Genomic DNA, 57,535 nt, shown 5'->3' with positions numbered 1-57,535 from the left:
CATCAAACCCGAAGCCCGAGGAAAGCATTTGGGAGACATTTTGGTTTCTGAAATAATCAAAAGAGCACAGAACAATGGATTTAAAGAAATGGTACTAGATACCATCGCCCCCTTGAAACCTGCCATTTCACTTTACAAAAAACATGGATTTATAGAATGCAAACCATATTACAATAATCCAATGGACGATGTCATTTATATGAAAAAAGAATTATAATTATTTAATATAATTATTTTATTAACTTAAACATTAAAAATGAAGTTTTTACAACATCATCATCTTTCACATCACCAATCAGCAACGGTGAATCCGGATTATGCAACTTCTGGTTCCTTTTGACCAGCTTCATGTTGCTGTTGGCATAGCAATATCTGCATCCATGCATGCAAGTGTTATATAATCCAATATCCCTTCCCATTAAACAGTTGCATTCACGATTATGGTATTTTCCTTTAGGGACTTTTAGATTATTTCCAATAGCTTTTTCCAGCACCTGCTGGGTCATGCATCCTGTTGAGTCAAAACCGAATTGGTCAAGCAATGTACCCTCAACACAGGTTTTCATCTGAATGCCATACTCATCGGCAATACTTGCAAAATTCTCCCCAATGATTAACCGTTCCTCAGTTGTAACCTCACGGGCTTCGGGAAAATTCCTCAAAACCTTCTGATACAAATCAATGAAGCTGATTGTACAGTCGGAAGTGTATTCGTGCAGTTCTGATGCCATTTCATCAAACTTTTCAATGTGAAAATCAAGATTGTACTTTTCAGTTATGAAAATTGGATCATATCTCCAGGACACGGCATTGATTCCTACAATCTCAGACAATTCTTTAAATGTTTTTATAACCTTTCTGTAATCGGGAACATTAACTTCTATATCTTTATCATAAGGATTTATCGTTGTAAACCAGAATTGCCTGTAATCTGAAAGCTTATCCAAATTCTTTACCAACGGCTTTGGATTTTTAGAGCAGAAGCACATGACATCTATAGTCTTAGGATTGAAATTATACTTATAAATCTGATTGTTGTATGGGTTCTTGCTTAGAACAAAACCCTCCTCGATCCTGTTCAGGAACCATTTAGAAAAAAAAGCTGGAATGTCAGTCCTTGTGCCTGTATTGAGTATCATAAAAAAAGAAAAAGTAAAAGAGATTTATAAATCTCTTCCGAAAATGTGTACAGCTGCAGTACCACCGGTACCACCGATGTTATGGGTCATACCGATTTCTGCACCGTCCACTTGACGTCCACCGGCTTCTCCTCTGAGTTGCCAAACGACTTCCGCAGCCTGAGCAATACCTGTAGCACCTAATGGGTGTCCACGTGCCTTAAGACCACCGGAAGTGTTGATTGGGAAATCACCATCAATTTCGGTTTGTCCTTCTTCGATAGCTATTCCTCCTTTTCCTTTTTCGGCAAATCCTAAGTCTTCAACTGCTAAAAGTCCGTTGATGGAGAAACAGTCGTGAACTTCAGTCAAGTCAATGTCTTTTACAGTAACTCCTGCCATTTCATAAGCTTTTCTGGATGCAACTTTTGTGGATTCAATGGTAGTGATATCTTTTCTGTCGTGTAATGTCATAGTTCCAGAAGCTTGTGCAGAAGCCTTTACATAAATTGGAGTGTCAGTGTACTTTTTAGCGTCTTCAGCAGGAACCATTACAACTGCTGCTGCTCCGTCAGTTACAGGGGAACAGTCAAGAAGTGTTAATGGGTCTGCAACCATTGTTGAATTGATTACTTTATCAACGGTAACTTCAAATGGGAATTGTGCATTTGGGTTTTTGGATGCGTTCTTGTGGTTTACAACTGAAAACTGTGCCAATTGTTCACGGGTGGTTCCATATTCGTACATGTGCCTTTTTGCAATCATTGCATATAATGATGGGAAAGTTGCCCCTTGTTGAGCTTCCCATTCCTGATCTGATGCTGTAGCAATAGCTGGAGTAGCGTCCACTACATCAGTCATCTTTTCAACACCTGCAGAAATTACAACATCATGGAAACCTGATGCAACTGCCATGATTCCCTGCCTTAATGCCAAACCTCCTGATGCACAAGCAGCTTCTACTCTTGTGGTTGGAATTGGATTAAGACCTACGTGGTCGGAAATAAGTGCTGCAATGTGTTCCTGTTCAACAAATAGTCCAGAAGACATGTTTCCAACAAACATTGCTTCAATGTCGTCACCACCAATATCTGCATCTATTATAGCTTTTAAACCAGCTTCAGCAATTAAATCCCTAAATGAGGAATCCCATAATTCACCAAATTTTGTCTGTGAAACTCCGATAATCGCAACATCTCTCATATTCAAGCCCCCTTACATTTTAATTTTACCTTTGAATTTAGCATACACAGCATAATCAACATAGGTTTTTTGATCAATGATACTTTGTGTTTTTGGAGCTAATTCTCTTCTTTCTTCAATTTCATCTTTAACAGTTATTGTAAAACCGTCACTTCCGGCACCGGATCCATATGAAATAACAAATATGTTATCTCCTGGTTTTGCAACATCCAAAATATTGGATAATGCCAATGGCACGGCACCTGAGTAAGTGTTTCCAATAGTAGGAGTCAATAATCCTTGCTTGATTTGTTCGGATGTGAATCCTAATTTCTTACCAGCCCTCAAGTAGAATTTACCGTTTGGCTGGTGGAAACATGCGTAATCGTAATCTTCAGGTTTTGAATCTGTTTCTTCAAACAGCATTTTTGCTGCACTTAAGACATGCTTGAAGTAAGCAGGTTCACCTGTGAAACGTCCACCGTGAGATGGGTAAGGTTGACCTTCCCTTCTGTAAAAGTCAGGAGTGTCTGTTGTAAAACTGCATGTATGGTTGATGTCTGCTATTGTATTTTCCTTACCTATGATGTAAGCTGCCCCTCCGGCAGATGCAGTGTATTCCAAAGCATCTCCAGGTGCACCCTGTGAGGTATCTGCCCCAATAGCCAATCCATATTCAATCATGCCTGATTCAACTAATCCCATAGTCATTTGAATACCTGCTGTTCCTGCCTTACATGCGAATTCCAAATCAGCAGCAGTTAATTTTGGAGTTGCACAAACCGCTTCAGCTACAATGGAAGCAGTCGGTTTAACTGCATACGGATGTGATTCGGAACCAACATAAACAGCACCGATTTTTGACGGATCAATTTGAGCTCTTGCTAGAGCGTATCTAGCAGCAGTAACTGCAATTGTTGCAGTGTCTTCATCAGGAGAAGGTACGGACTTTTCGTTAACGACTAATCCATTTGATAAAGCAACAGGGTCATCTCCCCATACTTTAGCGATTTCTTCTACCTTTATTCTATATGATGGCACATGTGCCCCATATCCTACTATTCCTACCATTAAATCACCTTAAATTATAATCTTGAACTAAATTAAAAATCAATTTAATTATTAATATTTTATTCTTATTATTATATAAAATTAACTAAAAAAGGAGTATTATTTAAACAAAAAAAGAATTTTAAAAAACAATAAGTAATTCGAATGCAGTTGCCGGGATTCGAACCCGGGTTGTAGGCTTGGAAGGCCCAAGTAATAACCAGACTATACCACAACTGCATATGTAAAAAGTGCGCCGTCCGGGACTTGAACCCGGGTCACTAACGTGGCAGGCTAGTATCTTAACCAGACTGGACTAACGGCGCATAAAAACTAACAACAAATAAACTTATGTTTTAATTATATATAAATGTTTCGCTGAAACATGAAAAAATAGAAAAAAATTAGATTTTCCTTGCAGTAATGCAAATCCAATCATTTTCTTCATTGACAAATGCCTTAAAATCTTTGAAACCTGTTTTCTCAAGGGATTCCCTTAAAACATCCTCTGAATAGATTTTCATATCCAGCAATTCAATTAAATCATCATATTTTTCCATTTCACCTTCTCTATAGACCGCTTCATTACAGAAAAATACCAAACCGCCTTTCTTTAAAACCCTATTGACTTCTTTCAGGTCATTGATAAAGTCCGGCCAGAAATAAATTGTTTCAAATCCGGTTACTATGTCAAATGTTTCATCATAAAAAGGCATGTCGGAAACGGATCCCTGCAACACATTGACGATGCCTTTGTCAATGGCATCCGTGTTAAGTTCAATGGATTTTTCAACGCTGACCTCAGAGTAGTCTATTCCAACAACCCTTCCTTCATCGGATATCTGTGCAGCAAACCTTTCTATGTTTCTTCCACCGCCGCATCCGATATCAAGGATTTTTGAGTCCTTTTGAATATCAAAGTGAGTCACACCCCATTGGGCCATGCTTTCATGAGATTTGTTCATCCTGTCAAGTATCTGATGGCCAAGCTCACCAACGGGTTTTCTTGCATTTTTAATTAGTTCCTTGTCTTCAATATGATGACCTGTGTTTACCTTATCTTTATCACTCATAATATCACTTTCCCATACCTTTACGGGTTTTGATTGCCTGCCCTGTTTTGAACTGTTCAATTTCACAAGCGCCAAGGATTGCCTTTCCATAGGCAAGGAGCTGGTCCTGTTCATTGACAATCAAGACCTCATCATTTGCGCGTATGTCTTCATCACATTCAACTACAAATTTACAGAATACACTTTTTCCATCAAGTGCAAAAGGTTCTGAATCCTTGTTGACAACAACCCTGTTTTTTGGATAAGGCATTGCATTGTGAAGCCTTTTTGCACCTTCTTTTGATAGAATCAAGTAGGAATCAGATGCCCTCATATTTACAATCAGCACCTTTCCGTCATAAATGTGTCTGATCTTGCCTGTTTTTTTACTTTTTTCTATGTTGATGTTTCCTTTAAACAGAGCTTCACCGGCTCCGGCACCAAATTGGTAATCTGCAATGGCCTTGACCTTTTTAACATCATCTTTTTTATACCTGATTTCATCTGAGGAGATTGATTTGTTATATAATCCGATTTCAAGGTTCCTTATAATCCTTGAATGTATCAGGACCTGTTCATAGTATTCTACAAATTCATTGAGGAAATCCTCTAAAAATTCGATGCTGTCCACATCACGGGTTTTTGGAGCATCATTCTGACTCAATGGATACACTTCATCAATTTCAAGAGGTATCAATCCGAACGGTATGTCCAATACCATGAAATCAGTGTTGTCCAAATCCAGTTCCTGTTCTGATCCGTAAATATAAAATTCGCCAAGCTTTCCAGACACGAATTTTGAGTATGGCTTTCTTGTTGGAGGCAATATCACCAAATCTCTTTTTTTAGGCATTTCACGCAGTTTCTGCATGTGCCTTAGGACTTCCGGCCTGCATAGGGATTCGGGACCTGTGTAGAAGAATGCTGACTTTTTGCTTCTCGGTTCATATTTTTCCAAATCCTTTGTGTAGTTTCCAAGCTGCCTTTGGGCTTCAAGAAGTGCTGGATGAGCTCTGCATCTCTCTTCAACAAGTTCCATCAGGTTTCCATCATAAATTGCCTGTCTGATTAATCTCAATTCTGCAAATGAAACGTGCAAATTATGTTGGGCAATCAGATCTCTTCTTTGCTCTTTTGGCATTGCCCTTAAATCATCAGGAGTGTATTTGGTACAGACTTCACATGAGCATGGCATTTCCTGCAGGTTTTCCAGCTTGAATGTGCCTCTTGTTGACAAAAGCCTGTCATCTTCCGCATACAATATGTAAGCGGCTGAATCGAATAAATCACAGCCCATTGCAACGCACAATGCAAATATCATAGGGTGGCCAGCCCCCATCAGATGGCGGGGAACTGTATCTGAAAGCTCTTTCATTGAATTCATCACAACATCGACAAGGTCCTTGTAATGGTATGATTCCATAAGCGGCACAACCGCACCGATAGGATACAAATCGGCATCCAATTTGGACAATTCCCTTGCACATTCCTGCCTTAAATCCAGGAAGGTTGAGCCCTGGACAACGGAATTCAGCAACATTTCCATATTCTGCTCTTTCTTGTATTCTATTGCTTCACGGGCCCTTTCGAGAGTGATTTCCATATCACTTTCTGCCTTTTCCCTGTCAACAAATGGAGCGGTCGGGATATCCAGGCTAGTTCCGATGTCTGTTTTGATCATTTCCTGAAATTCAATTACTTCCTTGTTTGTTATCTCAACATCCCCATAAACGGACAGCTGAAATGAACCTGAATCTGTCATTATCGGCCCGTCAAAGTTAATTAGCTTATGCAGACCTTCATCAACAGCCTTTTTCTTCAGTTCATTGTCCTTATAAATCAGATAAGCATTAGTGATTACTATATCTGCACCATATTTGCCTACATCCAATGCTTGCTTTCGGGGATGAATAACAGGCATCAGCGCCGGAGTTTTTACATCACCATGTTTTGTTTTTAAAACACCTACACGGCCTTTTCCATCTTTTGCTTTAATCTCAAACATTTACTTAACCTATATAAAATTCTTTAAAATAAGATTTAAATTAGAAATTATATAAATTTTGCTCATCAAAGACCTTAAAAATGATTTAAGTTTGTAAAAAAATCGTAATCTGAAAAATTGATTTGAAAATTGAAAAAGAAAAATGGGAGGTTAAGTTAAACTTAACCCAATTAATGTGCTTTGCTTTCCATTTTCTTTTTAGTTTTTAAAGGGCGTTTCTTTCGGGTTGTAATAGATTTTCTTATTATTTTAGGTGTTTGAAATATTCCATCGAGGAGATTTACTTAATAGTCAGACTTAAGCATGGGATATTCCATAATGTCCAGGTATAAATCAATTCCCGTTTAAACCGATTTTGAAATTAGGCGTGTTTTATATCCAATTAGGTGTGACAGATTTATGTAACTTCCCAAAAATGTGCGAAGTCGCTGAATCTTAATTCTTGAGGAAATGTTGTTTAAATCAGGAATTCAACTTATTTATTTTCATTGGAGAAATTGAAATCATAAGGCATATCCTGAAAAGGAGATTTTTTATAAATTAAATGAAATCTATTAACTTTTCCATCAAAACATTTACCATCATCATGAAAACATGCTTGTCGATAAATGGTCAGGATCTTCCCCACCCTTTGTTCGTACAAAGTCCAATTTTCAATATTTTGTGACAACCCCAATTTATTGTAAAAATTTTTCAATCAATTTTTATTGAATAAGTACAATACTTGAGATTGACAGTTATTATTATGAAATAACTACTATATAAATGTTTTTATTAAAAAATAAGCAATAATTTAGAATAAATAAGAAAAATAAGCATTTTTAGGCGAAAAATTAAATGGCTTAAAACGGTCCAAATGACCAGATTCAAATCCAGAACAAATACATTTCAGTCCAATGTCTCGAGACCAAAGCATAACAAATAAGATTATAGTAGGCCCAATTAGATTAAATATGATTTAATGAACTTATTTTAAATAAAATATTATAAAATAATACTATTTTAATGAAAATATTAAAAATTTAGCGTTTATTAAACGAAAAAAGAACGGAAAATAGAAAAGATTGTAAAAATTCCTAAACTCTAAACAAAGGAAAATCCATAAGTTTTTTTTAAAATAAGCCAAAATCAATATAATTTTGATTTAGAAAATTAGGCCAAAAATGATAGGCACCCAAACTTAAGAAAACAAATAAGTCCGATTTAAGCCTTGTTAATCAAAAATAACCCAAATAGAACTTTTTATCAGGAAATTCAAGCGCAAAATAGAATTTAATTTTAAAGGTAAAATAAGCTAAATAAGCCAAATATACAGCTTGATTTTTTAAAATAAGTATTTTAATGTAATCAAATATTTAAAAATAAAGTGAAATCGATAGAAAATAATGATTTTAAGCAACATGATTTAGAATCCAAATATTGTTAAATCAACATTATACAAAATTATTTTACACAGCATTCATCAAAATTGTTGAAAAATGACAGAAGATAATTCCAAAATTTAAAAAAATAAAAGAAACAACATCAATTTAAGATAATTAGACCTAAAAGTAACACCTAAAAAGAAAAATAAGCTAATTTGCACCATTTTTGAAAAATGTTTCAAGAAAAACCATATGCCCACACAACAGTTGAAATAACATCACAACATTATGGAAATGACTTCTGAGATAATCAAATATTTAAAGTTTCAGTAACTAAAAATATATTTGATAAAATGAGTTATGAAAACAGCGCTAGAATAATCAACGACGATATTTTTGATTTGGTAAATGAAACTTTTAGTCAGGAAAAAAGTAGTCGAAATAATGAATGGAGACTTAATTTTTTTGATACTTATAACGATTACTTTGTTTTAACCGATGATGGATCCTATTCTATCAACTCTAAAGAAATAAACCATAAAGTTGAAACGCTACATACATCTACAGGGGCAATAAGTGAGTCATTTGAGAAATTTATCAAACCGATGAAATTCAATTATGACAAAGACATCGCCATTTTGGACATATGTGCAGGATTGGGTTACAATTCATCAGCTGCAATAGCAGACTTCATTAAAAATTCAACTGCAAACCTGACAATAGACATGGTTGAAATATCAAAGGCAACACTAGCTTGCGGCCTTTTAGTGCCTTCACCAATTCCGGAACATGACATCACTAAAAGAGCAATTGAAGATGAACTGATAGCGCAGGATTACGCGACATTAAGTCTGGAAACAACAGAAATTCCCGAAAACATCAACATCAATGTCTTTATTGAAGATGCAAGGCAAACCGTCCAAAAGCTTGACGACAATGCCTACGATGCAATATTCTTAGATCCATTCAGCCAAAACATGGCTCCCGAACTATTCTCATTGGAATTCTTTAAGGAATTCAGGCGCGTAATCAAGGATGACGGAATAATTGCAACCTACACCTCATCAGCACCAGTGAGAGCAGGATTTATCGAAGCCGATTTCTATATTGGACTGGGTCCGATATTCGGAAGAATGCAAGGTGGAACCCTGGCCAGCCCAAATCCAGAAATGCTTGACTGGTCACTACCAAAAAATGATGAGATAAGAATAGCTCTGTCTGATGTTGGAATCCCCTTTAGAGATCCTGGTTTGAATAACTCAAGCGAGGACATTCTAGATGCAAGAACCGAAGAAAGGCACGAAGCACGTCACAACACCAAAATTTCATCAGCTGTCAAGACACCGATATTCCTCGGCCATGAAATGGATGACGAAAAGCTGAAAAGACGCGTTGAACGCAACCTCAAAAAAATGAATATACCATCAACAACTTCCAACGAGGCAAACTACATTGTTGAAGTTGAAAATTCATACAAAGAAAAACAAGACTTCAAAAACAATTCCACAAACAGAATACTGGAAATGAAAAAAAGATTAAAAAAAGTAAAAAAATGAGATTACGCTCTTACGAAATCTCCACTTTTAAGTTGGTATGCTAACTCCTTAGATGCCTTAACCGGACCGTATACTACAGTCAGTTTCTTCGGATTTGAATAAATGTGTTCCAAACCGAATATTGAGAAATCCGCATCACAATGATTACAGAAAATCATTCCTTCAGTACTGCCCGGTTCTCTTCGGCCAGTAGCAGGGAAAATTCCCACTTCATCGTGTTCGTTTCCAGCCCAAAAGACATCCCAATACAATTCATGACTGCCACAATATGGACATGTTCTTTCAAATTCAGTCATATACCAGGTATAACCGTATTTTGATTCTTCACCCGGTGCAGATGGCCTACCGATAGCCAATATGGTTTTTCCATCCTCGGAAACACCATACTTATTGAATGATATTGCCATCCTATCTTTTACAACAGAAATTTGAGAAGTTATCTTATATCCAGTGCTTAAATCTTCACATACAACCTTATATTTTCCGACAGGTAAATTGAATTTTATCTTCGCAAAACCTTTGGAATTTGTTTTTACAATATGGCTGTCGCCGTCGAGTGTGATTTTCACTTCAGTATTTTTAGCGACTTTACCATTTTGTTTGAAAACCTGTATCTGAAATGATGAAGTTTCATTTTCTATTGCAGCAATGTTATGTGCATGGATAGAAGCCAATTTAACAGTGACCTTTTTGCTTACTGTATATTTTGTATAAGGATCAACAGGTTTAAAGACATAAGTTCCCTTTTCCAATTTAAATTTAACTGTAGCAACACCTTTTGCATTTGTCTTAACTGTTTTTTTACTGCCATCAACATAAACGGTCATCTTCTTATTCTTAGCAAGGTTTCCGCTTGGCTTGTGAAGGGTCACTTTAAATTTGGAAGTGGTCCCTGTAAATGCAGTCATTGACTTTGCAGACAATGGACTTAAAACAGTAACTGTCTTGGTTACTTTCTCACCTGTAGCTGAGTTAATGGAAACCATCTTATACTTTCCAGGTGATGAACCAATCTTAATGCTTGCTACACCCTTTGAATTGGTTTTTATATTGTAAGAAACACCTTTAAATCGAAACTTAATATATTTCTTTTTCAGGACCTTACCATTCTTACCATAAAATTTGGCGCTAAACTTTTTAGAGCCCTTATAATATTTTTTCAAATCGGATGCAGAAACGGATGTCTTGACAGTTATCCTATTAGAGATCTTATATCCGTTTGGATGAACCGCATAAACCACATACTTTCCAACTTTTAAATCTATATCCAGACTAGCTACACCTTTTGAATCGGTTTTTTTAGTATAGGTTTTTCCATTTAAAATAAATTTTACATTAGTATTTTTCAATGGCTTACCCTTTGAATCTAAAAAAGTCGCAGTGTATTTAGTTGAACTCTTATAAGTTTTAGTTATATCCTTTCCAGTTATCACAGGCAATACCTTAATCTTATTCTTTAAGGAAACATTACCATAACTAGCGAATATATCATAAGTATTAGGATATAAATCAATAGGAAGTGAAACCTTACCTGTTTCATCAGTGGTCAATACATGGGTAACTCCGTTTAATGTCAAAGTAATATTTGCGCCATTAACAGGAGCATTTCCATCAGATAAAGTTACCTGATAACTTGAATCACCCTTATAATACATACTTACATCACTACCAGTCAATGAATAATTCTTATCATCGACAGGATTAGTGGTATCTTCATCAGCGGATAATACGCCCACATCACCCGATGGAGGTTCCTCATCCACTTCACCAGCAATTACATCATCTGTTGAGTTTGAGTCAGCTGCAGCAACTGCAGATACAGACAACATAAAAACCAGTGTCATTAAAACTAAACTAATTTTTTTATTAAACATAACGTTAACTCCATTTAACATTTGTTCGTATTTAACTATTACAAGTTTAAGGTATAAAAAGCTTTTGATTTTTAAAAAAAGCATAAAGAGTTTTAATTTTAAAAAAATAAGTCAAAATATTTTTATAATAGCTATAAAAAGGTTAAAATGATTGAAATTACTATCAAAAGACTAATTCTATTTAAAATAAGAATATTTATAAAAAAGATTTATGAAAATAATCATAAACCCCTTGATTATCTTGAAAATAAATAAAACAAAATTTTTGAAGCCATATCATAAAATTAAAAAATAAAGATAGGAAAATTTAAAAAAAAATAGAAGTGAATAGCTTAAATAAGATTTAAGCCATTAATATCAATTATTCAACAGTCACGCATTTTGCCAAGTTTTTAGGCTTGTCAGGGTCATGACCTTTCTCTAAAGTAATATAATAAGCTATCAGCTGCAATGGAACAATATAGACTAATGGTGCAATAATCTCTTTAACTTCACTGTTTATCGCAATAACCGCATCAGCTTTAGCTTTTAATGCTTCATCATCATTTGAACCAATAGCCAATACATTAGCCCCACGAGATTTGACCTCTTCCAAATTACTCATTGTTTTTCTATAATTGTCTCCCGGAGGAATTATGACAACAACAGGAATCCCTTCATCAATCAAGGCCAAAGGACCATGCTTGAGCTCACCGGCAGCATAACCTTCACCATGGATATAAGTAATTTCCTTAAGCTTTAATGCACCTTCAAGAGCTGTAGGGTAAGAATAACCCCTTCCCAAATAGAAGAAGTCACGAGCATAATTATATCTTCTGGATAACTCTTCAACCAATTCAACACTTTCCAAAGCCTCATCAATGAAATCCGGAACATTATCAAGTTCCTTTAGAAGCTCAGTATTTTTAGATATCAGAGCGGCCAATAAATAAATCGCAGTCAATTGGGCAACATAAGTTTTGGTTGCCGCAACACCTATTTCAGGACCTGCCTGAGTTTGGATAACATATTGAGCGCGCCTTGTGATGGATGAACCTGCAACATTGACTATACCCAAAGTTATGGATGTTTCGTTGGCCACATCCAAAGCCTTAAGGGAATCGGCAGTTTCACCGGATTGAGATATGAAAATAACCAATGTATTTTCATTTAAGGTATTGGCGGAATATTTGAATTCTGATGCAAGAATCACGTCTGTAGGAATACCTGCAAGAGATTCTATTAAATATTTTCCAGTCAGTGATGCATGATAAGATGTACCGCATGCCACAAAACAGATTCTTTGAATGTCCCCGACCTCATCAATGATTTCTTTAATATTGTCCCTTTGGGTCAGGGTATTTCTAACGGCAATTGCCTGTTCGTTGATTTCCTTGATCATAAAGTGTTCATAGCCTTCTTTTTCGGCCATTTCAGGTGTCCAATTGATAGTGTCTATCTCCTTGTTGACAACATTGTCGAATTCGTCATGGACAACGACTCCATCCTTATCCAATATGACTATTTCGCCCCTTTCGGGATATATGATGTCTCTAGCATATTTTAAGATTGCCGGAGAATCTGAAGCAAGGTAATAGCCTTCCTCACCGATTCCAACAATCAAAGGAGAATCCTTACGTGTCGCAACAATCTTATCAGGTTCATTAATTGATATTGCTGCAATTGCATAGGCTCCCTCGATGATATCAATTGTTTTTCTGACGGCATGTTCAAGGTCAAACTTTTCGGCCATAAATTTTTGAATCAAATGTGGAATGACTTCAGTGTCTGTGTCTGATTTGAAGACATGGCCTTCAAGAATCAGCTTTTCCTTTATTTCCAGATAATTTTCAATGATACCATTGTGGACCACTGCCACAGTATTGTCTTCATCAATATGAGGGTGTGAATTAAGCTTTGACGGGTCTCCATGTGTTGCCCATCTTACATGTGCTATACCGAAGTTTCCAGGCATGTCTGTAAGGTCCAGTTTCTTATCCACTTCAGCGATTTTTCCTTTATCCTTCTTTATATGAATTTTATTTTCAAAGAAAGTGGCCAAACCTATAGAATCATATCCCCTATACTCCAGCTTTGATATACAGTCAAAAAGAATGGGTGCAACATCCCCCTCATCTTTTAATATACAACCTACAATTCCACACATCTAATCACCTTTGATAATCGTAAATTTCCTTGTACATGTTTACAACATCCCCAATAATCAAAATTGCAGGAGTGTTGATTTTTTTATCGGCAATGTCTCCAAGAGTTCCAAATACCAAGTTTTGATTTGGCAATGTTCCGCTTTCAACGGCACAAACAGGAGTGTCTGCTGAACGATACTTCATGATTTCAGCAGTATTTTCCTTAATATTACCAATACCCATCAATATTATTAAAGTGTCTGCAGTATAATCCCAGTGAACCTGACTTTCCGGTTTTGTTGGGTCTTCATGACCTGTTACTATAGTCACTGAAGTTGCTACTGCCCTGTGAGTTACTGGTAGTCCTAGTGAAGTTGGCGCTCCAATGGCTGAAGTTACACCTGGAATAACTACAAATTTGATATCATGTTCCATCAAAGCCAATATCTCTTCTCCACCACGGCCAAAGACAAAAGGGTCTCCTCCTTTGAGTCTTACGACATTTTCATGATTTTGAGCCTGCTCGATTATCAGCTCATTGATTTCATCCTGAGTCTTGTAATGTTCGCCTGCTTTTTTACCAACATAAATTCTTTCAGCAGTATCAGGAGCATGAGCCAATATTTCTTCATTGGCCAAATAATCATATAATACAACATCAGCCTTATTTAAAGCTTTTACAGCCTTAAGAGTTATTAAATCAGCATCTCCAGGCCCTGCACCAATTAAATAAACTACCATTTTATCACTTATAAGAAACCTTTAAAGAAGTTTAAACCGTCATCTGAACCGAACAACTCTTCACATGCCCTTTCAGGGTGAGGCATCATTGCACAAACAAGCCCTGATTCATCACAGACACTTGTAATTGCTTCCATTGAACCATTAGGATTTTTGCCTTCAAACTGCAATACGATTTGGTCTTGATCTTTTAACAAATCGATGTCCTCTGTGTAGAACCTTCCTTCGGCATGAGCGATAGGAAGAGCAATGGTCTGGTCCTTTTTGAATGCCTTTGTAAATGGGGTTCTTGATGTGGCCACTTTCAGATCAACCCATTCACAGTTGAATTTAGGAGTTTCGTTTGTAATGAAAACCCCTGGAACGAGTCCAATTTCACCTAAAATTTGCGCACCATTACAGATTCCCAAAACAGGTTTTTCTTCTTTTACCAATTCTTTAATTCCATCAATTACCGGTGTAATGGATGCCATTGCACCAGCTCTCAAGTAATCACCATATGAAAATCCACCAGGAATGACAATACCGTCATAGTCTGTGAGTTTGTCTTCACTCCACCAGACGTATTCAGGTGTGAGACCTGCAAGCTCAACGGCTTTTGCTACATCACGGTCACAATTAGTTCCTGGAAATCTAATTACTCCAATTTTCATCTTATACACCTACTTACCGCAAGCCATGTTCTGTGGAATAACATTAATCTTATAATCATGAATGACAGGATTGCAGAGCAACCTTTCACACATGTCAACAACATTTTCTCTGATTGCTTCCCTGTCGTCTCCTTCCATTTGGAATTTGATTGTTTCAACAGTTTTAACATTTTTAACTTCGTAGCCTAACAAATCAAGTGATCTTTCAACTTGAGTAGCTTCAGGGTTTAACATACCGCTTTTTAAAGATATTTTAATTTCAATATCGAATAACATCTAAATCACCTTTTCATCATCTGGAATAACTCTATTATAAACTTCAATATAAGCTGCCATTACTTCATTGTCTTTTCCTTCACGGAACAGTTCCTTGTCCAACATTTCCATGGTTTCACTGTCCCATAGCCTGCATCCGTCAGGGGATATCTCATCACCCAAAAGAATGTTTCCATCCTTATCCTTACCGAACTCAATTTTATAATCAACCAGGATGATTCCGGCATCAGCAAAGAATTTGGTTAAAATTTCATTGATTTTCAATGCCTTTTCAATCAGGATATCGACTTCCTCGTCTGTAGCTATGTCAAGTGCCCTAATAAGTGACCTGTTGAGCATAGGGTCATGATATTCATCATCCTTGTAATCCATTTGAACTAAAGGAGGGTCCAGTTTAGTACCTTCTTCAATCGGGTATTTTCGAACCAAACTGCCTGTAGCAATATTTCTTACAATAACCTCTATAGGAATCATTTCAAGCTTTTTTGCGACCATGACATTAGGTTCAGGAAGGTCAACAAATTGGGTCGCAATACCATTTTCCTCTAAAACCTTGAATATTTTAGAGGATATCACCGCATTGTAAGCCCCTTTATTGTCCATCACTTCTTTTCTTGCACCATCGCCTGCAGTCATGTCATCCCTAAACTCGATTATGACCTCATCAGGATTATCAGTAGTGAAAACGCTTTTCACTTTTCCAGAATTAATTAACTCTTTTTTGTCCATGATATCAACAAAATTATTAAATTATTATATTATAATTTAAGTTTTTAATATTATATAAAAATAGTTAAAATTAAAAGAAAAAATAGCGGCTATAATTTGTTGATTGGAATTCCGATACTTTCATTTTGAGGGAACTTCATGCCATTCAAAAGGCCGCTTGGAAGTTCGGACAAAACAATAACCGGAAATTCCTCACCAGGTTTTATAAACAAGTGATGTGTAACATCCTGACGTGTTGTAACTGCTATTTCATAAGTGTTTTCTTCTTTTGTAAGTTTTCCATCAAGAAAAACCTTATTGAATGTTTGATTTAAAAGATACTCTGGCAAATCCTCATTGATATTGAAATGAACTAACACATCTTTTAAAATCATTTTAATCATTCCATGCTTGGAAGCTTGTCCTGATCTGAATCATATGATGAACCTATCAATTCACCAGTTTCTGTATCATATTGCCTGAATCCACCATCTTTATAGGTGACTTCCTTATATGAACCTTCACCATTTTGGAAATTCTGTTTAACCTCCTCTTTTACAACATCTATGACATTGCCTGAATCTGAGGAAGAATCAGAACTTGATGATGAACCTGAACTTTCGGAAGAATGAATATTCAATACTTTATCCATTATGGTTTTTACTGTATCCACATTGACATCTTCAATGCCCATTTCATGCATCACATGCACTGCAGCCACACCACCGATGACTAATAATGCGACAATGATGCCCAATATTAATAAAATAAAGCCTTTCATATTTTCACCTCACTAAGCTTTCAATAGTTATTTGAGTGAATATATTAAAATACTTTTCTATTAATTTATATATTACTAAAATAAAATTATATGTATGAACATGAAAAATACTGTAATACTTCTTATATTTCTACTATCAATATTAGGTCTGATAATGGGAGTCTACTTCACAGAAGATGTCAATAGTGCGATTACCCAAGATAATAATTCTGATAGTATTAATAATGATTCAAACAGTATTTTAACCTTTAACCTTACCGATAATGAAAATAATGTTTTAACCGGCTTTTTTGGATGACTTATTTTTAATTAAAAAAAAGATGAAGGTTAAATTAGAAATTTAACCCGAATTTAAACTCTTTCTTCAGCATTATCCCAATCAGGATTTTTTGCAGGCAGTATGGTGAATATCAAAGTTGCAACCAATAGCAGTATTGCTGAGGCGATTGTGAAGTTCAGCTGGTCAAATGATCCGCTGTGAGCCACGTCAAACATTCCGCCAATCCAAATAATTGAAATGAATATTGGGAGAATATATTTGACAATCAGCAACCACCATTTTCCAAGAGTAATGGTTTTAGTTTTTGAATTGAGGAAATCAATTAATTTTTCTGCCTTGAATATCCAAGCAAAGATAATACATTCAACAATTACACCAAAGAGCAACGCAATCTGGTTAATGAAAGTATCAACAAATCCCAATAGGGTTCCTCCGAATGCTGTTGCATAAATCATTGATATGCAGGCGCCGACAATAATCAGTATTGTCATTGTCTTTGACCTTGAAAGTCCAAACTTGTTTTGAATAGAAAATGACAACGGTTCGATTGTGGACAAAATGCTTGTAAGTCCTGCAAGATAAACTGTCAAAAAGAACAGCGGTCCTAAAACATATGCCCATTGACCCAATACATTAAATACTGTCGGATAAACTACAAATACAAGTCCGGTTCCTTGAGTTACAAGTTCTGAAACTGCAGTTCCAGATTGCAATGACATATAACCTAAAATTGAAAATACACCCAGTGCGGCGAAGTTTTCAAACAATGAATTTGCAAGAGCGATTGATATTGTATTTGTGATTAAATCAGCATCATCCCTCGTATAGCTGGCATAAGTAAAGGCAATTGACATTCCCAAACTCAAAGAGAATACGATTTGTCCAAATGCAGCCATCCATATTTCAAAATGTCCTAAAAGTGACCAGTCCGGATTGAAAAGTTCTGCAAGTCCTATTGAAGCACCAGGCAAAGTCAATGAAAATATCACTATGATGACCATAATGATAAATAATGCAGGTACCAATATTTTTGAAACCTTTCCAAGTCCCGCTTCAAGATCTCTGTGTGAAATAAACCAAATAATTACCCAACCGGCAAGCATGGCCACTGCAATAACCGGGATGAAATCAAGTAAGCCCATGTAAGATTCTGAAGAGTGAAGGAGAGTGGTTGCAAAGAAAGCATCCGGATTTACTCCCCAACCCTTAAAGAAGCTTAAAATTATATATATTCCATCCCAACCGAGAATGGCTGAGTAATAAATCATAATCATAAAAACAGCAACCGGTAAAAACCAGCCTAAATACTCACATTTGGAGTTTATCTTTCTTGCAGCCTTTGCAAAAGAAGATTTAAAATTATATCCTACGCCATACTCCAAAATCAGGAATGGAATTCCCATTAAAAGAATAGCTACAATATAGGGGATGTAAAATGCTCCCCCACCATTAGAATAGAGTACATAAGGATATCTCCAAATGTTTCCAAGTCCAACGGCAGAACCTATCATTGCCAGTATGAATGATAGATTGCTGCCCCATTCATTTTTATCTGCCATAATTTTCATTTCCATTAATAATTCTAATGTAATATATATTTGAAATCAAAATATAAAAAGGTATAATACACCCCACCTATCAACATAACTATTAAAATTTTTTAAGAATTTTTAGAAAATAATTTGTTCATTAAACCCTAAAAAGCAATAGGAACAATTGATATCACTATATGACCAAATCAATTATTAAACATATTATAACTCTCTGAAATAAAAACAATTATTCAAAATACTTAAATAATACTTGCGAGTTATTACTTTCATGAACAAAAAATATCTAATTGCAATTATTGCAATAATAATAATTTGTGCAGCTGCATTTGCACTGACAAATTCCAATAATACAGGCAACGGTTCAGTAAGCATTAATGCGAATGCACTGGAAGATAGAGGCAACCTTGTAGTTGACTCTAAAAGCTTGGATGAACATAACGAATACTATCACAGTGATGGTGCAGACACCAATGCCATTTTAATCAAAAACGGCGGAAATCTTAAATTAGCAAACTCAGCTGTTAATAAAACCGGCGATACCGCAACCAGCGGTGACGATGCTGATTTTTATGGAGTTAACTCTGCCATTTTAGTCAATACCAATGGTACATTGGACATTTCAAATGTTGAAATCAACACCGATGCAAAAGGATCAAACGGTATTTTTGTAACCAATGCCAATGCATCTTCTTCAAGTAGAGATAACTCACAACAAGGCTCAGGAGAAGGAGGCCAACCTCCTGAAGCAGCAGGCAATGGCGGCGGAGACGGAGGTCAACCTCCCGAAATGACAGCCGGAAACGGCAGTGAAGGCGGACAACCTTCACAAGCGCCTGGCGGACAAGGAGGCGGAGAACAACCTGGACAAAGCACCGTTGAAGGAAGTACCGAAGCAAACATCAACAATGTTAAGATAACCACACACTCAGATAAATCAAGAGGCCTTGATGCAACCTACAACGGAGTAATAAATGCAGAAAATGTCATCATCAACACTGACGGTCAAAGCTGTGCGGCTCTTGCAACAGACCGTGGAGAAGGCCAGGTACATGTCAAAAACTCTGAAATCAACACAGGAGTCAGCAAAACCAGCGGCAGAGGATCACCTTTAATATATTCAACAGGAAACATCACTGCTAAAAATACTCACGGCACATCCTATGTATCCCAAATCGCTTGCATTGAAGGTAAAAATTCAATTGAACTGGAAAATTGTGATTTGACCGGATTTGCAGAAGGCAACAGGCAGGATGGAAATACATATGTGGATTTGGGAGGAATATTCATCTACCAAAGCATGAGTGGAGACGCTGATGTCGGAACATCCACATTCACCGCTAAAAATTCAAAATTGTCAATAGCTGAAGACTCACCAGTGTCCAAAGAGGCTCCAATGTTCCACATTACCAATACAGCTTGCGTAATTAACCTGGAAAACACAGAACTCAGTTTCAACAGCGGATTATTTTTAGAGTCATCAGGCCAAAACCAATGGGGAAACGAAGGATCCAATGGAGGAACCTGTGAATTAAACACTGAAAATGAGGATATTACCGGCAATGTCATCGTTGATTCAATCAGTTCCCTAAACTGGAATATGAAAAATACCCAATTCAAAGGAGCAATAAATTCAACCGGAAATACAACTGTTAAAGTTGGTGAAGGTTCTACCTGGACTTTGACTGGTGACAGTACCGTTTCATCATTGGAATTGAGCGGAAACATTGAATATGGTGAATACACATTGACTGTTGATGGCAAAGCATACAACAGTTCAAATCAATTTAAATAGGAAAGATGATTCTTTCCTATATTTTTTAATTTTCAGCAGTTGAAACCTGCATCATATGCATTTTTCAATTTGTCTTTTTGGGATTTTACATCGCCCAATACTTCAAATACTTCTTTTTCTGTCGGATTTTTAGAAAAACCGATGAAGTTTCTAATTCCAGCCAATGTATCTCCGCAGCTGCTGCCTGCAGCAAGTATTATATAATAATCCTTGTTTTCAAGATGCCTGAATACCGGATAGCACCTGTCAAAAAACATCTTCAATGTTCCGCACATCCCGTAATAGTATACTGGTGTTGCATACAGTATTACATCGGCGTCCATCATCTTGTCAAGGATTTCAGAGATTTGATCTTCCTGGAAACACTTCATTTCAGGTGTCTTGCATTTGTAGCAAGCCTTGCAGGAGGAAAATTCAATATCCTCCAGACAATATTTAACCACATCATTTCCAGCGTCCATTGCTCCCCTTACAAACTCGTCACACATAGTATCTGAATTTCCCCCTTTTCTCGGGGAGGAGCTTATGACCACAACTTTCTTACTCATCTTCAATCCATCCTTTAGCTTTTGAAACATCACCCATGAACCTCATTCCTTTTGCGAAATTGAGTTCTGGATAAGTGTTTGCCAAATCCCTTACACATTTATCAATTCCTGAACCGCCTGATGTGCAGAACGCCTTGATTGTCTTTCCGCTTAAATCTACGCTTTCAATGAAAGTGTTGATTATTGTAGGTGCTGTATACCACCATACCGGAAAACCGATTGCAACGATATCATACCCGCTTACATCACAGGATTCAACAATCGGCGGTCTGAATGATTTGTCGTTCATCTCGATTGTTGATCTGGAGTTCTTGTCTGTCCAGTCCAAGTCTTCAGGAGTATAGATTTCTTCAGGAACTATTTCAAATATATCATAATCGTTTTCATTTGCTATCTTTTCGGCTATGCTTTTGGTTACTCCGCTAGCTGAAAAATAAGCGACAAGTACATTGCTCATTATATCACCTATTCAAAAGTATGTTTTCATATTATATAATTGTTAACATTCGCAACAATCAATATGATGCCCACAAATAATTCAAACAGAAAGCAATTTTTAGATGAATATTAACAATGAAAAATCATATTAAAAAGTTGAAACATAATATATTACATTATTAAATTAATGAAGGTAATGAAATGTCAAAACCTGTTGTTGCAATAACAAGACCAAAAGACAGAGCCAAGAAAGCCTGTGAAATTGTCAAAGAATTAGGTGGTGAGCCGATACTCGCACCGACACTTGATTTGAAGCCGGTCGACACCCAATCCCTTAAGGATTTGGTTGCAAAAAAGGATGAGCTTGATTGGATCATATTTACATCCCCGACTACAATAGTTTCACTGAAACAGTTTCATCCGGACTTTCTGAAAAACCTGTACTGCAAGCTGGCAGTCATTGGAAACAAGACAGGAAAATTGGCTGAAAAGGAAGGATTGACAGTTGCCCTTATGCCCGAGGAATTCACTGCCGAAGGCCTTATTGAAGAGTTTAAAAAACAGGGCATCACAGGCAAAACAATTGGAATTCCAAGAACAGCTTCTGCAAGGCCTGTTTTGCCGGAAGAATTGGAAAAACTTGGAAATACAGTTATTTTAGCTGAAGCATACAAGTCACTCTTTCCAATGGATGAAAAAGCGGTTAAAGAACTCATTGAAAAAATTGAAAACAAAGAGATTGATGCAATCACATTTACAAGTCCGCTGACTGTTGAAAATTTCTTTGAAATAGTTGAAGACAAACAGAAGATTGCAAAACTACTGTCTGAGAACCTGTTGACCGTCTGCATTGGTCCTATTACCGCAAAGGTTTTAGACAGATATGACATTACCCACATTTACCCAGACACTTACACAGTTCCGGACATGATGGAACTATTATTTAAAGAATTAGACAGGTGAGAAAATGATAACTATTTGGCCACAATACTTAGATAAGAATCTGACCATAAAGGAAGGGCGCAAAATCGCTAAGGAATATGCCGTAGCAGACCCTAGCCTTTCAGATATTGAAAGAGCAGTGAAAAGACTCGGATTAAAACACAGTGTTCAAAAGGAAGTTTCATATCCTGGAAGATGGTATGAAAAATCCGGAAGAATCCTTGTTGAATGGGAAGGAACAAAATTGGAACTTATACGTGAAGTTAGCTTAGAGATTAAAAATATGAGAAATTGATTATTATGCAAATACCACAACTAATGTCTGAACAGTACCGTGAAGCAAAAAATATTATTGAATCATCATCCAACATCAAGATTTATTCACACATCGACTGTGATGGAATCTGTTCAGGCGCAATACTATCAACCATACTAGACAGACAGAATAAAGAACATGAAATTGAATTCGTCAATCTTGACGTCCTGGACAATCTGGATTTGGACCATGAACTTACAATCTTTTCAGATTTGGGTTCCGGCCAGCTGATTGATACAAAAGCAAAGGAAGGTCAAAAGATCATAATTCTGGACCACCACCCTCCATTAAGGGACCTTGACTATAAAAACGACAAGGACTACACTTATCTGGAAATCAATCCACACCATCATGGAATTGATGGGTCATATTACGTTTGTGGAGGAGGACTGTGCTATTTTCTTTCAAAGGAATTCGGATATAATGATTTGAGCTGGATTGGAGTGCTGTCCGCAATCGGAGATATGCAAAATACAAAAAGTGGACATTTTGAAGGATTAAATGAGATTATCCAACAGGACGCAATCGACGAAGGATATCTTGAAGTCATCAAAAGCGACATCAACATCTATGGAAGAAACACACGTCCACTGTTTGTGGCACTTTCCTATTTCAATGACGTCAAGCTTCCGATTACAAACAATACTGCCGAAACAATGGCCATATTGGAGGAACTGGAAATCGATGAAAAGCATCACAGAAAAACCTTAAACGAACTTACAATGGAAGAAAAAGGCAAGCTTTACCAGCGCCTTTCAGGAATGATTTCACAGGTAGTTCCTGGTAAGTATGTTCAGTATATTCCCCAATTGATTATTGGAGATTCATACACTTTCATCAAGGAAGATGAAAATAGCTTTTTAAGGGACGGTTCCGAATTTTCAACCGCAATGAACGCCTGTGGAAGAAATCATGAAGAGAAAGTCGCCATGGAAGTCTTAAAGGGCGATAGATTTACGGCATTGGATGAACTTGAAAGCATAAGCAGAGACCACAGACGCAATTTGGCACAATCAATAGAAAAAGTCAGTGACGGTGAACAATCAAATATAATTGAACTTGAAAACTTGCAATATTTCGATGGAACCGGCATTAAGCCTGAAATTGTTGGTACCATCACCGGAATGATACTTGGATACTGTAATTGGAAAAAACCAGTTATAGGATTTACCCAAACTGATGATGAAGGCTTAAAAATCTCATTGAGATGTTCCAGACTATTGTCCTATGATGGAATTCATTTTGGAAACATAATCCGTAAGGTTTCAGCTGAAGTTGGCGGAACTGGTGGCGGACACTCCATGGCATGCGGTGCTTATATACCTATTGATAAAAAAGACGAATTCCTTGAACGATTCAACAATGAACTTGAAGGCCAAATAACAAATTAGTATATATACTAGTAAAGATAAAAATATCAATTAATCAATTACAATTGAGGAATGAAAATAATGAAAGCATTTAAAAAAAGAGGTGCGTTAACCCATTTCCAAATACTAAGTGAAATATCAAAACAAGACCCTCACCTCAAACAAAAAGATTTGGCTGAAAAATTAGATATCACAATACAGGCTGTTTCCGAAAATATCAAAACATTAATCGAATTAGGATATATCACTTCCAAAGATGGAAGATCACCATACAAAATTACTCAAAGCGGTATTGACAAAGTTAAAAAGGATGCAATAAGCTTAAGGAAATATAGTGACTCCGTTTTAGAAACCATGAACCATTATAAAACCATATGGCCAGCTATTGCAAAAGAAAACTTAGAAAAAGACGACATAGTTGGTTTATTTATGGAAGATGGAGTTTTATATGCTCATAAAAAAGAAGAAAACGCTACCGGCGTTGTTCTTGATGATGCTGAAGAAGACATGGACGTAGCATTGACCAACCTCACAGGAATAATAGACATGAATGTGGGTGAAGTTACAGTAATAAATGTTCCAACTATCAAGGATGGCGGATCCAAAGCAAGTGATTTGGAATTAATCAAAAACGTGTATGATAAAGGAACAAACAGCGGTGAAGAAATAGATAAAATAGCTGTTGCAGGTACTGTTTCAAGAGCTATCGTTAAAAAGCTTGGTTTAAGCATTGACATAGAATATGCAGCTCCTCAAGCAACTGCAAATGCAGCGCGCAAAGGATTGAATGTTCTTGCTATTTGTGTAGGGGACATGAGCAAAGCATTCACCCGTGAGCTTGAAAACGAAAAAATAAAATACAATATTATCGATGGTGGAAAATAACTAATTTTCCATTAACATCTTTAATAATGCAGCCGCCAATTCTGAATTATCAAATTCCCCTTTATTAATTATCTTTACATATTTTTCTAAATTTCCATCATTAACTAATGATTTGGCATCATTCAACACTTTTCTGATTTTAGCATCCCCTATCTGCTGAAGCGTGGGAAACTCCTTTTCAATGATTTTGACATTGTTGGATTTTTTGATATTGTTGAATCTTGCAATTTCATCTTTTGAAACCAACGTGAAGGCAAATCCCTTTTTTCCTGCCCTTGCAGTCCTTCCTATTCTGTGAATGTAATCGTCCAGGTTTTGTGGAACATCGTAATTAATGATTACATCCACATTATCAATATCCAGACCACGGGCGGCCACATCTGTAGCAACCAATATGTTAATGTTGCCGTTTCTAAACTTGTTCATTACCTTGTCCCTTGTCTGCTGGGTCATGTCTCCATGAATGCTGTCAACCTTAAAATCATCCTTCAGATGCTTTCTTACAAAATTGACGCTTTTTTTGGTATTGCAGAATATCAATGCCAATTTGACATCATAAGCTTCCAACAATCGGACCAATCCATCGAATTTATCTTTTATATCACATTTGAAAGCATATTGGGTTATTTTTGGAATGTTCTGCTTTTTATCTGATATTCTAATAAATTTTGGATTCTTCTGATATTTTTCAGCAATCTGGCGAATCCCTTTAGGGATTGTAGCTGAAAAAAGCAGGGTTTGTCTTTGATGAGGAGTGTTGGCTAGAATTGTTTCGATATCTTCCCTAAAGCCCATTTCCAACATTTCATCAGCCTCATCCAAAACAACTCTTTCAATTCCAATCAAATCCAGGTTTCCGCGTTCGATATGATCAATCACCCTACCGGGAGTTCCGACAACAACATGAACCCCCTTTTTAAGCACCCTTGTTTGCTTTCCAATAGGCTGGCCGCCATAAACCGCAAGGACCTTTAACTTTTTAATTTTTGACCCGACTTTTTCGATTTCGGAAGCAACCTGCATGCACAGTTCCCTGGTCGGACATAATATGATTGCCTGAGGAGACTTATCAGGAATGAAAATCCTTTCAAGAACGGGAATTGCAAATGCTATTGTCTTTCCGGAACCCGTTTGAGCCTGCCCAATTAGGTCATGGCCTCCTAAAGCTTCAGGTATTGCAGATTCCTGAATTGGGGTCATCTTTTCAAAGCCCATTTCACCAATGGCATTTTTGATATCGTCAGATATGTTTAATTCATCGAAATTCATTATTTTAATATTTAAAAAACAAGTTATATAATCATTTAGATTAACTTGGATTGCACAGATTTGGAAGGGAATTCGTGCAGAAACTCAAATATTTCTCCAAATTCATTTAAGATTCCATGTTCATAAGTTCTCTTTTTAAAAATCCTCATTAATTGAGCATTATTGGGAGAGGGTATTTCATAGTCATTTCCAAATTCGGTGATGTATCTCTCCTTTAAGCCAGGGAAATGCTTATCCAAATTTTCGTAAAAATATTCCCTGTTGCCCTTTCTTAAGGTAAGCCCCATTTGAAAGCAAAATATCCCATGAACGTTTGTATCAATGCAATAATCCAAAATTGAATTGATATTGTCTTCAGTATCATTGATATAAGGCAAAATCGGACACAGCCACACAACAGTCGGAATATCTGCCTCATTCAATGTTTCAAGGACTTCCACACGCCGTGATGTGGGACACACATTGGGCTCGATTATTCTGCACAGTTCATCATCTGCTGTTGTCAATGTCATCTGGACTATGGCTCTTGACTTTTCATTGATTTTTTTAAGCAAATCCAAATCTCTTAAAATCAAATCAGACTTTGTGATGCAGGTAAACCCGAATCCATACCGGTAAATTAATTTCAATGATTTTCTGACATATTCCAATCTTTTTTCAAGCGGGATGTAGGGATCTGTCATGGCACCGGTTCCAATCATGGCAGGCTGCCTTTTAATGAGTTCCTTTTTGAGCAATTCAAGGGAATTCTCCTTGACTGCTATATCCTCAAACTTATGGTCCATGCCATAGATTTCGCTTCGTGAATCGCAGTATATGCAGCCATGACTGCATCCGCGATACAGATTCATTCCATTGTTTTTGGACAGGATACTTTTTGAAGATACATAATGCATGAGATTACTTTAGCGTTTAAAGTTAATTAATTATACTATCATTTACAAAAAGAGAAACATGGAACAAAAAAACATCAACGAATATGAGAAAAAATATGAATTTAAAGACCATCCTTCCATAAAAGGTCTTAAAATAATCGAAGGAAAAAACAATTATCCTATAAGCTGGTTGAATCAGCAAGGATATTGCGAGTACCAGATATATCTCGAGTATGTGAAAGGCATCGAAACACAACCTACCAGGGCAATGACCCACGGAAGCCAGATTCACCAGGAGCTGGAGAACATTTTCAAAAAGGACTCAACACCTGCAAAGTTCGAAGATGCAGTTGAAGAGTCAAAAACACAGGCTTCACTTTCAAGGGAAGTCTTTGTAGTGGCACCAAATTACGGAATAAGAGGATACATTGATGAGATATGGATGAAACCTGATGAAATTGTCATAATCGATGACAAGCCCGGTAGAACACCATACGAATCAACAATGAATCAGGTAAGAGCCTACTGTCTTGCTTTCAAGGACATGACAGGTGATGAGAGAAAAATCAAAGCTGCACTCAGGGAAAGGGGAACTGAAAATCTGTTCTGGATTGAAGTGTTCACCCCAGACATTGAAAAGCAGATAAAGTTCACAATCGACAGAATGCATGGACTCCTTGACGGAACAAAACCATATAAGGCAACCAAAAATCCGAAAAAATGCAGATCATGCAGATTTAAAAATGAATGTGAGAATGCTAAATGAACAAGAAAACTATTTCAATAATTTTGCTGGTCCTATTTTTGATAACTATACTATTTACAGTAGCAAACGTGTTTTTAGATGATGCAAATACTGAAACCAATCAGACAGGGACACTGACAATCGCCAACAGAACAGTGAAGTACGAAAAAGCAGGAAAATGCCTTGAAGTAATTGACGGAAACACAATTCAGGTTTATGGTGTTGGCCGGGTTCAGTTAACTCAAGTTGATGTTGCCAAACAGGAGCCTGGTTTCAGTCAGGCAAAAGACTTCGTTACCGAAAAGTGTCTTGGAAAAACAGTATATCTTGATATCGATGACAAACAGCCAAAGGACAAATACGACCGCACATTGGCTATAGTGTATACTGAGGATGCAAACATAAACAGAGAATTGTTAAACAATAACCTGGCAAAGGTATCCTATTTTGAACCAAGCGAATTTGAAAAAGGACTTATTAGTTAAACAACTCTATTCAAACCCAAATAGATTTTGTTTTTCTTATACACCTTATCTAAAATCTCGTTCCATTCCTCAATAGTAATTCGACCTTTATTAGGTATCATATTATCCAAAGAAGCTTCAGTTACATTTAAAATATCAGAAAGAACATAAGATAAGGTTCTGCCAGTCAATGACAAGTCATAAGGGTCATAACCCGTAACCGCCAAAACCCAAACATTATCCTTTGAAGAACTGTCATATTCCTTTCTAAGTGAATCATACCAGCTTGATATTCGATTATCATCATTGCCTATGCCTTCACCAATTGAAATATAATAATCCTCACCGGTAAACTCAATGGAATCGATAGCCTTTTGGATTTTATTTTTAAGTTCAGGAGAATCTAAATCCAAGTCAAATTCGTTATTGGTAATAGTATCAGACAAGTAGTTTTCAAGCTCTTTGACATTCTTAAAATAGCCTAAGGGCTCAAGCCTATCGGGATCCCTGTCACATAAATCATAAATCAAATCCTCATCAACATCAACAATTTCATATCCCTCGAGTTTATGGGACTTGTATTCCTTGAAATCTATGCAGTAGTTTTCCAAATCTTCCTTATTTAAATACCAAAGCACCTGAACCTTTTTTATCATAATTATTACCAAGCATTGACAACAACAGTTCTTGTAATATTATTCAATATCCTGTCAGTTTTCAGGAATCTGCCTATAAGCCAATCGAAAATAATAGGAACCCAATATATTTTGGTTAAATTACGTACAATAGCCTGTAACCAAGAAATATTAGCCCCATTTTTTGATTTGACTTCCAAATTCATTATTGCTTTACCGATGCTTGCTCCAGCAAATTTTTCACATAAAACAAAATAAATTAATCCTAAAACTGGAATCAAGAATGGTATTACCTGATATATCTGATAAACGTTTTTTGGACCTAAAATACCGTAAAAGAAAAATGATAGAATCCACATGAATGCTGAAACTACTAAGAAATCAATTACATACGCAATAACTCTTCTTGTAAATACTGTAGCCATTTTATCACCTCAGCAAACTCTAGGAACCGGATCGGCTATTGGCGCTTCAAGGATTCTTTCACCACCAATCGGAGTGTTGACAACAACATAATCCCCTTCAACAACTTCACCAATAATTGCGGCATTTTCACCATATTTTTCGCCTTTAATGGCTTCAAGGATTTCTTCAGCCTTATCTGCCTTAACTCCCATAACCACTTTTCCCTCATTAGCTACTTCAAACGGATCAATACCCAACATTTCAGATACTGCATGAACTTCCTCCTTAATAGGTATTGCATCCTGTTCAAGCACAACACCAACGCCCGCTTTTGAAGCCATCTCATTAATGGCATTGGCAAAACCGCCTCGGGTAGGGTCTTTCATTGCAGTAACTCCACCAATTTCTAAAGCTCTTTTAATTATATTCCACATAGGAGCCACATCTGATTTCAAATCAGTGTCAAAACCAAATCCTTCCCTAAATGACATCAGGCTCATTCCATGATCACCTAAACTGCCAGTGACAATGATTTTGTCACCAACTTCAAGGCCGGAATCACGGACAACTTCGCCTTTTTTGGCTATTCCAATACCAGTTGTAACCATTACAATGCCGTCAAGCTTATCCTGAGGCATTACTTTGGTATCTCCGGTAATGACTGCAACATCAACTTCCTCACAGGCTTCATTTAAGGATTTCATGATTTTATCCAAATCCTCAATTGGAAATCCTTCCTGCATGATAATTGCATTGGAAATGGCTAATGGACGTGCACCCATTACAGAAACATCATTGATTGTTCCTGCCGCTGAAATTCTGCCTATGTCCCCACCTGGGAAAAACAATGGGTCAATAGTATGACCATCAGTTGTCATAACAATTTCATAATCCCCCAATGGAATTGATGCTCCATCATCCAAGTCATCTAAGCTAATACCACCATTCACGCTTTTTTTAGTGATATTATCCAAAACAGTGCCGGCAATCAAATTGGCCATTACCTCTCCACCAGCACCATGATTCATATTGATTTTATCGTCTGACATTTTATCTCCTAATTAAAAATATAACTAATGATATAATATATGTAAAAACAAGTATATAAAATTAAAAAAAAAATGTTAAAAAAAAAGAGATTTAAAGATGAGTATCTTTAAATTAAAATTCCGTTAATAACACCGTCTTGACCAGGTCTTGATGTTACTTTAGCATTACCTTCAGGGGTTTCTACAATAGCACCTTTGGTAATGATGTTCCTTCTAACGTAGTTAGGGTTTGCAGTGTTTTCTATTACACCAAGAATGTCTACAACTTTGGTGTTTCCGTTAGCATCAGTAACGTTGATTTTGTTACCGGTAGCTAATCTGAGTTTTTCGTTTCCGCCACGGGTTCTAATTTTTCTTAATTTTTTTTCGTCTAATCTAGTTTCTGCAGGATCTCTTCCTAATTCAGATTTCCTTTTTCCACGGTTTGCAACATTTCTTGCACCGGATGGACTTCTAGTTGATTTTCCTTGAGAAATTGCCATTATTTCACCTAATAAATATAATTAATAATAAAGTAATCGCAGTCTTCAAGCCTCTTTTCAATCAGACTATGCGCAAGAAAATAATAGTCTAATTTTTGAGAGCAAAAAAGAGCCTTAAAGAATAATGATAATAAAATATTACTTTTTCATTATATATAAATGTTTTATTTTATAGGCAAAATTTAGAAAATTAACTTCTGTTTTTTAAAATGAATTCATCGACCAACTTATCGAAATCCTCTTCGCTCATATCTTCATTAGATGCTGCATCGAGAATCTTTTGGATTTCCTCATCGGAAACGTCATCACCCAACAATTCAATCAGCAAATCCTTCAAATCATTATCATCGATGTATGCTTCCGCATTGGCAGTTACAACTTCTGAATTGCCTTCATCATCAATAGTGTAATATGGAACTTCCTTAGTCATGAGCTACTCCTCATCGTCATCTACAAATTCATAATAGACTACACCATATGGATCATCATCAAAATACCATTCATTAGGTTCTTCTATGAAATCTTCATCGTCGTCATCCTCAAAATCATCTTCCATGTCTTCTGCACCTTCAACCTGAATGACAATATTGACATCTTCACCCAAAGACTCGACATCGATGCCCAATTCATCCAAATCAATTTCCAACTCGCCATCCTTAATGGCCTCTTCAGGTACGACTATAACAATTTCATCTGCAGAGTCAATATCTATTTTTTGATTTTCCATTAAAATCACCATAATGTTTTGTTAAATTAATTATTATAGATATTTAACAAACTCATATTTAAAAGTTTGTCGAAAAAAAGATGAAAAAATAGTAACCTATATGTTACTATTCATCAAGCATTCCATCTTTGGGATTCCGAAATCGTTTTTGCATCTGATTGAGCAGATTTTGGAATTTTCAATGCACATGTCAAAACATATGCAGCCGCCATTGCAGTTAATGTTGATTTTGACATCAGCACTTTCCAAAGTTTCTTTAGAAGTGTTGAAGACTTCTGAAGCGTTTGGAACAAAAATTGAAGTAGGAAATCTTGTATTGTTTATTCCAAGATAAATTCCTTCTGAAATTCCATAATCCGCACAGTATCCATGTTCTCCATCCAGCTTACCTACAAATGTATCATTTTTTTCGTCATAACTTGAGATCAGTCTTTTTTCCATTTTATCAAACCTCACACATATTATGTTGGCTTTCAGATATAAAACCAGTCGGAGAGCATTTGAAAAGTAATATAAGTAATTTTTAAGACGAATTTTATAATATTAAGACGATAAAATTGTTTTAGATTTGAAAAATTGTTTTGGAAAAATATTATAACTAAAAAATATATATTTAAATTTGGTGTCAAAATGGTTCAGGAGACAAAAGAACAGCTGGAACTTGAAGCCGAAATCAAAGCGCAGGCTCAAAAATTCTTGAAATATCTCAATTCAACACTCCCTGAAAGCATGGAATTGGAATATGAAGGATTTTACAGAAGAGGTTTCTTTGTAAGCAAAAAGAGATATGCTGTAATCGAAGACGGAGAAATCATAGCAAAAGGCCTCGAGTTAGTCAGAAGAGACTGGGCACCTATCGTAAAGCAAACCCAGGAAGCTGTTCTGATGGCAATTTTAAAAGAGGGAGACTCAAACAAGGCCATCAGTGAAGTCAAAAAGGTAATGAAAAAATTAAGAAAAGGTGATGTTGACAAAAAGGAACTCATCATCCACACCCAGATAACCAAGCCATTAAACCAGTACAAGCAAGTTGGACCCCATGTCGTTGCCGCCCAGAGAATTGAAGAGCATGGAATTAAGGTAACACGCGGAACCATCATACAATACATTATCGTTAAAGGAAAAGGGTCCATAAGCCAAAGGGCAGTTCCATATGAATACAGCGAAGGATATGACTATGACAAAGACTATTACATCAACAATCAGCTGATTCCCGCAGTTGAGAGAATCATGTATTCATTCGGATATACCAAAAAGGATTTGCAGGACATGGCAGTCGGTGAAGTCCAGCAAAGTCTTGATGCATTTTTCTAAAAATATTTATATTTTAAAATAATAATTTTAATCATATGATTAAAAATGATGATGACCGTGTTGTATTTTTTGATGTAGATGGTACATTGCTTGACACATCTGATTTTGCAGAAACTGCAAGAAAAGCGGCAATAGGATTAATGGTAGACAATGGTCTTCCTCTTGATAAGGACGAAGCATACGGCGTTTTGAAGACAATTATCCGTGAAAAAGGATCCAATTATGGAAAACATTTCAACGTATTGACCCAGGTTGTTTTAGGTCATGAGGACCCTATGCTTGTGGCGCTCGGAATGATTACATACCACAACGTTAAGATGGCTCTTTTAAGACCATTTCCAGAAACAATAGACACATTAATCTATCTTAAAAGTCAAGGATACCGTTTAGCAGTCATATCCAATGGAATAACCATTAAACAATGGGAAAAACTTGTAAGACTCAACATCCATTCATTTTTCGATGAAGTCATTACCTCTGAAGAGGTTGGTAAAAACAAGCCAAGCAAACTGATTTACGATGTGGCACTTAGAAAAATGAAAGGAAATCCTGAAAAATCATTGATGATAGGTAATAAATTTAAGGAAGATGCATTAGGTGCAGTAAATGCTGGAATGGGTGCAATTCTTGTAAATTCCGACATTACCGAAGATGATAGGGATTACATCAAAAAAGAAAAATTAGATATCACTATTGTTGATGATATTGGTGATGTAAAAACAATTTTATAATCACCAAATATTAAAATTCCAATTCCAAGGTCACAGGACAGTGATCTGAACCATAGATGTCAGCTAGAATTTCAGCTGATTTCACATTATTTTTTATTTCTTCGTTTACATAAAAGTAGTCCAGTCTCCACCCGGCATTCCTTTCACGTGCACGGGTTCTGTAACTCCACCAGGTAAAGTTGTTTTCGCCTTCATCAAACATTCTGAACGTATCTATAAAACCTGCTTTTTCAAGTTCATCCAGCCATGCTCGCTCTTCAGGCAAATATCCTGATTTTCCTTCACAGTTTTTAGGATTATAAACATCAATCGGATTGTGGGCAATATTGTAGTCGCCGGTAATGACCAGATTTTTGCCTTCCTCCTTAAGCTCAACCAACTGTTTGAGCAATGCATTGCAGAAATCAACCTTAAAATCAAGTCTTTTGGCATTCATTCCGCTGTTCGGGAAGTAGATATTATATAAGATAAAGTCAGGATATTCTATTTTCAAGACTCTGCCTTCACTGTCGAGCTCTTCAACACCCAAACCTCTTGTAACGCTGAGAGGTTCAATTTTGGAGTATGTGCCGACACCGCTGTATCCTTTCTTTTCGGCTTCATTGAAGTGCTGGTGAAATCCGTCAACATCTGCCAATTTCTTTGGAATCTTATCTTCTGTTGCTCTTACTTCCTGAAAGTTGATAATGTCAGCATCAGTTGAATCAAACCAGTCCCAAAATTCATCCTTTTTGGAAACTGCCCTAATTCCATTCACATTCCAAGAAACCAGCTTTATTGACACTATAATTCAACTCCATTGACTGTAGGAACTTCACGAAGCCATTTGATGTCACTTTTATAAAGCATACGAATGTCTTCCACATCATATCTAATCATTGCAAGCCTTTCAATACCTAAACCGAATGCAAGAGCAGGCTTGTCAATGCCTAATGGCCTTAATACTTCAGGTCTCATCATTCCGGCCCCTCCAAGCTCGATCCAGCTTTCCTTTTCCTCCAAATAAATTTCGGTTTCGGTTGACAGATATGTGTAAGGGAAGTATGCCGGTCTGAACCTTACTTCAAATCCTAATTTTTTATAGAATTCCTTTAAGGTTCCTAAAAGGTTTTGATAGCTGATTCCTTCATCACATACGAGACCTTCAACTTGGTGGAACTCAGGCAAATGCTTGTAATCGAAAGTTTCTCTTCTGAATACTCTTCCGACGGAAAACATTTTGATTGGAGGTTCATGCTCAAAGAGGTGTTTTGTGGATATTCCAGTTGTGTGAGTTCTTAAAACACTTTGGCGTGCAATGTCCTCACTCCAATCATATTGCCAACCGATAGAACCGGTATCTGCACCGTTTTCATGGGTTTCAGCAGTGAGCTGTACAAGTGCATCGTCAGGCAAATCACAGGTCAGAGGATTTTTGAGATAGAATGTGTCCTGCATTTCACGGGCTGCATGGTCCTGTGGCTGGAAGAGTGAGTCAAAGTTCCAGAATGCAGATTCGACGAAATGCCCGTTGTCTTCTGAAAAGCCCATGTTCAAAAAGATTTCTCTGATTTCGTCAATGATTATTCTTAAAGGGTGTTTTTTGCCTGCAAATATTACAGGTGCTTCAGCATTGATGTCATATGGACGGTACTCCAGGCTTTTCCATTGCCCATCCTTTAGCTGTTCGTGGGTAAGCTGAGTGGCCTGTTCCTTTATTTCAAATCCGACTCTGAGAATTTCTTCTCCTTTAGGCAAGAGTTTAAAAGAATGTGAGGTTTCTTTTTTAATGTTTAAAATATTTTTTCTGCCGGTTAATTTTTTAAAACCATCCATCAAATCATCAGTGAAAAGTTTAACACCATCTGCATTGGTTTTTAGATAATCAAGTACCCTTTCATCAACACCGGATTTATCTGCAAAATCCTTACCGATCTCTGTGATGTTGATTACGCCCTTATCGATTTGAGCCCAATTCTTTTGACGTAGCCATCCAAGAGCAATTCCTGTTTCCTTTTTGTCAATGCCCGCTTCTTCAGCCAAATCTTTCATTGCGATTTCTTTTTTCTGTGCTAAAACATCAAGAATTTTACGTTCAGGAAGCCCATGTTCGGCATATTCAAGTCCATCTGCTGTAAGGGAGTATGTTTTCTCGATGTCCTTGTGCACTTCGATTATATCCTTGGATGCAAGGGATCCTGCCGCACTCATTACGGACTTGATGTCCATTCCAGTGTTTGAAGCAATTTCAGTAGGAGTAGCCTCTGGATTAGCTTCAAGTTCTTTTAAAAGTTTCTTTTCATAAATATGTAATTCGCTTATGGTTTTTTTAATATCCTCACTCATTTAAACACCATACTTTAAGATTAATAATATAATAATATATGTGTTAAGTGATTTATAAAGGTAGTGCAAAATACATTATTTTAATACTTTTTTCATGATGAAAAACATTATTTTTGAAAATAATTTCTTGAATGGATTCAATTTGACTTCCGGTGCAAAATCATGATTGGTCAAATCTTTTTCATGCCAAAATTCTGCATCTGCAGGTATAGGCTCTGAAGATAGCGCCATAGCTTTCCAAACATCAAAAAATACAATATCACTAAATTTGGGAGAGTGCAAATTGCCCGATTCGACATCATTTGCAAATTTCTTAGATACCTTATCGATTTGCTTTGTCTCAAGAGAATCCTTTCCACCACATGCCATTGATATTTTATAGACCTTGTTTACACCCCAATGCCTCAATGTCTCGTCAATGTAGCCGGCCACTTTTTTATGACCTGCACCGGCAGTTGAGACTACAACCAATGCCTTTTTGCTGAAAAACTCAGGCCTGTGATAAAAATAAGCGGTGTGGTCAAATAAGTTTTTCAGAAGGGCAGTCACATTCATCGCATAAACGGGACTGGCAATTATGATTCCATCCGCATCCATCATCCTGTCAACAATCGGCTTGATTTTATCCCTGTGAGGACATTCTTCTTCACTTTCCATAATGCATTTAAAGCAACCGTTGCATAACGGAATCTTTTCCTTCATCAGATGGATTTCTTCAAAATCCCCTTTCAAATTCATCTTTGCCTGCTCGACCATTTTCCAGGTGTTTTTGCGTCTTGGTGATCCGTTGATAATAACATATTTCATAATCATAACTCCTTAAGCTGGCCATCCAATACCAGTTTTTCCCTATATTCAAATTTCCCGTCAAATTCATCCACTTCATTTTCATCAACATCAAATACGTCGGGATTGTGGAATATTCCCCGTTCATTTTTGATTTTTCCCTCATCAAAGACCTTAATCATGAAAAAGGGGTTTTCCTCATTCAAATCAGTCCCATCAAGATAGATGCAATATTTTGATGCGCTCACAAAACCGAACCTTGAGTAATAGTTTTCATCCCCCACAACCAATATGAATGGAACATTGTCATTTTGGGCAATATCCAAGGTATGATTGATTAATTTTGAGCCCAATCCATGATTTTGGCAATCTTTGCCGATTGCAATCGGACCCAAAATGAGTGCAGGGACGATTTCATTTCCATAGACTATTTTGCCTTTCGAATAATTGATGCTTCCTATGATTTTACCGTCATCCTCAATGACATATGCCATTTTGCTTACAAAGCTTTCATCATTTCTTAAGTTATGAACGATGAAATGCTCATATGCTCCCGGCCGATATACATTCCAGAATGAATCCCTTACAAGCTTTTCGACTTCAATATAATCATCCTCATTTTCAAGCCTTATTTTCATCATATCCCTCCATTTTAACCGAATCAAAGATTGTCCTTGCATGATTTTCCGTTTTTATCATGAAATCCCTGAGAAACTTCTCATCGTCTTCAGGGTAATTAATGATGAAATGCTCATACAAAAGAAACATTCCATAGTAAAAGAATGATTCTGAAAGCTGTCTTGTGTCACAGTCCTTTTCAATCAGGTTTTTCGCCTTCATCAAATCAAACAGGACAATCCATCCATCAACCGGAGCCTCTATGATTGACTTTTTCAGGAAATTCCTCACTTCATCATTGTGATATGATTCAATGAAAAGCAGCCTTGTTATCTTCATCATCCTCTCTTCCTCAAGCTTTGAGAGGAATGCATCGCAGCCTGCCTTGTAAAAAAAGTCAAATCCCCTGTCCAAGTTAAGGCTTGCCTGGTCCAATGGTATTTCCTCACTTGTCATTTCCTCAACATAATACTCCAAAATCCTATTCAATATTGCCTGTTTACTTGGATAGTGATTGTAAATTGAGCTTTCCTTTATTCCAACTTCACGTGCAATCTGACGTACCGATACACCATCATACCCATATTCCGAAAACAGGTCGATTGAAACCTGAAAAATTTTTTCCTTATTGTTCATGATATCAAAACTAACACTTGTTAGTCAATATTATGTTACAATAATATATAAAACTAACGAATGTTAGTTAAAAAAATTTTAAAAAAAGAAAAAGGGAAAAATCCCTGTATTAAAGCAACTATTCAAAATTTGATTTCAAATAGCTGACAAAAATTGAAGCCGCAGTCAAATCGGCAGTGGTTCCAGGATTATACTTGTTTTTAAACAGATAATCATCAAATTCCCTGAGCCTGTCCTTAAAGTCAGGTTCATCTTTGATGTTGAGCAAATCCCTTGTCATCAATGAGATTTTCATGGCCTCATCTGAACCGTATTTTCTTGAAATCAGAGTGTCGGGAACATGTGAGAGTATTGTCAGAAATGTCAGTACACAGGCATCGTTTTGGGATTTGGACTGCCTAAGCTCATGATACTTTGGATAGCCTATTTCAAAAACGGCCGGCATGTCTCCGGTCATCTCACGTGCAAGCATATCCCATGGAGCGGAGATTTTCAAAACATCATACATTGTCTGGTTATTCTCCCTCAATTCATTTTTGGCATTGTCGCTTGCAACGTCATATTCATCCTGGTCTCCCATTCCTCCGGCATCCGCAATATTGATTGCATCGTACAAGTCACATGCATCGTCAACTGAAGTGTTGCCCATCAGCAGCTTAATGTTTTCTCTTATATCATCAAAGGAATCACTTATTGCGGCTGCAACTGCAATAGGGGTTGTCATCATGACTATTCCCAAATTGGTGTTGTTTTTAATCCATCTGTCTGTTTCGGCCACAGCCTGCAGGATGTATTTTCCCAATTGAGGGTTTTCAACATCAACATCTGTGCATGCTTCACGGATGGTGTCCCCAATTACGATTCCGCTTATGACAAAGTCTTCAAATTCCATGTCATCAAAGTCACGGGTCCTGTGGACATTGCCCGGCTTCGGATATCCGCTCACTTCAAGCGCTGATGCGATTTGTGCCATTTTTGCAATTTCTTCCGGTTTCATTCTATCACATCATTTAAAAGTAAATATGGTGCAAAATTAGTGATTATAAGGTCTGCTCCAGCCCTTTTGATTGAAAGCAATGCTTCGGTTATTGCCCTTTCAGTCAAGAATCCTTTCTCAATGGCCGCCATGAGCATCGCATATTCTCCGCTTACATTATATGCAACCAGAGGCAGCATGAACTCATCCCTTACCATACGGACAACATCCAGGTATGGAAGTGCAGGTTTTACCATCAGAAAGTCACATCCTTCAATCACATCAAGTTCACATTCCCTGATTGCCTCAACAGCATTGGCGGGATCCATCTGATAGGACTTTCTGTCTCCAGCATGTGGTGATGAGCAGGCCGCAACCCTGAACGGCTCATAGAATGCAGAAGCGTATTTTGCCGAATATGACATTATCATTACATTGTAAAATCCGTTTTCATCCAATGTTTCACGGATTGCCTTTACCCTGCCGTCCATCATGTCTGAAGGCGCAACGATATCTGCACCCGCTTCGGCATGAGACAAGGCAACTTTGGCAATGATTGGCAGGGATTCGTCATTCAGTATTTCGATTCCGTCATCTGTATCATCATTTTCGACAATCATTCCGCAGTGGCCGTGTGAAGTGTACTGGCAAAGGCAAACATCAGTGATGACAACGAGATTAGTCTCTTTCTTAAGCCTTCTTACAGCCTTTTGAACGATTCCTGTTGCTGAATAGTCAGGTGTTGCTATTTCATCCTTGGTGTCTTCCTTCGGTATTCCAAATACAATGATTGACTTCAATCCTTTCGCTTCCAGTTGCTTTGCGAATTCAACTCCGCTGTCCAAAGAGTATCGAAACTCGCCTGGAAGTGAAGAAATCTCTTCCTTTTCATCGCCCTTGAGTTCCTCTTTAAAATAAATCGGATAAATCAGGTCATCCTTTTCAAGTTTGGTTTCACGAACTATATTTCTAATCTTGGCATTCTTTCTGAGTCTTCTCATTCTTGTAGTTGGAAATTCCATAATAATCACTTAATTGTTAATTTTTGATTTGAAAATATTTAAAATTTTTACTTGAATTATAAATAATTAAAGATACAAAGATTATCTTAATTGCTTAGATGGAGAAAAATAATGTCAAATTCAATCGGAGAAAAATTTCAAATAACAACTTTCGGTTCAAGTCACGGCGTTGCAGTAGGCGCCATTGTAGATGGATGTCCTGCAAACCTTGAATTGAGTGCTGAAGACATACAAAAAGAACTGAATAAAAGAAAACCGGGAACAAGCAGTGTAACCACTCCAAGAAAAGAGGATGATGAAGTCCAGATTCTTTCAGGCCTCTTTGAAGGAAAAACCGACGGCACACCAATCTGCGGAGTCGTATTCAACAAAAACCAAAAATCCAAAGATTATTCCATGTTCAAAAACACTCCACGTCCATCTCACGGAGATTTCGGATGGATGATGAAATACGGCCATTATGACTACAATGGAGGAGGCCGTGGAAGCGGCAGGGTTACAATAGGCCATGTTATTGGCGGAGCAATAGCTAAAAAGCTTTTGCAAACACAAAATATTGAAATTATCTCCCACGTCATTCAAATCGGCGACATCAAAGCTGAAAAGCAAGATTTCATTACCATTAAAGAGAATATCGAGAAAAATCCAGTTCGCTGTGCAGATCTTGAGGCTGCAGGTGAAATGGAAGAGCTGATTTTAGCCAAAAAACAGGAAGGAGATTCTGTTGGAGGAATCGTTGAAACCATTGCAGTCAATGTTCCGGCAGGGCTTGGTGAACCAGTATTCGAAAGGCTTGATGGAGACCTTGCAAGAATACTGATGAACATCGGTGCCGTCAAGGGTGTTGAAATAGGACTCGGTTTTGACGTGGCAACACATACCGGCTCTGAAATCAATGATGAATACCAGATTAACGACAATAAAATAACAACAAAAACTAACAATTCAGGAGGAATCATTGGAGGCATGAGCAATGGAATGCCGATAGTATCCAGAATTGCAGTGAAACCTACCCCATCCATTTCCAAATGTCAGGAATCCATCGACTTGGAAACAATGGAAAACAAAAAAATAGAAATTAAAGGACGTCATGATCCCTGCATCTGCCCTAGAGTGACAGCAGTTGCCGAATCAAGCACTGCAATTGTCATTGCAGACCATATGATCCGTTCAGGTTTCATACATCCAACTAATTTAGAAAAATAACCTTATTTTCTTTTTACCATGGTCAGCTCATCAAACTCCTTGTGTTTGAATGCCAGCTGGTATGAATTTTTCCTTTCATTTTCATATAATGTATGACTGGTGCTGTGAACTGATGACTGAACGTCCTTAAGGGATATCAGCCTGAATCTCTTAGGATTGTTGTAGTTCACATTAAATGACAAACCATCATAAGCGGCAATTGTTTTGATGCCCGTTTTTTTAGAAACCTTCTTGGCCTCTGTTACGGGATTTGCTGAAATCATCTTAAGACCCAAATGTGTCATGACTGCAACCTGCGGTTTAACTTCCTCAATCAAATCAATGAAATTGCGTGTGCACATATGTCCATTGATTGAGCGGTTTCCAGGTCTCAAAACACTGGCTATTAAGATATCTGCACCCTCATGCTCCTCTGCCAGCCCTTCAAAATAAGCTGTGTCGGAAGTGTAGGATACCTTAAAACCCCTATAATCAAGCTGGAATCCAACACCTGTAGGGTCTCCGTGAGATGTCTTTGTACCCTTAATCTTAACATTGTTCAACTGATCATACTCACCAGGCTTCAAGACGATTTTTTCCGGCTTTGACTGATGATAAGATGAAATGCACGGTCCCCACTTTTCATATCCGTTCAGGACACTTTCGCTGCCAACAACGGTTCCGAGGCTTTTGGTCATTCCCCTTGTCATGGCCTCGATTAGAATTTCAGCATCATTATAATGGTCAGTGTGCGAATGTGTGACAATGACTCCGCTCAGATTGCGGGGATCGAATCCGAATTGGTATGTTCTTATAAGCGCACCTGGACCCGGGTCTATGTGGTAATTTTTCCCACCGAGGTTATCAATTCTAAAACCTCCAGTCATTCGTCTTTGGCTAATGGCGGAAAATCTTCCTCCTCCACTGCCCAAAAATGTTATCTTCATTTAAACCACACTTACAAAGAGCATAAAATTATATCACACTTGAGTGAAGACTTATCTTTTTTAAGGCATAAATCCTCATTTTCAATGATAACCTTATCTCCAATTTTCACATTATCGCTGTCTGTAAACATCAATACGTTCTGACCGGGAGCCGCCTTCTGCTTCCAATTTCCGTCAACTGCCTGGGTTTTATCATTCAATTGGACAAACAGCATGTTCCCATCAATATTTACAACCTTGCCGATTTCACCTTGATTGATGATTTTATTGGCCATTTCTATGTCAAGGTTTTGCTGTACCAATTTTTCAGTTAATTCCTGCCTAAATTTGGTCAATACTTTAATGTCATGATCGATTGTTATATTCAGATGTTTTTGAGCCTGTGTTTTGTCAAATTTAGGTTGCTGTATCAATACATCAATATTTTTCCCTACAGTAGGGGTGTTAGAGGCAACTTCCTCAATGATATTCTGGAAGATTTCCCCCATATACCTTAAACTTTGGGAGGCTTTCCATTTCCTTGTGATTAATGTTTCAGCCATGCGTTTTGCATAATCATTTCCAAAGATGATGACTCCGCTGTCTCCAGCCTTACGGGATTCCGTATCTGAACCCAATAACTCGACAATTTGATATCCGTTGGTAGTTCCGTAAATACGTCTTCTTCTTGTTTCAAAAGTTCCTTTGGTACTTACTTCACCACGGATGGAATTGCCGACTATCTTGAGCTTGCTGGCATCATCGGTAATTTTTATTGAAATTCCGAGTTCCTTTGCTCTCGCCAGAAAATCATCATCATTATCTATTTTTCCATTATATAATTCGTCTTCTAATTTATTCAAATTTTGTTTATCACCGAAATATCCTATTTTTCTTTTATCACTCGCCATTACACATCCTTTTTTTCCAACATAAGCGATAATTAAGCTCATAATATCTCCTAATTTGATATTTTATTGAATTATTAAAATATCAATAATTTATTATTCATATATATTTTTAGTTATCATATATTATAAATGTTAAGAGAATGGGAAAAAAATAATTTTAACAGTCAATTAAAGATTAATTTAAAGCTTAAACTAACTTTTGATTGATTAAACAATATATTTAAATAATAATATAACAAGAAATATAATTATATTAAATGTTAATTATTTATCATGATAATTAATATGAAAATATAAAAAAAACAGGAGAAAAACTTATGATAGACCTCAATAAGATGTTTAAACCTGAATCTGTGGCGGTTATTGGAGCTTCCAATACCCCTGGAAAAGTAGGATATATCATTGTTGACAATCTTATCAACGATGGATTTGAAGGTGAGATATATCCTGTGAACCCAAAAGGTGGAGAAATCCTCGGAAAACAAGCTTACGCAAATATTAAAGACGTGCCTGGAAAGGTTGACTTAGTAATTATTACTATCCCTTCCCCATTTGTAAACACAGCAGTTAAGGAATGTGGTGAAGTAGGCATTGAAAATATGGTAGTTATTACTGCTGGTTTCAAAGAAGTTGGCGAAGAAGGTGCTAAATTAGAAGCAGAATTAACTGCTCTTGGTAAAGAATACGGTATAAACATTATTGGACCAAACAGTTTAGGAATTACCGATTCCCACACCCCATTGAACGGATCATTTTCACAAATGATGCCTCCAACCGGAAACATGGCATTCATCTCCCAAAGTGGAGCTATGATGGTAGCTATCATCGATTGGAGCGTAACCTCTGGAATTGGATTCAGTAAAGTTATAAGTTTAGGAAACAAAGCTGGAGTAAGTGAAATTGAATTGTTACAATACTTGGCTGAAGATGATGAAACCAATGTAATCATATGTTATCTTGAATCAATTTCCGATGACGATGACTTTGTAAGAACCATGAGGGAAACAGCTCACAAAAAACCTATTATAGTGCTTAAATCCGGTTCAAGCTCTGCAGGTGCAGCGGCTGCATCTTCCCACACTGGAGCATTGGCAGGCAGTGACCTTGCATTCGATACAGCATTCCACCAATCAGGAATCATGCGTGTGGAAACCATGGCTGAATTATTCGACTTAGGTTTAGCATTTTCAAAAGCACCACTTCCAAAAGGAGACAAAGTAGCTATCATTACCAACGCTGGCGGTGGAGGAGTACTTACAGTTGACGCAATGGAAAAAGCCGGTTTACAACTCGTTGAATTCGATGAGGAAACCACTGCAAAATTACAAGAATGCGTAACTGATGAAGGAAGTGCCAAAAACCCTATTGACGTATTAGGAGACGCACCAGTAATCAGATACAAAGAATCCTTAGAATTGGTATTAGGTTATGAAGATGTTGACAGCCTAATCGTTATGGTCTGTCCTACAGCATCAGCTGATCCTGATGGAATTGCAGAAGCAATCATTGAAGAGAAAAAGAAATTCGACAAACCTGTCATTGTTGTTAACATGGGAGGGCCAACATTTGTTGATGCTAACGACGCTTTAAGGGACAATGGTATACCAACTTACGTATTCCCTGAAACTGCAGTAAAAGCTTTAGAAGCAATGGTTAAATTTGCAGGATTAGAAGAACGTGAATATGATGATGTAATTGACAATATCAGTGATGTTGACAAAGACGCTGTAAAATCAATATTCGACAAAGTTAAAGCTGACGGCAGAGACACACTACTCGGTAGTGAAGCATATGCAGTGGCTGAAGCTTACGGAATTTCAGCAGCACCAATCAAATTATCCACAAGTGCTGATGAAGCGGCAGAACTTGCCGAAGAGATGGAATTCCCTGTTGTACTTAAAATCGCATCCGACAAAATTTTACACAAATCCGATATCGGCGGTGTAAAAGTAGGAATCAGTTCAGCAGAAGAGGCAAAAGCAACTTATGAAGAAATCATTGCTAACGCTAAGGCAGCACATCCTGACATTGTGCCTGACGGCGTAGAAGTGCAAAAAATGATGGATTCCGGTGAGGAAGTCATTGTAGGTATGATCCGTGACAAACAATTCGGTCCTATGATTGCATTCGGTATGGGTGGAATTTATGTCAACCTTATTGAAGACGTATCATTCAACCTCGCAAAAGGTATGAGCTCACAGGAAATCGAAGAGCAAATCGCATCAACCAAAGTATCCAAATTGCTTGAAGGATACCGTGGAGAAGCACCTTGCGATGTCGAAGAAGTCAAAGAGGCTATTAAAAGAGTAGCCAGATTAACCTTAGACTTCCCAGAAATATCCGAGCTGGACATCAACCCAATCTTCGTTTACGAAGAAGGTTCATCAGCTTTAGATATTAAAATCAAATTATAATTTCTCATATGAGAAATTAACTCTTTTTTCTTTTTATTTTATATCACTGTGATTAATATGTATGGTGAAATTGATTTAGAAAGTTATACTCTTTCAATTATCAGATTAAACACTGCTTTTCAGAAATTGGAAAATTCGGATTCCATTCAGGAAATTAAAATATTGCTTGAAGAGAGTCTGGATGATTTGGAAAAGATATACAGAGACACTGTGGACGACTTGAACAGCGATGAAGTCAACATCAATGAATACTATATGTTTTTCCAGAATGGAAGGCAGGCTTTCCCACAATACATTGAAGCATTGGGAAGTATTGAAAACAGCGAACTTCAGGAAGTTGTCAATTCACTGTTAAATGTATTTACCAACCTTAACAAAATTGCCGGCGGATTTTCTGGAGGGGATATGAATGAAACATGATTTAGCCAAACTTGGAATTGAAAAAGACTTGCAGTATGAATGCATTACAACAACCATGAACAAGGATGGGGTAAAAAATGCAGGGGCATTTGCATTCATCTATTTGGGCGATGACAAGGTTCACTGCCACATATTTGAGGGGTCAAAAACATTAAAAAACATTCTGGATACCAATGAGTATGTAGTCAACATTACACAGGATCCATTGGTTTTCACCTACGCCACACTAGATTGCCTAGGCGATGAATATTATACAACAGATTCAGACATTGCCATCATTAAAGACACTCCGGCTTACATTATTGTCGATGTTGAAAATGTCGAAATCAAGACTCCGGAAAACTTCCCCATAAAAGGGGACAACAGCATCTATTTCATTGACGGGAAAATACGGGATGTTGTCATAAACGATGAAAGCGTTCAGGCATACAACCGTGGAATGAGCGGACTTATCGAAGGGCTTGTCAACTTCGGAAGATATAAAATCGTTGATGACGCCAAAAGAAAAGAGTACATGGACAGATTGATTGAAAATCAGCGTGTCATTGAAAAGGTTTCAGACGAAAAGACAAAAAAGGCTATGGCCGACTTGATAGCCGAATACGAAAAGAATTAACCATCACTTAAAAAAAAGAAAAATAAAGCATAGTTAATTTAACTATGCTTCCCAGTATAAATCTTCATGGGAAATTGTTTTGTTTAAAATACCTAAACCAACTTCTGCTTGTTGGAAAGCGTCCACATCTGCTTTGTATGCATCATCTAATCCTGAGATGAATGGGAAACTTTCTAAGGATTTAACTTCTGCATCCTCATTAGCAACAATATCCTTAGGTAATAGTTTAACTATTTCACTAGTTTTATTGTCTTTAATGTTTTTGTTAATGAATGTGGTTGCTTCTTTGTGGATTGCAACGATGTCTTTGGTAGTGTTTTCGTGGTTTTTGATGAAGTCATCAGATGCAACTACAACACAGCATGGGTGGTTAGGCATGATTTCAGATGAATCAGCCAATTCTACAATGTTATCATCAGTTTCACCAAGACTTACGTAAGGTTGGAAAGTGATTGCTGCAGGAAGGTTACCGGTTTTTAATGCATCGTTAATTGATGGCACTTTCATTGCAGATTCGTTAATGTCATTTAATGACATTGCATTTGCTTTCAAGTATGCTGAAAGCAGTACATGTTGAATGGATGCTTCACCAGGAGTTGCAACAGTTTTACCTGCTAAATCATGTGCATTATTAATATTGGAATTTTTGGTTACAATAATTCCACTACCTTCAATTTGAGCAGCAGAAATAACTTTTACAGGAACACCAGAAGAAATTGAAGACAGTACAGGAGCGATTCCTACATAACCTACATCAACGTCTCCACTAGCCATAGCAGTCATTAAATCTCCACCGTTGTTAAATTGAACAAGTTCGGTGTTGATTCCTTTATTTTTATATAAACCTTGAGCATCTGCTACAAACAATGCAGCATCGTGGTCTGAAGGTAAATAACCTATTTTTACAGTGTTACCGGAGTCTCCTCCTAAAAAGTCGAAGAGTCCTGCACTTGCTGAACCCATTACGAGAAATACTGCAAGTGCTAACACTAAAACAAATGTAATTTTCTTATTCATTATTTTCACCATAATTAATTTAAATTAATTAACAATTATTACTTTTTCAAGTATATTATAAATAACTTACTTCTTTAATTTATTAACAATTGTTATATTTGAATCCCCAAACTTAATATATCTTCTAGAATATTTAAACATTTTGTAAAAAAAAGATTATAGGTAGTTGATTAACTACCGTCCCAAAAAATTTGTTTTTCAGAAATAGGCTTTTTCAAGATGCCCAAATCAACTTCCAGATTCATAAAGTCCATTACATCCTGTTTGTAAGTATCATTCAAACCTGATATGAATGGGAAACTGGACATTGACATTTTTTCAACTTCAACATCACTGACGATGTCCTTAGGCAATAGTCCTGCCGCTTCATCAGTATTGTTGTTAATGAAATCTGTTGCATTTTTATGGATTTCCAAAATCTTTACAGTTTCATTAGGATGGTCATTGATAAACTTATCTGAAGCCGCAACAACACAGCATGGATGGTCAGGCAGAATATCCTGGGAACCTGCTAATACTTTAGCGCCATTTTTCTCTGCAATTGACACATATGGCTCAAAAGTAATTGCCCCATCGATTTTATCTGTCTTGAGCGCATCATTCATTGAAGGAACCTTCATTGATGAAACCTTCAAATCACTGATGGACATTCCATTCTGCTGTAAGTAATAAGTGAGAAGCATATGCTGAATGGAAGCTTCGCCGGGAGTGGCTATCTTTTTGCCTGCAAGGTCTGAAACAGAATTGATTCCGGAATCTTTTGCAACTACAATTCCAGATCCTTCAGTCTGTGCAGCAGAAATAACCTTAACTGGAACGCCCTTTGCAATTGAAGACAAAACAGGTGTAATTCCAACATAACCTACATCAACATCTCCACTGGCCATGGCTGTCATCAAGTCCCCACCATTGTTAAACTGAACCAATTTAGTCTTTATTCCATTTTCTTGAAATTTTCCTTGAGAATCTGCAACAAACAATGCTGCATCATGGTCTGATGGCAGATAACCTATTGTCACCTCTTCACCAGCACCGCCCAAAAGGAAAAATGCACCTATTGCAACAACTACGATTGCAATTATAATTGCGATAATCCTGTTATCCATTTAATCACCAATATTAGATATATTCAAAAAATTATTTAAGTTTTGATTGTAGAACACCATGATTTTCCAAAATATGAATCATTACACAACATTTAAATACCAATTAAATCTAACTAAATTTAGGAAAAAAATAACTATTGTTATATTTTTCCGACTAAAAAAATACAAAAATTGTATTAAATCTCAAAAACTAAAATAGTAACTGAGAAAAAATTAGCTCATTGGGGATAAAATGAAATTAGAAGATAAGATAAGCATTGTAAAAGATATCTTAAAAGACAAAAAAGTGGCTATCGGCTTTTCCGGTGGTGCAGATTCAACTCTAATGACTTATTTATCTTCCAAGGTTGCAGCTGACACTTTAGCCATTACAATCGACAATCACCTGCTTCCTACAGGATTTGTCGAAAATGTCGGAAAATCCTGCGAAAGATTTGGAGTGAGACATGAAATCATCAAAATTGACTTTTATGAAAATGAGGATTTTTTAGAAAACTCCCCAAAAAGATGTTTTACCTGCAGGGACCTGATGTATTCGACTATTGAAAAGGTAGCTCATGAAAACGGATTTGATTTTATCTGTGACGGAAACAACATCAGTGATTTGGTAGTGGATAGACCCGGCATTTTAATTACCTATAAAAAAGGTTTTAAGACACCATTTATTAAAGCCAAATTATCTTCGGCCGAGATACATGAATATCTGGATAAGAACAACATCCCCTATTCAAGATCAACTACCTGTCTTGCAACACGAATCCCCACAAACACCAAAACCACAAAAGAGAAGATTGATAGGATTGGCTTTTGTGAAGACTACATTTCAGATAACACCAACTGTAAAATAGTGAAAGTTAGAGATTTGGGAGAACTTGGTATTATTGAGGTGGACAAGATTGATGAAATTTTATCTGAAGATAAATTTAAACAAATCAATGATGCATTAAAATCACAAGGTTTCAAAAAGGTTGCTTTAAATTTATCGCAAATTGATGATAATGAATACATTGCCATCGACTATGCTGAAGGTTCCTATTCCTATCAGCTTCCATTCACAATAAACCTTGAAGATACAAAAAAACAAATAGAAAATATAATTTCATATGATGAAGAAAAGATAGAACTAGATAAGATAACCATTTATGAAAATGGATTGATTGAAGGTCATGATTTTGAAAATTATGATATTGCAGTTGATGCATTTATGGACACATTACAACAGTTAAGAAGAAATATATAGGTGAGAACATGCCAACAAGATACATTGGAGACGGATACTGGGAAATAGCTTCCCGTCAAATGAGTATAGTTACAAGAAGCGAACAGGAAAGATTCAAAGATGCCAAAATCACAGTCATCGGCTGCGGAGGAATTGGAGGAGAAACCATTGAAATGCTGGCCAGAATGGGTATTGGAGAACTGATACTGGTTGACAAGGATGCTTACGATTTATCAAACCTCAACAGACAGACTTTAGCTACAATTAATGATTTGGGACTTGTCAAAAGCGAAGTTGCGGCAGAAAAGGTCAGATTAATCAACCCATACGTCAAGACAACCACATTCAATGAGCACATCGACCAGACAAACATCGACAAGGTCATTGCCGATTCCGATATTGTAATTGACGCTCTTGATAACGTACTGACCAGAGTAATCGTATCCAGAAAAGCAAAGGAAAAAGGCATTCCATATATTCACGGTGCAATTCACGGGACCATGGGTCAGATTACCGTATTCCTGCCTAACAGCGACAAGACATATGAGGAAATGTTTAACCTGCCTTCAGTTGGAAAAGAATTAGACGACGAAACAATTGAAGCTTTAAAAAATGTTACTTCAGGTGTTCCACCAGTCATTGGGCCTACACCTAACCTGATAGGCTGTCTTGAAGCATTTGAAGCCTATAAAATAATAACCGGAGTCGGCAAAGTTACCGTAGCTCCAAAAATATTGACATTTGACCTGCTGGATTTAGGTTCATTTTCAGAAGTTGAACTTTAAACCTACTCATCCTTTAGGGCAAGAGAGAAATATTTCCTGAATTCGGGAGAATTGCTCTCTTCTAATTTTTTTATCATCTCAACACTTGTTCTTTTGTTATTGATTGCCAGATTCATATGGGCATTGATGTATCCTTCTTTTCTGATCAGTTCCAGAAGTCTTTTCCCATATGTCAAATCAGGATTCAGCACACGGTCATGCATCAGCTTCAATGTATCGAATTCGTCAAAGCCCAGAACTTCACACATTCCATACATCTCATTGATTATTTCATATGCCCATTCCTTAATGGTTATTTCCTTGCCGTCCCTGACCAGTCTAATTGTCTCATCATATGCCTTTTCAGCAACGCGCTCCTCATTGATGAATGCCTCGCTTTGCCAGCATTCGAAATCGGACTCACTTTTAACAAGCATGTAAATCAAAAACAGCTGCAGGAATTTCATGTCATGCTCGACAAGGCCGCAGTTATAGAACGGATTGATGTCAAGAGTCCTTACTTCAATATATTTTATCCCGTCATTTTTCAAGGAGTTCAATAAATCTGAAGGGTCTTTTGGCTTTAGCCTGATTTGTGTGTAAAGCTCCTTGGCCTGGGACAAATCTCCCCTTTCTATAAATGAATTTACATCATCGGCGAAATCTTCAACACTGGTATATCTCGGATAGAGCCTTTTCAGATTCTTATATCCGCAGGAGGAATTTCTAAGGGACGGTCCCTTTGTCGAATAATGATTTCCATATGCGTCCACCTCATCCATCAGGTGAATGCACTCTCTTGAAAATGATTCGTGAGATCCGATTGAACATCCAGTCAGATAGATTATCAGCCAGCAGTGCCGGAGGTAGTTTCTGGTAATCTTCAGGTATATTTCATTTTTAAATTCCTGGTAGTCCAAATCAAAATCAGTTATTTCATATAATTTCTTGATGAAATCCTCTGTAAATGAGAAATTGAAATGCACTCCTGAGATCATCTGCTTTTTAACGCCATATTTACTTGCAAGATTTTCTCTGTACTCTTGAGAGCTTTGTCCTTCATCGGAATATTGAGCTATCGGAATCTGACTGTCATATGGCAGTATTGCCGGAAGAGACTGGAACCACAGGTACTCATCGTCCCTTAAAGAGAAATTGACTATGTCGGCCAGAAGGGAAAATGTGCTGAAGGCCTCCTCGATTGTGCTGTAAGTTGGAGTGATTATTTCAATTTGGCTTTCTGAAAAATCAGTGGTAACGACAGGATTCTTTAATTTGTCTCCGAAAACTTCCGGGTGTGGGCTTAAAGCTAACTTACCATCGCTTTTAACTCTTAAAGCTTCCCATTCAATACCAAATAAACCAGCCAAAATTTCATCGCTTGGAATTTTTGTTAAGGTAATCAATTCCATTTCAATCCCTATTCTTTGATTTTTCCATAATCTTTAATAATTTTTTCTAATTCCACTCCGTTATGCATTGATTCAATTATGTTTTTGCCGGGATTTGAATGAGTTTTAATGCGCCCATACAGCGGTTTTAAAAATGTCTCTTCACCAATGCCCCTATCGCATAATCCATCATTTGCCAAATCAACTATATCCTTTGTCAACCTACACAATTCATCCTTATCGATAAAAGAAGGTATTTCATCCTGAATCAGTAGCTTTCTAAGTTCACGGGCAGTATATCCCTTATGATAGATTACATTGTCATTTGTGATTATTTCGGCCAGCTCGTCGAGCCTGTTTTTCAGGCCCAAATGAAATGCGGCAACAGTCATGGTATCATATATCGGCTGTGTGCAGACGCTTCTGAACTCAACTGTTCCTCTGAAGGTCAAGTTGATGAACTTGAATGGTCGCAGATAATTGATATCATCAATCAGCGGCTTGACATCAATGTATTTATACTCTCCATTTGAATAGATTTCGCCCCTGACATAATCCTTTTTAAAGTACTCCTGTAGGTTCATTGTCGGGAAATTGATGTATGCCCCATCACGCATCACGCAATATATGTTCAGGGATTCAAGATACGCTCCCAAATCCTCCAGATTGTTAAATTCCACATCATACATTCCAATATTGTGAGGATTTATCCCATGGGTCGAATACTCCCATAGGGCATCCCTAAAGCAGGTCACATGTTTGTTTTCATCCAGAAATACTGAATTAGAAAACAATATCGCTTTAATCGGTTCGATTTTTGAAAAGACATTTATGGTCTTGACCAGATCGTCCCTGTAGACATCCAGTTGAACCTGTGAAGCTGATGAAAACATTCCATATGCAGGATAGTTGTGAAAATGCATAGGAACATTCTTATAATTCTTGAATGACTTCAGATGATGATAAAGCATGAGATATCTTTCAGACGGAATAGGAATCTCCTCATTGTATTTCCTATATGGGTTAATGCCCATTCCAGTCAAGGTGTGATTATATTTTTCAAATTCCTCCTTGACAAATGAATAGTACTCTATGAATCTGTCGTTTATTGTAAACAGGTCCTTTTCACGCCCCATTGCAAATTCGATGTTGTTGTAGGAGCAGTCATAACAGATTATGTCATCATTTTTCGGATTTTTGATTGAAAAAATATCCCCGTTATAGTCTATGCCTTCCTTTTCAAAATCATCAAAATGGTTCAGGACTTCTGAAGTAATTTTATGAACAACTCCAAAGTCAACTGCCTCCTTGTTGAGATTAATGATCGGCACCTCTATTTCAATACCTATGTAGTCCTTTTTCTGATTAGTCGGTTTGATGAACTGCTGATAGATTCTTTCTTCTATCAGGCTTTGCAGATTATCGTCTTTCATGAATTAATCCCCTAGATTTAGAGAGTTAATGTGATTTTGTATGAACTCTTCGTGTTCCTTTGTCAGTATGAACTCATTATCATGCTCTTCGCTTTCAAATATTATATTTCCATCAATTATTCCGAACAGCTTGTTCAGTTCGGCAGGTTTCCACTCATCATCGGTTACTGGTGTTGATGCCACAAGAAAACCCTCGTCATTATTTAAGTAGTACAGCGAATCTTTCATGTTTGAGTGAATATAGGTCAAATCCCCGTCATAAATCATCAGATTCAATTTATTGCCTTCAGCCATTTTTTCTATCAGTTCGACCAGCAGATTGAATCTTTCCTTTATTGTTGACGGAGCCCCCTTGGCCTCTTCAAATTTATTAACGTTATCGATTATGTACAGCAAAATCCTTTCGGAATCCGTGTTTCCTGTTTCGATTTCCCTGTATTTATCAAGGGGAGGATAATCGAATATTGTCCCGTTGTGGATTAACATCCATGACCTGTTATTATCATCCAATTCGATGAAGGGATGGCAATTGGGAGATATGATTTCGCCCATTGTCGCTAATCGGATATGGGCAAAAACGTTTTTGCTAACAAGAGGATTGGACAATATTTCTTTCAAGTGCTGACTACATGTTGCTTTTATAGGCTCTTTACGTATAACAAATTCATCAGGTTGCATATTAGCTAATCCCCATCCATGGGGATGATTTTCAGAGTGATTATAAAAACATTCTAAACATTCATTTATTTGTTTTGGCTTATCTGAATTAAAACAAAAAATTTCGCACATTGATTATCCTCCTTCCAAGTTTTTTATTACAATTGTTATATTGTAACAATTAGAATTATATAACTATTGTTATATAAATATTTTGGTATAACTAACTTTCCAAATCAACTCTTTCGGGAGAAGTGAAAACGGTGAAGCGATTATCGCGAACAAAACCGACCATTGTGATGTTTCCCAGTCTTGCAACATCAATTCCGGAGGAAGCGGGAGCCGCATTGGAAATGATGATAGGAATTCCGACCCGGATAACCTTAATAAGCATGTCGGCAGGCATCCTTCCACTGTATGAAATGTAGCATCTGGAAAAGTCATACCCCTCCTTTGCAGCAGCTCCGATGACCTTATCGACTGCAACATGACGGCTTACATCCTCACGGATTATTATCTTATCCTCATATTTCAATTGTGCAACATGAACTCCTGCAGTCTTTTTCCACACTTTGGCCTCATCAGTCAGATGCTCGATATCCTTGATAATCTGGGTGGCATCGATAGTCAAATCTGATTTAATGGGATCGATTGTTTTCAGCTCAGAGCGGATTCCACCGGCATTGTCGGAGTTGACGCCCTGATACTCAAGCAGCCTGCAGACACAGGCATGTTCACAGTTTCCCTTTCTCTCCTGAACTATGCCTTCCTGTTCGAGGTCCTCTTCAGGGTCATGTGACAGTTTTGTTGAAACCAATACGTTTGTTCCGTCCAGATTGATTGAATCAATGTCAGAGTAATCCTTAATTAAACCTTCGCCAAGGCAATATCCTATTGCAAAATCCTCCAAATCTTTGGGATAGGTTGAAAACTTTCTTGGAGGCAAATAATCAATAAACAAGTAAGTATATTCATCGTCAACGCTGTTTTCCTTGATGGTTTTATATTCCCCATCTTTCCATTGAATAACATCTGTCTGTCTTAAGAAATCCATATCCATACACCAATACTAAATATTAACAATTGTTATATTTATATGTTAGGTCATCAGAAAGATATCAAAAATTCACATAGGAGTTTTAAAGTTGATTTTGGGTTTAATTTATATATTAAAAAATCAAAATAAACAACCATGCCAAAGAAATCAACATTCATGTTCTTTTTAATCATTTTATTATTTTTGGTTATTGGTGCCGTATCGGCAAATGACAATAATTCAACAGATGTCATCGAGGAAAATCAGGATGACACACCAATAGCCTCCGTTGATTTGAATGAAAATGACTTGAACAGCGATGAAGAGATTTTAAAAAGCACAGACGAAAAAAGCGATGAATTGAAAAGCGATTCGTCATCCGACACCATCAAATCAACAAGCACACCGGCAAATAATAATTTGGCAAAAAGTTCAACAAAAGTCACAAAAACAAAATTAAAGGTTGTAACCTATGCTAACTTTGTAAAAAAGGGCGGTAAATACTACATGTATTTGGTTGACTCACAGGGAAATCCTGTAGCAAAGAAAAAAGTAAAGGTGACCCTCAACGGAAAAACCTATAAAAAGACTACAGGAAAAGACGGCAAATTCACAGTAAAGGTCAAATCAACAAAATCATCAGTGAAACTGAAAATAAAAAGCAGTGGCAGCAGCAAGTATTATGCACTTTCCAAAAAAATTAGGGTATACATCCAAAATTCGTTCACAATCACCATTGGAAATTCAAAACTGCTCACTAACGGCTATCTTAGAGTTTATCTTCATGGTGCAAAAAAAGCGATTTCCAAAAAAACACTTAAGATAAGCATTGGAAAGAACAAATTCACCAAAAAAACAAACTCTGAAGGATTCATCATCATCAAGCCTCAGGTTGATGCCAAAAAGTACAAGATTACTGTCAAGCTTGGAAAGTATAAACGTGCGAAAAATGTGGTCTGCATTGAAGGAGACGTTCTCGATCCCCTACAAAATGTTATTCCAACCAAAAACGGAGTTCCTGACGTTGACATGATGCCTGAAAATTATGTGATGGGAGACGGAAATGCAAAATACACCCTTTCAAAAGCGCAATATAAGGAAACCCTTAAAAGAGATAGCTATTGCTTATACGTATATGACAAGCTGTCAAAATATACATTCTTCAAAACAAAGGCTTCCCCAAACACATACCACATCTTAAAACGTGAAAAATGGAATGTCATTGAAAGGGCAATCAATACCAAACTCGTCAGGGCATACAAATATTCATATTGGCCGGGTTCAGTTACAGTCGATCTTAAAGGAAAATCATATACATACCCTGTAGTGCGTGACGTTCAGAATACAGGATACAACTGCGGTCCGACATCTGCAAGCGTCTGCAGCCAGGTTCTGAAAAATTACCATTCCGAAAGATACTTCCAGATTGAAGGTCACTGTGTAGATGGAATGAACATTCCAGTTATCAAAGATGTTTTAGAGGATAACGGTTTCAAGACACATTATTTCTATGATGATTCCATTGACCGTGCTATGAAAGAACTGAAATCAGGAGCTGCAATAATCGCCTATCTCCCAAATCATTATGTTACTGTTGTTGACATAAGTCCCGACGGCAAAAAGATTTTGGTGAGCAACTCCTACGGAAGCTACAATGTAGGATCAAAGAATGTTCCGACAAATTGGGTGAAGCTCAAATCAAAAACTACTACCACAGCATGGGCACAAAATGGAAAGCACAGAATACCCATGAAAGAATTCCAAACGTAAGTCAATGATTAGGGAAATATTAATCTCCCTAACTATTTTTATTTTTAAAAATTAAATTCCGAAATACCATTTCACAATTAACTCGACAATATTGCATTCGATGACCGCTGCAACTGCAAGCAGGACAACAACAACCACAATCATTATCAGAATATCCTTAAGTTCCCTTCTATGCTCATTTAAAACATTTTTGAAACTTTTTGTTTTAATCATTTCAACTTCAAGCTTTGTTATTTTGAATGCACATGCAAGTGAAAATATTAATGCAGCATATTCAATAATTCCATGAGGCAAAATCGTTAGGGCATGAAAAGTAAAATCATAGCCGAAGGGCATTCCAATACTTATGGCATTGAATATTACAATAAGCAGTGAAATTACTGAAAACAGCAATCCTCCAACAATCACAATCAAATCTGCAAAGAGATTATGCAAAAACAAATCAAAGGTGTTCAGTTTAGGCATAGACTCATTCACATTCAGAGTTCCATTGGCTTTTGCCTGAAAAAATCCCTTTGTAATCTGACCGTAATGATCTCCGATGTTAATAAAGGTAAAGACTGCAGCTCCAACTGCAAAAATCAAAAATATGACTAATGAAATCAGCAATACTTTTTTGTTTCTTTTGAAAAATTCCTTCATAAGGTTAAATATAGTTTTTCTATTATTAAAATTTTAGAAAAAAGATAAATATTAAATGCACATAACATTAATACATGATTGGAACAATTACAATAGTGATATTATTTGTACTTATTGTTTCAGTATTATGCTGTGGCGACAGCAATTCTTCCAACAATAGTACAACCTCACCAAAAAGAACTTCAAATGCAAATTACCAAAGAAATAACCATTATAACCATTATTCCTATTGCGAATGCCCTTCCTGTGGCGCCCCATATTATGATGGATATTGCGAGGAATGCGGATATCCCGACATCAATCAGGGCTGGCTGGGAGAGGAATATTAATTGAAATGTTATGACAATCCCTTTTGAGCC

At 36.9% G+C, this 57,535-nt stretch carries 61 protein-coding genes and 2 tRNA genes (1 of these 63 cut by a window edge); 20 read left to right on the top strand and 43 right to left on the bottom strand.

The features are described from left to right. Positions 1 to 217, top strand: partial view of a GNAT family N-acetyltransferase gene (locus tag QZN27_RS01100; protein WP_296782615.1) — the 3' portion only. Its footprint begins 239 nt before the window's first position; only the last 217 of its 456 coding nucleotides appear in the window; the start codon falls outside the window, past its left edge; it ends in the stop codon at positions 215 to 217. Between the two features lie 13 nt (positions 218 to 230). Here the strand turns inward: QZN27_RS01100 and QZN27_RS01095 are convergent, their stop codons facing one another. The 7 genes from QZN27_RS01095 to tgtA all read right to left on the bottom strand — a co-directional run bounded on the left by QZN27_RS01095 (position 231) and on the right by tgtA (position 6,407). Beyond that, positions 231 to 1,139 (bottom strand): DUF1848 domain-containing protein, encoded by a 909-nt coding sequence (locus QZN27_RS01095; RefSeq protein WP_296782613.1) that lies wholly within the window; start codon positions 1,137 to 1,139, stop codon positions 231 to 233. Between the two features lie 24 nt (positions 1,140 to 1,163). Next, positions 1,164 to 2,321, bottom strand: a complete 1,158-nt coding sequence (locus QZN27_RS01090; protein ID WP_296782612.1) for a thiolase domain-containing protein — start codon at positions 2,319 to 2,321, stop codon at positions 1,164 to 1,166. 12 nt (positions 2,322 to 2,333) lie between these two features. Then, positions 2,334 to 3,371 (bottom strand): hydroxymethylglutaryl-CoA synthase, encoded by a 1,038-nt coding sequence (locus QZN27_RS01085; protein ID WP_296782611.1) that lies wholly within the window; start codon positions 3,369 to 3,371, stop codon positions 2,334 to 2,336. Positions 3,372 to 3,516: 145 nt separating this feature from the next. Beyond that, positions 3,517 to 3,590 (bottom strand) — tRNA-Gly (locus tag QZN27_RS01080). Between the two features lie 12 nt (positions 3,591 to 3,602). Then, positions 3,603 to 3,676, bottom strand: a tRNA-Gly gene (locus tag QZN27_RS01075). A 78-nt stretch (positions 3,677 to 3,754) separates the two neighbouring features. Then, entirely contained in the window at positions 3,755 to 4,423 is a 669-nt protein-coding gene (locus tag QZN27_RS01070) for a class I SAM-dependent methyltransferase (RefSeq protein WP_296782609.1), read from the bottom strand. A 4-nt stretch (positions 4,424 to 4,427) separates the two neighbouring features. Continuing rightward, on the bottom strand, positions 4,428 to 6,407 hold the full coding sequence (tgtA, locus tag QZN27_RS01065) for a tRNA guanosine(15) transglycosylase TgtA (RefSeq protein WP_296782606.1): 1,980 nt from the start codon (positions 6,405 to 6,407) through the stop codon (positions 4,428 to 4,430). 1,717 nt (positions 6,408 to 8,124) lie between these two features. On the opposite strand from tgtA, the gene QZN27_RS01060 reads away from it, so the two are divergent. Next, the gene (locus QZN27_RS01060) at positions 8,125 to 9,327 is read left to right on the top strand and encodes an MnmC family methyltransferase (protein ID WP_296782604.1); all 1,203 of its coding nucleotides are present in this window, start codon (positions 8,125 to 8,127) and stop codon (positions 9,325 to 9,327) included. Between the two features lie 2 nt (positions 9,328 to 9,329). Here the strand turns inward: QZN27_RS01060 and QZN27_RS01055 are convergent, their stop codons facing one another. From QZN27_RS01055 to QZN27_RS01020, 8 genes are all read right to left on the bottom strand, one after another. Beyond that, positions 9,330 to 11,171, bottom strand: a complete 1,842-nt coding sequence (locus QZN27_RS01055; protein ID WP_296782602.1) for a carboxypeptidase-like regulatory domain-containing protein — start codon at positions 11,169 to 11,171, stop codon at positions 9,330 to 9,332. A 391-nt stretch (positions 11,172 to 11,562) separates the two neighbouring features. Then, positions 11,563 to 13,347 (bottom strand): glutamine--fructose-6-phosphate transaminase (isomerizing), encoded by a 1,785-nt coding sequence (gene glmS / locus QZN27_RS01050; RefSeq protein WP_296782600.1) that lies wholly within the window; start codon positions 13,345 to 13,347, stop codon positions 11,563 to 11,565. Between the two features lie 4 nt (positions 13,348 to 13,351). Next, positions 13,352 to 14,068, bottom strand: coding sequence for a uroporphyrinogen-III C-methyltransferase (gene cobA / locus QZN27_RS01045; RefSeq protein ID WP_292603725.1), 717 nt, complete (start codon positions 14,066 to 14,068; stop codon positions 13,352 to 13,354). 8 nt (positions 14,069 to 14,076) lie between these two features. Next, on the bottom strand, positions 14,077 to 14,721 hold the full coding sequence (purQ, locus tag QZN27_RS01040; protein WP_292603727.1) for a phosphoribosylformylglycinamidine synthase subunit PurQ: 645 nt from the start codon (positions 14,719 to 14,721) through the stop codon (positions 14,077 to 14,079). A 9-nt stretch (positions 14,722 to 14,730) separates the two neighbouring features. Continuing rightward, positions 14,731 to 14,997, bottom strand: a complete 267-nt coding sequence (gene purS, locus QZN27_RS01035; RefSeq protein WP_296782593.1) for a phosphoribosylformylglycinamidine synthase subunit PurS — start codon at positions 14,995 to 14,997, stop codon at positions 14,731 to 14,733. Next, entirely contained in the window at positions 14,998 to 15,726 is a 729-nt protein-coding gene (purC, locus tag QZN27_RS01030) for a phosphoribosylaminoimidazolesuccinocarboxamide synthase (protein WP_296782591.1), read from the bottom strand. It lies immediately after the preceding gene. Positions 15,727 to 15,815: 89 nt separating this feature from the next. Continuing rightward, positions 15,816 to 16,100 carry a hypothetical protein gene (locus QZN27_RS01025; RefSeq protein ID WP_296782589.1) on the bottom strand — a complete coding sequence of 95 codons (285 nt, stop codon included), beginning with the start codon at positions 16,098 to 16,100 and terminating at the stop codon, positions 15,816 to 15,818. Positions 16,101 to 16,105: 5 nt separating this feature from the next. Then, a complete protein-coding gene (locus QZN27_RS01020; RefSeq protein ID WP_296782588.1) occupies positions 16,106 to 16,486 on the bottom strand; it encodes a flagellar protein, FliL in 381 nt (126 codons plus the stop codon). 94 nt (positions 16,487 to 16,580) lie between these two features. Here QZN27_RS01020 and QZN27_RS01015 point away from each other — a divergent pair, with 94 nt between their 5' ends. After that, entirely contained in the window at positions 16,581 to 16,784 is a 204-nt protein-coding gene (locus tag QZN27_RS01015) for a hypothetical protein (RefSeq protein ID WP_296782586.1), read from the top strand. 53 nt (positions 16,785 to 16,837) lie between these two features. Here QZN27_RS01015 and QZN27_RS01010 read toward each other — a convergent pair whose 3' ends face one another. Continuing rightward, on the bottom strand, positions 16,838 to 18,334 hold the full coding sequence (locus tag QZN27_RS01010) for a sodium-dependent transporter (RefSeq protein ID WP_296782584.1): 1,497 nt from the start codon (positions 18,332 to 18,334) through the stop codon (positions 16,838 to 16,840). Positions 18,335 to 18,587: 253 nt separating this feature from the next. Between QZN27_RS01010 and QZN27_RS01005 the strand changes: the two genes are divergently transcribed. After that, entirely contained in the window at positions 18,588 to 20,111 is a 1,524-nt protein-coding gene (locus QZN27_RS01005) for a hypothetical protein (RefSeq protein WP_296782582.1), read from the top strand. Positions 20,112 to 20,143: 32 nt separating this feature from the next. Here the strand turns inward: QZN27_RS01005 and QZN27_RS01000 are convergent, their stop codons facing one another. After that, complete coding sequence (locus QZN27_RS01000; protein ID WP_296782580.1) at positions 20,144 to 20,689, bottom strand: flavodoxin family protein; 546 nt, start codon at positions 20,687 to 20,689, stop codon at positions 20,144 to 20,146. Beyond that, positions 20,652 to 21,116 carry a flavodoxin gene (locus tag QZN27_RS00995; RefSeq protein ID WP_296782578.1) on the bottom strand — a complete coding sequence of 155 codons (465 nt, stop codon included), beginning with the start codon at positions 21,114 to 21,116 and terminating at the stop codon, positions 20,652 to 20,654. Before QZN27_RS00995 ends, QZN27_RS01000 begins: the two co-directional genes overlap by 38 nt. Positions 21,117 to 21,298: 182 nt before the next feature. Between QZN27_RS00995 and QZN27_RS00990 the strand changes: the two genes are divergently transcribed. From QZN27_RS00990 to QZN27_RS00975, 4 genes are read left to right on the top strand one after another with little or no spacing between them, the layout of a single operon-like run. Then, on the top strand, positions 21,299 to 22,060 hold the full coding sequence (locus tag QZN27_RS00990; protein WP_296782577.1) for a uroporphyrinogen-III synthase: 762 nt from the start codon (positions 21,299 to 21,301) through the stop codon (positions 22,058 to 22,060). A 4-nt stretch (positions 22,061 to 22,064) separates the two neighbouring features. Further along, positions 22,065 to 22,334, top strand: a complete 270-nt coding sequence (locus QZN27_RS00985; protein ID WP_296782570.1) for a signal recognition particle subunit SRP19/SEC65 family protein — start codon at positions 22,065 to 22,067, stop codon at positions 22,332 to 22,334. A gap of 2 nt (positions 22,335 to 22,336) precedes the next feature. Continuing rightward, positions 22,337 to 23,746: a single-stranded-DNA-specific exonuclease RecJ gene (recJ, locus tag QZN27_RS00980; RefSeq protein ID WP_296782627.1), complete on the top strand. Its 1,410-nt coding sequence runs from the start codon at positions 22,337 to 22,339 to the stop codon at positions 23,744 to 23,746. Between the two features lie 60 nt (positions 23,747 to 23,806). Then, complete coding sequence (locus QZN27_RS00975) at positions 23,807 to 24,610, top strand: winged helix-turn-helix transcriptional regulator (protein ID WP_296782568.1); 804 nt, start codon at positions 23,807 to 23,809, stop codon at positions 24,608 to 24,610. Here QZN27_RS00975 and QZN27_RS00970 read toward each other — a convergent pair whose 3' ends face one another. Then, positions 24,611 to 25,879, bottom strand: coding sequence for a DEAD/DEAH box helicase (locus QZN27_RS00970; RefSeq protein ID WP_296782566.1), 1,269 nt, complete (start codon positions 25,877 to 25,879; stop codon positions 24,611 to 24,613). 35 nt (positions 25,880 to 25,914) lie between these two features. Beyond that, on the bottom strand, positions 25,915 to 26,775 hold the full coding sequence (locus QZN27_RS00965) for a radical SAM protein (protein WP_296782564.1): 861 nt from the start codon (positions 26,773 to 26,775) through the stop codon (positions 25,915 to 25,917). Between the two features lie 58 nt (positions 26,776 to 26,833). Between QZN27_RS00965 and cas4 the strand changes: the two genes are divergently transcribed. Both cas4 and QZN27_RS00955 read left to right on the top strand, forming a co-directional pair. Then, positions 26,834 to 27,520: a CRISPR-associated protein Cas4 gene (gene cas4 / locus QZN27_RS00960; RefSeq protein ID WP_296782562.1), complete on the top strand. Its 687-nt coding sequence runs from the start codon at positions 26,834 to 26,836 to the stop codon at positions 27,518 to 27,520. Then, positions 27,517 to 27,984, top strand: a complete 468-nt coding sequence (locus QZN27_RS00955; RefSeq protein ID WP_296782560.1) for a thermonuclease family protein — start codon at positions 27,517 to 27,519, stop codon at positions 27,982 to 27,984. The genes cas4 and QZN27_RS00955 overlap by 4 nt, the downstream gene beginning before the upstream one ends. Here the strand turns inward: QZN27_RS00955 and QZN27_RS00950 are convergent. The 7 genes from QZN27_RS00950 to QZN27_RS00920 form a co-directional block, all read right to left on the bottom strand. Further along, the gene (locus tag QZN27_RS00950) at positions 27,981 to 28,619 is read right to left on the bottom strand and encodes a hypothetical protein (RefSeq protein ID WP_296782559.1); all 639 of its coding nucleotides are present in this window, start codon (positions 28,617 to 28,619) and stop codon (positions 27,981 to 27,983) included. The genes QZN27_RS00955 and QZN27_RS00950 overlap by 4 nt on opposite strands. Positions 28,620 to 28,624: 5 nt before the next feature. After that, on the bottom strand, positions 28,625 to 29,023 hold the full coding sequence (locus QZN27_RS00945) for an RDD family protein (protein WP_296782557.1): 399 nt from the start codon (positions 29,021 to 29,023) through the stop codon (positions 28,625 to 28,627). Between the two features lie 9 nt (positions 29,024 to 29,032). Further along, entirely contained in the window at positions 29,033 to 30,052 is a 1,020-nt protein-coding gene (gene hypE, locus QZN27_RS00940; RefSeq protein WP_296782556.1) for a hydrogenase expression/formation protein HypE, read from the bottom strand. 107 nt (positions 30,053 to 30,159) lie between these two features. Continuing rightward, the gene (locus tag QZN27_RS00935; protein ID WP_296782554.1) at positions 30,160 to 30,534 is read right to left on the bottom strand and encodes a 30S ribosomal protein S8e; all 375 of its coding nucleotides are present in this window, start codon (positions 30,532 to 30,534) and stop codon (positions 30,160 to 30,162) included. Positions 30,535 to 30,724: 190 nt separating this feature from the next. Beyond that, positions 30,725 to 30,964, bottom strand: a complete 240-nt coding sequence (locus QZN27_RS00930; protein ID WP_296782552.1) for a hypothetical protein — start codon at positions 30,962 to 30,964, stop codon at positions 30,725 to 30,727. A gap of 3 nt (positions 30,965 to 30,967) precedes the next feature. Next, entirely contained in the window at positions 30,968 to 31,261 is a 294-nt protein-coding gene (locus QZN27_RS00925; RefSeq protein ID WP_296782550.1) for a hypothetical protein, read from the bottom strand. 96 nt (positions 31,262 to 31,357) lie between these two features. Beyond that, positions 31,358 to 31,702 (bottom strand): hypothetical protein, encoded by a 345-nt coding sequence (locus tag QZN27_RS00920; RefSeq protein ID WP_296782548.1) that lies wholly within the window; start codon positions 31,700 to 31,702, stop codon positions 31,358 to 31,360. A gap of 189 nt (positions 31,703 to 31,891) precedes the next feature. Here QZN27_RS00920 and QZN27_RS00915 point away from each other — a divergent pair, with 189 nt between their 5' ends. Both QZN27_RS00915 and QZN27_RS00910 read left to right on the top strand, forming a co-directional pair. Then, complete coding sequence (locus QZN27_RS00915; protein WP_296782543.1) at positions 31,892 to 32,575, top strand: DNA polymerase domain-containing protein; 684 nt, start codon at positions 31,892 to 31,894, stop codon at positions 32,573 to 32,575. A 35-nt stretch (positions 32,576 to 32,610) separates the two neighbouring features. After that, on the top strand, positions 32,611 to 33,306 hold the full coding sequence (locus QZN27_RS00910; protein WP_296782541.1) for a TIGR02253 family HAD-type hydrolase: 696 nt from the start codon (positions 32,611 to 32,613) through the stop codon (positions 33,304 to 33,306). A 10-nt stretch (positions 33,307 to 33,316) separates the two neighbouring features. Here QZN27_RS00910 and QZN27_RS00905 read toward each other — a convergent pair whose 3' ends face one another. The 7 genes from QZN27_RS00905 to hemB form a co-directional block, all read right to left on the bottom strand. Continuing rightward, positions 33,317 to 34,090: an exodeoxyribonuclease III gene (locus tag QZN27_RS00905; protein WP_296782539.1), complete on the bottom strand. Its 774-nt coding sequence runs from the start codon at positions 34,088 to 34,090 to the stop codon at positions 33,317 to 33,319. Next, positions 34,090 to 35,631 carry a phenylalanine--tRNA ligase subunit alpha gene (locus QZN27_RS00900; RefSeq protein ID WP_296782537.1) on the bottom strand — a complete coding sequence of 514 codons (1,542 nt, stop codon included), beginning with the start codon at positions 35,629 to 35,631 and terminating at the stop codon, positions 34,090 to 34,092. Before QZN27_RS00900 ends, QZN27_RS00905 begins: the two co-directional genes overlap by 1 nt. A 75-nt stretch (positions 35,632 to 35,706) precedes the next feature. Next, complete coding sequence (locus QZN27_RS00895) at positions 35,707 to 36,438, bottom strand: flavodoxin family protein (protein ID WP_296782536.1); 732 nt, start codon at positions 36,436 to 36,438, stop codon at positions 35,707 to 35,709. A gap of 2 nt (positions 36,439 to 36,440) precedes the next feature. After that, on the bottom strand, positions 36,441 to 37,055 hold the full coding sequence (locus tag QZN27_RS00890) for a GNAT family N-acetyltransferase (protein WP_296782535.1): 615 nt from the start codon (positions 37,053 to 37,055) through the stop codon (positions 36,441 to 36,443). Then, entirely contained in the window at positions 37,039 to 37,671 is a 633-nt protein-coding gene (locus tag QZN27_RS00885) for a TetR/AcrR family transcriptional regulator (RefSeq protein WP_296782533.1), read from the bottom strand. The genes QZN27_RS00890 and QZN27_RS00885 overlap by 17 nt, the downstream gene beginning before the upstream one ends. A 118-nt stretch (positions 37,672 to 37,789) precedes the next feature. After that, complete coding sequence (locus tag QZN27_RS00880; protein ID WP_296782532.1) at positions 37,790 to 38,668, bottom strand: triphosphoribosyl-dephospho-CoA synthase; 879 nt, start codon at positions 38,666 to 38,668, stop codon at positions 37,790 to 37,792. Further along, a complete protein-coding gene (gene hemB / locus QZN27_RS00875; RefSeq protein ID WP_296782531.1) occupies positions 38,665 to 39,669 on the bottom strand; it encodes a porphobilinogen synthase in 1,005 nt (334 codons plus the stop codon). The genes QZN27_RS00880 and hemB overlap by 4 nt, the downstream gene beginning before the upstream one ends. 111 nt (positions 39,670 to 39,780) lie before the next feature. Between hemB and aroC the strand changes: the two genes are divergently transcribed. Continuing rightward, complete coding sequence (gene aroC, locus QZN27_RS00870; RefSeq protein WP_296782530.1) at positions 39,781 to 40,875, top strand: chorismate synthase; 1,095 nt, start codon at positions 39,781 to 39,783, stop codon at positions 40,873 to 40,875. 2 nt (positions 40,876 to 40,877) lie between these two features. Here the strand turns inward: aroC and QZN27_RS00865 are convergent, their stop codons facing one another. Both QZN27_RS00865 and QZN27_RS00860 read right to left on the bottom strand, forming a co-directional pair. After that, positions 40,878 to 41,801: an MBL fold metallo-hydrolase gene (locus tag QZN27_RS00865; RefSeq protein ID WP_296782529.1), complete on the bottom strand. Its 924-nt coding sequence runs from the start codon at positions 41,799 to 41,801 to the stop codon at positions 40,878 to 40,880. Positions 41,802 to 41,812: 11 nt separating this feature from the next. Next, positions 41,813 to 42,733 (bottom strand): DUF2121 domain-containing protein, encoded by a 921-nt coding sequence (locus QZN27_RS00860; protein ID WP_296782527.1) that lies wholly within the window; start codon positions 42,731 to 42,733, stop codon positions 41,813 to 41,815. A 275-nt stretch (positions 42,734 to 43,008) separates the two neighbouring features. Between QZN27_RS00860 and acs the strand changes: the two genes are divergently transcribed. Genes acs through QZN27_RS00845 form a run of 3 tightly spaced genes read left to right on the top strand, consistent with a single transcriptional unit; the run spans position 43,009 to position 46,141 of the window. Beyond that, positions 43,009 to 45,105, top strand: a complete 2,097-nt coding sequence (gene acs / locus QZN27_RS00855) for an acetate--CoA ligase alpha subunit (RefSeq protein WP_296782521.1) — start codon at positions 43,009 to 43,011, stop codon at positions 45,103 to 45,105. A gap of 57 nt (positions 45,106 to 45,162) precedes the next feature. After that, complete coding sequence (locus QZN27_RS00850) at positions 45,163 to 45,525, top strand: hypothetical protein (RefSeq protein WP_296782519.1); 363 nt, start codon at positions 45,163 to 45,165, stop codon at positions 45,523 to 45,525. Then, a complete protein-coding gene (locus tag QZN27_RS00845; protein WP_296782517.1) occupies positions 45,515 to 46,141 on the top strand; it encodes a DUF447 domain-containing protein in 627 nt (208 codons plus the stop codon). Before QZN27_RS00850 ends, QZN27_RS00845 begins: the two co-directional genes overlap by 11 nt. A gap of 42 nt (positions 46,142 to 46,183) precedes the next feature. Here the strand turns inward: QZN27_RS00845 and QZN27_RS00840 are convergent, their stop codons facing one another. Both QZN27_RS00840 and QZN27_RS00835 read right to left on the bottom strand, forming a co-directional pair. Then, positions 46,184 to 47,158, bottom strand: coding sequence for an ABC transporter substrate-binding protein (locus QZN27_RS00840; RefSeq protein ID WP_296782515.1), 975 nt, complete (start codon positions 47,156 to 47,158; stop codon positions 46,184 to 46,186). Between the two features lie 170 nt (positions 47,159 to 47,328). Next, positions 47,329 to 48,264, bottom strand: a complete 936-nt coding sequence (locus QZN27_RS00835; RefSeq protein ID WP_296782513.1) for an ABC transporter substrate-binding protein — start codon at positions 48,262 to 48,264, stop codon at positions 47,329 to 47,331. 232 nt (positions 48,265 to 48,496) lie between these two features. Here QZN27_RS00835 and QZN27_RS00830 point away from each other — a divergent pair, with 232 nt between their 5' ends. After that, positions 48,497 to 49,504 (top strand): ATP-binding protein, encoded by a 1,008-nt coding sequence (locus QZN27_RS00830; protein WP_296782512.1) that lies wholly within the window; start codon positions 48,497 to 48,499, stop codon positions 49,502 to 49,504. A gap of 8 nt (positions 49,505 to 49,512) precedes the next feature. Continuing rightward, positions 49,513 to 50,268 carry a HesA/MoeB/ThiF family protein gene (locus QZN27_RS00825; protein ID WP_296782510.1) on the top strand — a complete coding sequence of 252 codons (756 nt, stop codon included), beginning with the start codon at positions 49,513 to 49,515 and terminating at the stop codon, positions 50,266 to 50,268. Positions 50,269 to 50,270: 2 nt separating this feature from the next. On the opposite strand, the gene QZN27_RS00820 is transcribed toward QZN27_RS00825, so the two are convergent. The 4 genes from QZN27_RS00820 to fdhD all read right to left on the bottom strand — a co-directional run bounded on the left by QZN27_RS00820 (position 50,271) and on the right by fdhD (position 54,782). Beyond that, entirely contained in the window at positions 50,271 to 51,659 is a 1,389-nt protein-coding gene (locus QZN27_RS00820; protein WP_296782509.1) for a glutamate--cysteine ligase, read from the bottom strand. Between the two features lie 8 nt (positions 51,660 to 51,667). Next, on the bottom strand, positions 51,668 to 53,071 hold the full coding sequence (locus QZN27_RS00815; RefSeq protein WP_296782507.1) for a hypothetical protein: 1,404 nt from the start codon (positions 53,069 to 53,071) through the stop codon (positions 51,668 to 51,670). A gap of 3 nt (positions 53,072 to 53,074) precedes the next feature. Next, on the bottom strand, positions 53,075 to 53,860 hold the full coding sequence (locus tag QZN27_RS00810) for a class II glutamine amidotransferase (RefSeq protein ID WP_296782505.1): 786 nt from the start codon (positions 53,858 to 53,860) through the stop codon (positions 53,075 to 53,077). Between the two features lie 91 nt (positions 53,861 to 53,951). Beyond that, positions 53,952 to 54,782: a formate dehydrogenase accessory sulfurtransferase FdhD gene (gene fdhD, locus QZN27_RS00805; RefSeq protein ID WP_296782504.1), complete on the bottom strand. Its 831-nt coding sequence runs from the start codon at positions 54,780 to 54,782 to the stop codon at positions 53,952 to 53,954. A 138-nt stretch (positions 54,783 to 54,920) separates the two neighbouring features. Here fdhD and QZN27_RS00800 point away from each other — a divergent pair, with 138 nt between their 5' ends. Next, on the top strand, positions 54,921 to 56,534 hold the full coding sequence (locus QZN27_RS00800; protein ID WP_296782502.1) for an Ig-like domain-containing protein: 1,614 nt from the start codon (positions 54,921 to 54,923) through the stop codon (positions 56,532 to 56,534). A 51-nt stretch (positions 56,535 to 56,585) separates the two neighbouring features. Here QZN27_RS00800 and QZN27_RS00795 read toward each other — a convergent pair whose 3' ends face one another. Beyond that, positions 56,586 to 57,176: a stage II sporulation protein M gene (locus QZN27_RS00795; protein WP_296782494.1), complete on the bottom strand. Its 591-nt coding sequence runs from the start codon at positions 57,174 to 57,176 to the stop codon at positions 56,586 to 56,588. Between the two features lie 74 nt (positions 57,177 to 57,250). Here QZN27_RS00795 and QZN27_RS00790 point away from each other — a divergent pair, with 74 nt between their 5' ends. Next, entirely contained in the window at positions 57,251 to 57,505 is a 255-nt protein-coding gene (locus tag QZN27_RS00790) for a hypothetical protein (protein WP_292603822.1), read from the top strand. Positions 57,506 to 57,535: the final 30 nt, after the last annotated feature.

Source organism: uncultured Methanobrevibacter sp., from assembly GCF_900316895.1.
In the GTDB taxonomy this organism is placed as follows: domain Archaea; phylum Methanobacteriota; class Methanobacteria; order Methanobacteriales; family Methanobacteriaceae; genus Methanocatella.
This window is presented reverse-complemented; position numbering and strand designations above follow the sequence as displayed.

Excerpts from the sequence above, each read along its gene's own strand:
- hypE (WP_296782556.1), bottom strand. The coding sequence starts at position 30,052 with ATGTCAGACGATAAAATCAATATGAATCATGGTGCTGGTGGAGAGGTA.
- QZN27_RS00965 (WP_296782564.1), bottom strand. The coding sequence starts at position 26,775 with ATGCATTATGTATCTTCAAAAAGTATCCTGTCCAAAAACAATGGAATG.
- QZN27_RS00975 (WP_296782568.1), top strand. The coding sequence starts at position 23,807 with ATGAAAGCATTTAAAAAAAGAGGTGCGTTAACCCATTTCCAAATACTA.
- QZN27_RS00920 (WP_296782548.1), bottom strand. The coding sequence starts at position 31,702 with ATGGAAAAAAGACTGATCTCAAGTTATGACGAAAAAAATGATACATTT.
- QZN27_RS00995 (WP_296782578.1), bottom strand. The coding sequence starts at position 21,116 with ATGAGCAATGTACTTGTCGCTTATTTTTCAGCTAGCGGAGTAACCAAA.
- acs (WP_296782521.1), top strand. The coding sequence starts at position 43,009 with ATGATAGACCTCAATAAGATGTTTAAACCTGAATCTGTGGCGGTTATT.
- QZN27_RS00985 (WP_296782570.1), top strand. The coding sequence starts at position 22,065 with ATGATAACTATTTGGCCACAATACTTAGATAAGAATCTGACCATAAAG.
- QZN27_RS00860 (WP_296782527.1), bottom strand. The coding sequence starts at position 42,733 with ATGAGCTTAATTATCGCTTATGTTGGAAAAAAAGGATGTGTAATGGCG.
- QZN27_RS00990 (WP_296782577.1), top strand. The coding sequence starts at position 21,299 with ATGTCAAAACCTGTTGTTGCAATAACAAGACCAAAAGACAGAGCCAAG.
- QZN27_RS00830 (WP_296782512.1), top strand. The coding sequence starts at position 48,497 with ATGAAATTAGAAGATAAGATAAGCATTGTAAAAGATATCTTAAAAGAC.
- QZN27_RS00820 (WP_296782509.1), bottom strand. The coding sequence starts at position 51,659 with ATGGAATTGATTACCTTAACAAAAATTCCAAGCGATGAAATTTTGGCT.
- QZN27_RS01090 (WP_296782612.1), bottom strand. The coding sequence starts at position 2,321 with ATGAGAGATGTTGCGATTATCGGAGTTTCACAGACAAAATTTGGTGAA.
- QZN27_RS00840 (WP_296782515.1), bottom strand. The coding sequence starts at position 47,158 with ATGAATAAGAAAATTACATTTGTTTTAGTGTTAGCACTTGCAGTATTT.
- QZN27_RS00815 (WP_296782507.1), bottom strand. The coding sequence starts at position 53,071 with ATGAAAGACGATAATCTGCAAAGCCTGATAGAAGAAAGAATCTATCAG.
- purS (WP_296782593.1), bottom strand. The coding sequence starts at position 14,997 with ATGTTATTCGATATTGAAATTAAAATATCTTTAAAAAGCGGTATGTTA.
- QZN27_RS00800 (WP_296782502.1), top strand. The coding sequence starts at position 54,921 with ATGCCAAAGAAATCAACATTCATGTTCTTTTTAATCATTTTATTATTT.
- QZN27_RS00795 (WP_296782494.1), bottom strand. The coding sequence starts at position 57,176 with ATGAAGGAATTTTTCAAAAGAAACAAAAAAGTATTGCTGATTTCATTA.
- QZN27_RS00845 (WP_296782517.1), top strand. The coding sequence starts at position 45,515 with ATGAAACATGATTTAGCCAAACTTGGAATTGAAAAAGACTTGCAGTAT.
- QZN27_RS01015 (WP_296782586.1), top strand. The coding sequence starts at position 16,581 with ATGAACATGAAAAATACTGTAATACTTCTTATATTTCTACTATCAATA.
- QZN27_RS00850 (WP_296782519.1), top strand. The coding sequence starts at position 45,163 with ATGTATGGTGAAATTGATTTAGAAAGTTATACTCTTTCAATTATCAGA.
- QZN27_RS00930 (WP_296782552.1), bottom strand. The coding sequence starts at position 30,964 with ATGACTAAGGAAGTTCCATATTACACTATTGATGATGAAGGCAATTCA.
- tgtA (WP_296782606.1), bottom strand. The coding sequence starts at position 6,407 with ATGTTTGAGATTAAAGCAAAAGATGGAAAAGGCCGTGTAGGTGTTTTA.
- cas4 (WP_296782562.1), top strand. The coding sequence starts at position 26,834 with ATGGAACAAAAAAACATCAACGAATATGAGAAAAAATATGAATTTAAA.
- QZN27_RS00970 (WP_296782566.1), bottom strand. The coding sequence starts at position 25,879 with ATGAATTTCGATGAATTAAACATATCTGACGATATCAAAAATGCCATT.
- QZN27_RS00950 (WP_296782559.1), bottom strand. The coding sequence starts at position 28,619 with ATGATAAAAAAGGTTCAGGTGCTTTGGTATTTAAATAAGGAAGATTTG.
- hemB (WP_296782531.1), bottom strand. The coding sequence starts at position 39,669 with ATGGAATTTCCAACTACAAGAATGAGAAGACTCAGAAAGAATGCCAAG.
- QZN27_RS01020 (WP_296782588.1), bottom strand. The coding sequence starts at position 16,486 with ATGAAAGGCTTTATTTTATTAATATTGGGCATCATTGTCGCATTATTA.
- QZN27_RS00880 (WP_296782532.1), bottom strand. The coding sequence starts at position 38,668 with ATGAAACCGGAAGAAATTGCAAAAATGGCACAAATCGCATCAGCGCTT.
- QZN27_RS01005 (WP_296782582.1), top strand. The coding sequence starts at position 18,588 with ATGAACAAAAAATATCTAATTGCAATTATTGCAATAATAATAATTTGT.
- QZN27_RS01070 (WP_296782609.1), bottom strand. The coding sequence starts at position 4,423 with ATGAGTGATAAAGATAAGGTAAACACAGGTCATCATATTGAAGACAAG.
- QZN27_RS01000 (WP_296782580.1), bottom strand. The coding sequence starts at position 20,689 with ATGTTTCAAAAGCTAAAGGATGGATTGAAGATGAGTAAGAAAGTTGTG.
- QZN27_RS00835 (WP_296782513.1), bottom strand. The coding sequence starts at position 48,264 with ATGGATAACAGGATTATCGCAATTATAATTGCAATCGTAGTTGTTGCA.
- cobA (WP_292603725.1), bottom strand. The coding sequence starts at position 14,068 with ATGGTAGTTTATTTAATTGGTGCAGGGCCTGGAGATGCTGATTTAATA.
- QZN27_RS00900 (WP_296782537.1), bottom strand. The coding sequence starts at position 35,631 with ATGAGTGAGGATATTAAAAAAACCATAAGCGAATTACATATTTATGAA.
- QZN27_RS00865 (WP_296782529.1), bottom strand. The coding sequence starts at position 41,801 with ATGAAGATAACATTTTTGGGCAGTGGAGGAGGAAGATTTTCCGCCATT.
- QZN27_RS00825 (WP_296782510.1), top strand. The coding sequence starts at position 49,513 with ATGCCAACAAGATACATTGGAGACGGATACTGGGAAATAGCTTCCCGT.
- QZN27_RS00895 (WP_296782536.1), bottom strand. The coding sequence starts at position 36,438 with ATGAAATATGTTATTATCAACGGATCACCAAGACGCAAAAACACCTGG.
- QZN27_RS00885 (WP_296782533.1), bottom strand. The coding sequence starts at position 37,671 with ATGAACAATAAGGAAAAAATTTTTCAGGTTTCAATCGACCTGTTTTCG.
- fdhD (WP_296782504.1), bottom strand. The coding sequence starts at position 54,782 with ATGGATTTCTTAAGACAGACAGATGTTATTCAATGGAAAGATGGGGAA.
- QZN27_RS00955 (WP_296782560.1), top strand. The coding sequence starts at position 27,517 with ATGAACAAGAAAACTATTTCAATAATTTTGCTGGTCCTATTTTTGATA.
- QZN27_RS01025 (WP_296782589.1), bottom strand. The coding sequence starts at position 16,100 with ATGATTTTAAAAGATGTGTTAGTTCATTTCAATATCAATGAGGATTTG.
- purQ (WP_292603727.1), bottom strand. The coding sequence starts at position 14,721 with ATGAAAATTGGAGTAATTAGATTTCCAGGAACTAATTGTGACCGTGAT.
- QZN27_RS00910 (WP_296782541.1), top strand. The coding sequence starts at position 32,611 with ATGATTAAAAATGATGATGACCGTGTTGTATTTTTTGATGTAGATGGT.
- QZN27_RS00790 (WP_292603822.1), top strand. The coding sequence starts at position 57,251 with ATGATTGGAACAATTACAATAGTGATATTATTTGTACTTATTGTTTCA.
- QZN27_RS01060 (WP_296782604.1), top strand. The coding sequence starts at position 8,125 with ATGAGTTATGAAAACAGCGCTAGAATAATCAACGACGATATTTTTGAT.
- QZN27_RS01095 (WP_296782613.1), bottom strand. The coding sequence starts at position 1,139 with ATGATACTCAATACAGGCACAAGGACTGACATTCCAGCTTTTTTTTCT.
- QZN27_RS00945 (WP_296782557.1), bottom strand. The coding sequence starts at position 29,023 with ATGGCTACAGTATTTACAAGAAGAGTTATTGCGTATGTAATTGATTTC.
- QZN27_RS00810 (WP_296782505.1), bottom strand. The coding sequence starts at position 53,860 with ATGTGCGAAATTTTTTGTTTTAATTCAGATAAGCCAAAACAAATAAAT.
- QZN27_RS00935 (WP_296782554.1), bottom strand. The coding sequence starts at position 30,534 with ATGGCAATTTCTCAAGGAAAATCAACTAGAAGTCCATCCGGTGCAAGA.
- QZN27_RS00890 (WP_296782535.1), bottom strand. The coding sequence starts at position 37,055 with ATGAAAATAAGGCTTGAAAATGAGGATGATTATATTGAAGTCGAAAAG.
- QZN27_RS01010 (WP_296782584.1), bottom strand. The coding sequence starts at position 18,334 with ATGAAAATTATGGCAGATAAAAATGAATGGGGCAGCAATCTATCATTC.
- purC (WP_296782591.1), bottom strand. The coding sequence starts at position 15,726 with ATGGACAAAAAAGAGTTAATTAATTCTGGAAAAGTGAAAAGCGTTTTC.
- QZN27_RS00925 (WP_296782550.1), bottom strand. The coding sequence starts at position 31,261 with ATGGAAAATCAAAAAATAGATATTGACTCTGCAGATGAAATTGTTATA.
- glmS (WP_296782600.1), bottom strand. The coding sequence starts at position 13,347 with ATGTGTGGAATTGTAGGTTGTATATTAAAAGATGAGGGGGATGTTGCA.
- aroC (WP_296782530.1), top strand. The coding sequence starts at position 39,781 with ATGTCAAATTCAATCGGAGAAAAATTTCAAATAACAACTTTCGGTTCA.
- QZN27_RS01085 (WP_296782611.1), bottom strand. The coding sequence starts at position 3,371 with ATGGTAGGAATAGTAGGATATGGGGCACATGTGCCATCATATAGAATA.
- QZN27_RS01055 (WP_296782602.1), bottom strand. The coding sequence starts at position 11,171 with ATGACACTGGTTTTTATGTTGTCTGTATCTGCAGTTGCTGCAGCTGAC.
- QZN27_RS00915 (WP_296782543.1), top strand. The coding sequence starts at position 31,892 with ATGGTTCAGGAGACAAAAGAACAGCTGGAACTTGAAGCCGAAATCAAA.